We start from the raw sequence: 55027 nt of genomic DNA on the forward strand, positions 1-55027 counted from the left end.
TGGTCGACAGAAAGGTCGCGTGCTCCTCCAGCGATTGCAGGTCGCGCAGGGTGGAGCGCACGTCCTCGCGCAATTCCCGCGGCGCCTTGTTGGTCCGGTAGGTCGCCGAGAGCGAGAGCAGGATGCGCTCCATCGAGACGAGGCTCTCGCGCTGCTTCGAGATCAGGTCCCCGTGGCGTCCGAGCGCCCGCAGCGTGTCCTGCAGGGCGGTGTTGCGGGCGGAAGGGTCGTCCTGCACCTCGAAGATCTTGCCCGAGAGCCGATCGATGCGCTCGCCCTGGAGCTGGAGCACGTCGGCGGCGCGGTCGATCACGGTCTCGATCAGCCCTGCCAGGATGGTCTCGCCGGAATGGAAGCTCGCCGGGCCGTTGCCGGTCGCCCGGCCCGCCCGCTGCGTGTACATCCGGAAGGCCTGGGGCTCCTCGTACCGGACCGTGACGAGGCGGTTCTCGCGCAGGATGAAGGTGATGCCGGCAAGCCCCGGATCCTCCGAATCGCTGACCTTCGAGAGCACTCGGCCGGTCATGTAGCGGGCCCCGTCCTCGACATAGAGGAGCTCCGAGGGCTCGATGTCCTTCATCTCCTCGCGGGTCGGCACCTGGATGCCCATGAAGGCCTCGACCTTGAGGTCCTCCTCGCGGCTCGGCCGGATCATGTCGAGCCAGACGGTGTCGTCCGGGATGGCATCCTGGAGTTCGAGGGGTCGGCGCTCGAGCAGCGAGTGCCCGGCGCCGGCGACCGGCTGGTGAAGGAAGATCACGAGAGCTCACTCAGGCAAGGCCGCTCACGCGAGGGCGTCGGGCGGCGGTACGCTCCCATCCGGCACGAAGAAGTCCGGCGCAAGCGGGATGCCGGGTGTGACGCGGTATTTTGAAAAGTCCGTGACACCGTTCTCGTGCAGGAAGGAATCGTCGATGAGGAAGCGGCCCGTGGTCTCGCGAGCGGGCTTCAGGAACAGCGCGTGAGCGGCATCCGCCATGATCTCGGGCGTGCGGCTCGCCTGCATCAGGGCCTCCCCGCCCAGCAGGTTGTTCACGGCGGCCGTCGCGATGGTGGTGCGGGGCCAGAGCGCGTTCACGGCGATGCCCTGGCGGCGCAGCTCGCCCGAGAGCCCAAGGACGCAGAGCGACATGCCGAACTTCGCCATCGTGTAGGCGAGATGGGGCGCGAACCACTTCTCCTGCATGTCGAGGGGCGGCGACAGCATCAGGATATGCGGGTTCTCGGCCTTCGCCAGATGCGGGATCGCGTATTTCGAGACCATGTAGGTGCCGCGCGTGTTGATCTGATGCATCAGGTCGAAGCGCTTCATCTCGGTCTGGGGGGTGCGCGTCAGCGCGATCGCGCTCGCGTTGTTCACCACGATGTCGATGCCCCCGAAGGTCTCGGCCGTCCGGGCCAGGGCGGCCGCGACGCTATCCTCCTCGCGGACATCCACCACCAGGGGCAAGGCCCGGCCGCCGGCCGCCTCGATCGCCGCCGCCGCCGTGTGGATCGTGCCTTCGAGCTTCGGGTGGGGCGTGTCGGTCTTGGCCGCGATCGCCACGTTCGCCCCGTCGCGCGCCGCGCGCAGGCCGATGGCGAGGCCGATGCCGCGGGAGGCCCCGGTGATGAAGAGGGTCTTTCCCTCCAAAGACTTGCTCATGCTGCTCTCCTCAGGGGCCGACCCGGAAGCGCGGGGGCTGCGTGCCGTCCGCGTCGGTGAAGCCGTAATGACGGGCAAGGTCGCCCGCGTGCAGGATCTGCCCGGCCCGGGCCTGCACGTCCGCATCGGCGGCGAGCGCCGCGACGGCGCGGCCGGCATAGAGCGGGCTCTCGGTGGCGTGCTCGGATTGGCCGAGGTCGCGCACCCGCTCGGTGCGCACGAAGCCGGGCGAGAGCCCGAGCGCCGTGACGCCGTGGGGCCGCAATTCCTCGCTGAGACCGAGGGCCATGCGGTTCGTCGTGGCCTTGGCGAGATCGTAGAAGAGGTCGCCGAGATAAGCCTCCGCCGTCCCGAAGGAGACGAGCACGAGGAGGCCGCTCTTGGCCGAGACCATGGCGGGGGCGACCGCGCGGGCCAGAAGCAGGCCGGCATAGGGCCCGACCCCCAGGAAGCCGCCGAACGGCTCGGCCGAGCGGCGCCAGAACGGCGTGCCCCAGGCCGCGCCGTCGGGGTAGCGCTCCCCGTCATAGCCCTCGTTGCCGCCCCAGACGCTCGACACCGCGACGTCGATGCGGCCGAAGCGGCGCAGCGTCCAGTGGACCAGGGCGTCCACGGCGCGCTCGCTGGTATGGTCGCAGAGGTAATGGTGGCCGGTGCCTCCCGCGGCGTCGACCTCGCGGGCGGTGTCCTCGATCGCCTCGGGCCGCATCTCGGTGCGCGGGCCGGTCTCGCTCGACCGGGCCGTGACGATCACGGTGGCGCCCGCCTCGCCGAGTCCCCGGGCGATGCCGCGCCCGACGCCCCGGGAGGCGCCGGCCACGAGGCAGATGCGGCCGGACAGGTCGGGCACCGCGCTCACGCGGGCGCACCCGGCTTCGGCCCGCGGGTGAAGAAGGCCCGGAAGGCGGCCTGGGCCTCCTCCGTCTGCAGCTGCGCGTCGAAGGCCTCGGCCTCGGCCTCGAGCGCGGCCTCGACGGCGGCCTGGTCGCCCCGGATCAGCCGGCGCGTCGCCGCGACGGCCTTGCGCGGCAGGGCCGCGAGCCGCCCGGCCTGCGCGAGGGCGTGCTCCAGCAGCATGTCGGCCGGCATCACCGCGTTGGCGAGGCCGAGCTCCACCGCGGCGTCGCCCGTGAAGGGCTCCGACAGGAGCAGCATCTCGGTCGCCTTCAGGCGGCCGACGCGGCGGGGCAGGAGGTAGCTGGAGGCGGCTTCCGGCACGAGCCCGAGCTCCACGAACGGCATCCGGAAGCGCGCCGCCGGGCTGACATAGACGAGGTCGCAATGCAGGGTCAGGGTGGTGCCGATGCCGACCCCGATGCCGTCGACCGCCGCCACCATCGGGGCCTGCGTGCGGGCGAGCTGCCGGATGAAGCGCAGGGCCGGCGCCTGCGTGAACGGCTTGCCCGCCCCCGCCATGAAATCCGCGAGGTCGTTGCCCGCCGAGAAGATGCCGGCTCCGCCCGCGAACACCACGGCGCCGATGCCGGAATCCGGCGCATCCGCCGCCTCGAGTGCCTCCCGCATGCGGTCGTACATGGCGCCCGTGAGCGCGTTCTTCTTCTCGGGCCGGTTCATCCGGATCAACCGGACGCCCCCGGCCAGATCCTCGACCGTGACGTGCTCGCTCATGGGTGGTTCCTCGGGTGGGGCGGTCCTCGCGGCCGCAGGCGCGTCGGGATCAGCTCGCGAGGGCGAGCTTGGCATCCTGCGTGAAGGCGGCCCCGTCGAGGATCGTCTGCTCCAGGCCGGGCGCCGCCGTCGCGAGGTTCTCGGCGAAGAAGCGGGCGAGCGCGATGCGGGCGGCATGGGCCGGGTCGGTCTCGCCGCCCTTGAGCGCCGCGCTCGCGGCGAGCCCCGCCTTGGCGAGGCAGGCGCCGCCCTGCGCCAGCCCGAACAGGCGCAGGTAGGGCGCGGCACCCGCCAAGGCCTCCTCGGGCCGGTTCGAGGTGAGGGCCTTCAGCTGGTGGCTCGTTGCCCGGTCCAGGCTCTCGATCGCGGCCCGCAGCCGGGCGGCACTGTGCCCGAAGGCGGGGCTCGCATCCTTGAGCACGCCCTCGACGACGCCGCGCATCGAGGCGATCTGGGCCCGCACCGTGGCCCCGCCGTTGAGGGGCAGCTTGCGGGCGACGAGGTCGATGGCCTGGATCCCATTGGTGCCCTCGTAGATCGCCAGGATGCGCGCGTCGCGCAGGAGCTGGGCGGCACCGGTCTCCTCGATGAAGCCCATGCCGCCATGGACCTGGACGCCGAGCGACGTCACCTCGTTGGCAAGGTCGGTCGAGAAGGCCTTGGCGACCGGCGTCAGCAGCGAGGCGCGGTCATGGGCCGCCTTCCCTTCCGGGCCGCGGGCCGCATCGAGGGCGGCGGCCGTGAGATAGCAGATGCCGCGGGCGGCCGCCGTGCTGGCCTTCATGGTCAGGAGCATGCGCTGCACGTCGGCATGCTCGATGATCGGGCTCATCGCCTCGGTGGCGCCCGGCGCCTTGCCCTGGCGGCGCTCGCGCGCATAGGCGAGGGCCTTCTGGGTCGCGGCCTCCGCCACGGCGACGCCCTGCAGCCCGACATTGAGGCGGGCATTGTTCATCATCGTGAACATGCAGGCGAGGCCGCGATTCTCCTCGCCGATGAGCCAGCCCGTGGCCCCGCCGCCATCCCCGAAGGACATGGAGCAGGTGGGCGAACCGTGGATGCCGAGCTTGTGCTCGATGCCCGAGCAGCGCAGGTCGTTGCGGCTCCCGTCGGGCAGCACCTTCGGGACGAGGAACAGCGAGATGCCGCGCGTGCCTGCCGGCGCGTCCTTGAGGCGGGCCAGGACGAGGTGGACGATGTTGTCCGTGAGGTCGTGCTCGCCGTAGGTGATGTAGATCTTGCTCCCGGTGATCCGGTAGCTGCCGTCGCCCGCCGGCTCGGCCCGGCTGCGCAGCGCGGCGAGGTCCGACCCCGCCTGCGGCTCGGTCAGGTTCATGGTGGCGGTCCACTCGCCGGAGACGAGCTTGTCGAGGTAGCGCGCCTTCAGGTCCTCGGAGCCGTGCTTGTCGAGCGCCTCGATCCCGCCCGCGGTGAGCAGCGGGCACAGCCCGAAGGCGAGGCTGGCGGCGTTCCACATCTCGCTGCAGGCGGCGTTGAGGAGGAGCGGCAGCTCCTGGCCGCCATGGGCGGCGGGGCCGCTGAGGCCGTTCCAGCCTCCCTCGACGAAGGCCCGGTAGGCAGCCTTCCAACCCGGCGGCGTGGTGATGGCGCCCTCCGCGAGCGGCGTCCCATGGCGGTCGCCCTTCCGGTTCAGCGGCGCGATCACGGTGTTGGCGAGCCGCGCCGCCTCGTCCAGGATCGCCTGCGCGTCCTCCAGGGTGAGGTCGCCCGCGGCGCCCCCCGCGATGGCGGCGTCGAGCCCCGCCACGTGGCGCAGGGTGAAGGCCATTTCGGCGACGGGCGCGCGATAGCTCATGATGTTCCTCCCGCGTCGTCTTCGGCGACGCTGCACAGGCCGGCCGGGTTCGGCGTTTGACGCGCCCCCCGCCCCGACGCTAGGGCGGCACGCATCCCGCCGCCGACATACGCCCGAAGGGCGCGTCCCGTCACGATCGGAGATAGTTTATATATGAACGATCTCGGGTCAATGCCCGCCGGAGCCGACTCGGAGGCGACGCGGCGCCTGCGCGCCGATCCGGCCGGACTCGCCGAGGCCGCGGGCCTGCTGAGCGCCGGGCGCCTCGTGGCCTTCCCGACCGAGACGGTCTACGGGCTCGGGGCGGATGCCACCGACCCGGCCGCCGTCGCGCGCATCTTCGCCGCCAAGGCGCGCCCGAGCTTCAATCCCCTGATCGCGCATCTGCCCGAGGGCGTGGCCGCCCGGCGCGAGGGCGCCTTCGACCGAGCGGCGGAGCAGCTCGCGGAGGCGTTCTGGCCGGGTCCTCTCACGCTGGTGGTGCCCGCGACCGCCGGGACCAGCGTCTGCGACCTCGCCCGCGCCGGCCTGCCGAGCCTCGCCCTGAGGGTGCCCGGGAGCCCCCTCGCCCAGGAGCTGCTGCGGCGCGTCGGCCGCCCGGTGGCGGCGCCGTCCGCTAACCGGTCCGGACGCGTCAGCCCGACCCTGCCCGAGCATGTCCTTTCCGATCTCGACGGGCGCATCGCCGCGATCCTCGACGGCGGGCCGGCCGCGGTCGGCGTCGAATCGACGGTGGTGGCCTGCCTCGGGGGGACGCCGCGCCTGCTGCGCCCCGGCGGCATCACGCGCGAGGATCTGCGCGCGGTGCTCGGGAGCGCGATCGCCGATGCGGGTGCCGTGGATGCGGGCCAGCCGATCGGGCCCGGGCTCCTCGCGTCGCATTACGCGCCGCGCGCCCGGGTCCGGCTTGAAGCCCGCCGGATCGCCCCGGGCGAGGCAGCCCTGCTGTTCGGCGGAGTGGCGCCGGAGGGTCTGGCTGAGGCGGCGGCGGCGTTCGACCTCAGCCCGGGGGCGGATCTGGTCGAGGCGGCGGCGGGATTGTTCGCGGCCCTGCGCCGCCTCGACGCCTCGGGCGCCGCGGTGATCGCGGTCGGGCCGATCCCCGATACGGGGCTCGGCGAGGCGATCAATGACCGCCTGCGGCGGGCCGCGGCACCGCGCTGATATTTTTTTCGCCGATTTGCCGGAACCGATTCGGCCGGTGCCGTGTTGATGGTTCACGAAGGCCAGTTCAGCCCCCAATGGCCTTTTTCCTTCCAAGGCTCGGAGTGATCCGAGCCTTTTTTCTTGTCCGCCTTAGCTGGCCAGTTTCGCCGCGATCCCGGCGACGTGGCGGCCCTGGAAGCGGGCTCCGTCGAGCTCGACCTGCGAGGGCTGGCGGCTTCCGTCCCCGTCCGCGATCGTGGTGGCGCCGTAGGGCGTGTTGCCCTTCACAGTCTCGACGCCGGTCTGCCCCGCGAAGGCGTAGGGCAGGCCCACGATCACCATGCCGTGATGCAGCATCACCGTGTGGAAGCTCGTGAGCGTCGTCTCCTGGCCGCCATGCTGGGACGCCGTGGAGGTGAAGGCCGAGCCGACCTTGCCCACGAGCTTGCCCTGGGCCCAGAGGCCTCCGGTCTGGTCGAGGAACTGCTTCATCTGCGCGGCCATGTTGCCGAAGCGGGTCGGCGTCCCGAAGATGATCGCGTCGTAGTCGCTGAGCTCGCCAGGATCGGCGATCGGGGCCTGCTGGTCGAGCTTGTAGTGGAACTGCTTGGCGACCTCCTCGGGCACCAGTTCCGGGACCCGCTTCAGGCTGACCTCGGCGCCCGCCTCGCGCGCGCCCTCGGCCGCCGCCTGCGCCATCTGCTCCACATGGCCCCAGGACGAGTAGTAGAGCACCAGAACCTTCGCCATCGCACGATCTCCTCTGCGCATTCCGGCCGGCTCGACGCCGGCGCCACCTCCACCCGGTATCGGCCATTCCGGGCCTTGCTGAAATGCCCTGGCGCGCAAGAACATGCTTGCGTATTTGCAAGGTCGGAAACGCGGAGGGGCCGGGAACGATGCCGCTGGCCTGGGACGATTTCCGATTGGTGAAGGCCGTGGCGGACCGGGGCGGCCTGACGCAGGCGGCCGAGCATCTCGGCATCAACCATTCCACGGCCTTCCGTCGGCTCGCGGCGATCGAGGGCGCCCTCGATGCGCGCCTGTTCGAGCGCCACCGCTCCGGCTACGTCCCGACGCCGGCTGGGACCGCCATGCTGGCGGCGGCGGGCCGGATGGACGAGGACGTCGCCCGCTTCACCCGCGAGGTGGCCGGCAAGGCGCAGACGCCGGCCGGGGCCTTGCGCATCACCACCGCGGCGAGCTTCGTCACGGGCGTCCTCCTGCCGATGCTCGGCCGCTTCGCCAAAGCCTATCCGCTGATCCGCCTCGACGTCGTGGTGTCGGAGGAAGCGCTGAACCTGTCGCGGCGCGACGCCGACGTGGCGATCCGCGCGAGCGACAACCCGCCGCCCACCCTCGTGGGCCGGCGCCTGGCCGGCATCGCCTGGGCGATCTACGGCCGCGCCGCCGACGGGCCCGACCTGCGGGAGCGGACCTGGGTGTCCCCGAGCGAGGCGGTCGCGGGCGGCGCCCATGCCCGGTTCGTGCGGGCACGCGCCGGGCCGGACGGAATCGCGCTTCAGCTCAACACGGTGCTGGGTCTGGCGGAGGCGATCGAGGCCGGGATTGGGATCGGGCCGCTGCCCTGCCTGCAGGGCGATTCCTGCCCGTCCCTGATGCGCCTCTCCGGGCCGGAGGCGGAGCTCGCCAGCACGCTCTGGCTGCTCACGCACCCGGACCTGCGCCACGCCCCGCGGGTGCGGGCCTTCATGGATTTCGTCGGCGACGAGATGAGCGCCCGCCGCGCCGCGTTCGAGGGGCGGCGCGCGCCGGAGCCTACTTGATGTCGGTGATCTCGGCCTCGTGGCCGTTCACCGCGACGACGTCGCCGATGCTCTTGCCGGTCAGGGCCCGGGCCAGCGGCGCGACGTAGGAGATCGAGCCCTTCGTCGGGTCCGCCTCGTCCTCGCCGACGATCCGGAAGGTCTGGCGCGTATCGTCCTCGCGCCGGATCGTGACGATCGATCCGAAATGCACGGTGTCGCCCTCGACCCGCTCGACGAGCTGGGCCGTGCCGAGCCGCGCGTTCCAGTAATGCAGGTCGCGGGCGATGCGGGCGCTGTCGGCCTTGTTGTCGTGGTTGACCCGGCTCGATTCGGCCTGAAGCCGCTTCACCTCGGCCTCGATCTGCGCGAGGCCTTCGGGCGTGACGAAATTGGTGTGGGGCGAGATGGGCCGGTCCGGCAGGTCCTCGAAGGCTTCCCCGCCCTCACGCTCGCGAACGAATGCAATGCTCATAAAAAATGCAATGCGGCGGAACCGTTCAGGTTCCGCGCTGCACCGAGCCTCACGCCATTTCCACGACGACCCGCCCACGGATCTCCCCGGCCAGGATCGCCTCCGCGAGATTCCCGACCTCGGCGAGGCCCACCCGCGTGGTCATGGCGGCGAGAGGCCCGGCATCGAGGTCGCGGGCGAGGCGCGCCCAGGCCGCGCGGCGCTTGGCGATGGGCGTGGTGACGCTGTTGATCCCGAGAAGCGAGACGCCGCGCAGGATGGAGGGCGCCACCGAGGCCGGCAGGTCCATGCCCTGCGCCAAGCCGCAGGCCGCGATTGCCCCGTCCGCCCGGGTCATCGCCAGGAGGTTGGCCAGCGTCGTGGAGCCGACCGCGTCGATGCCGGCGGCCCAGCGCTCCTTGGCAAGGGGCTTTGCGGAGCCGGACAGCTCGGTCCGGTCGAGGATCTCCGCCGCGCCGAGACCGCGCAGGTACGCGGCTTCCCCGGGGCGTCCCGTCGCCGCGACGACGTGCCAGCCGGCCCGCGCCAGGAGCGCCACCGCGATCGAGCCGACGCCGCCCGAGGCGCCGGTCACCACCGCCGGGCCGGCCTCCGGGCGCAGGCCGTGATGCTCCAGCGCCATCAGAGCCAGCATGGCGGTGAAGCCGGCGGTGCCGATCGCCATGGCGTGTTCGGGGGAGAGGCCCTCGGGCAGGGGCACGAGCCAGTCGCCCGGCACGCGCGCCTTCTCCGCATAGGCGCCGAGATGCGTCTCGCCGACGCCCCAGCCGGTGAGGAGAACCGGCTGTCCGGGCGCGTAGTCGGGATGCTGCGAGGTCTCGACGATCCCGGCGAAATCGATGCCCGGGATCATGGGGAAGCGGCGCACGATCGGCGCGCGGCCGGTCAGCGCCAGCCCGTCCTTGTAGTTCAGCGTCGAGTGCGTGATCCGCACCGTGACGTCGCCGTCCATCAGGTCGGCCTCGTCGAAATCCCGGAAGGCGAGGCGCTGCCCGTCCGCGACCCGATCGATCACCCAGGCCTTGAATGTCGCCACGCCCGCCTCCCGCCTCGGATCACCTCCGGGGCGACCTGTGGCGGCGCCGGTCAGGATCAATGCCGCCAGGCCGGCGGTGGCCGGCGGCCCAGCGGGGCCGACGGCCTTGATCTCAGTAGCCGTCGTAGATGCTGCCGCGGGAGAAGCCGAGGCCGACGCCGATATCGGCCGAGCTCGCGCCCGTGATCCCCAGCGCGTCCGGGATCGATCCGATGAGGGGGCCGCCGGGGCCCGGCCCGTAACCGGGGCTCCCGCCGTAGCCCACCGGCACCCAGCCGGAGCGCGCGGGCTGCACCAGGACACGCCGGCTGACGCTGGCATATTCCGGCGGCAGGGTCTCCGGGATGCTCTGGGCGGGCTGCACCAGGACGCGGCGCGTCTGCACCGCGTATCGCGGCGGCGTCGTGACCCAGCAGCCGATCAATTCGCCGTAGGGGCCGCGGCTGGTCTGCCAGAAGCGGCCGCCCGGCGAGACGAGGACGCGCTCCGACACCGTGTCGTAGATCGGCGGCGTGGTGCGGTAGATCGTGCGGGGCGGACGCACCAGCACGTTCTCCGAGACGGTGTCGAAGACCGGGGGCGTGGTGACGCGTCGGTAGCATTCCGCGCCGTAGCAGCCGCCGGCCTGGGCGGTGGGAGCGAGGGCGACGGCGCCAGCGAGCGCGGCGAGCAGGATGGTGAGACGGGTGACCGGCGCGGTCATGACGGATCCTCGGGCTGTACAAGCAAGACGAACGTGATGTGGCGCGAGCGATGCGCACATCTCGACGTACTAGAGGCCGTCAAGTTGCAGTTCAGGCAAGATCAATTGCCTGGCAGGGTAAAGTTAACCCTCGGTTAGGACTACGCAGCGATGGCGGTACTTAAGCAGATCTGTGGATGAACCGAGCGACGTTGTTAGGGTTAATGTTTCGGGCTTCGCGGCGGACGCTGATTTTGCGATGCAGGCCCGCGCGCCGCGTGCGGCCATCGATGGCCTCGTTGCGGCGAGGGGGCGAGGTCCGGGGGGCCGAACGGCCCGGTCAGGCGCGCCAGCTTGTGGGCCTCGGCGCGCTCAGGTCTGCCCGCGCTTCAGCTGGTAGAAGATGTGCCGCCCGATCACGTCCATCTTCTTGAGGCGGCGCGACCAAGTCGGGCGCACGTAATCGGCGTGGTAATGGGTCGCGTTGCCGACCTCGCTCAGGTAGGTGCGGCCCTCGATGACCGAGCGCGCGATGCGGGTGGCGCTCTGCCACGAGGACGCGTCGGTGATGCGCAGGGACTTGCCCTCGCAGGCGAAGGAGAACTGGCACCCCATGTAGCGGTGCCGGTTCTGGTAGACGACGCCGCAGACATTGGCCGGGTAGAGGCCGCTCTTCACCCGGTTGAGCACCACCTGGGCGACGGCGGCCTGGCCATCCTCGGGCTCGCTGCGGGCCTCGAAATAGACCGCCTCCGCGAGGCAGCGCTGCTCGCGATCCATCGCGTCGGGCTCGATCAGGTCGGCGTAGCGGTGGCGCGCGCTGTCGGCCGCGGCGCCGGGCGCGGCCGGCTCGGGGCGTTCGCCGCGTAGCGAGAAGCCCGGCAGGGCGAGGCTCGCGGCCGCGACCTCGATCGGGATCGCGTCGGCCGGGGCGGGCGTCGTCGAGGACAGGGCGACCGCGCGGGGAATGGCGGGCGTCGAGCCGTCGTGGCGCTCCTCGGGCGTGCGGTCGGCGACGGCCTCGCCCGTGGAGGCGGCGCTGTCCGTCCCCGTGGTCAGGCCGAGATCGGGGACGGGCACGAAGCCGAGATCCGGCTCGAGCTCGGGGTTCCAGGTCGCGGGCCCGGGCGTCAGGAGGCCGCTCACCGAATGCGTCAGGTTGGCGAAGACCAGGGAGGTGCCGGTCTCGCGGAGCGCGCCGGCGCTGCGCGCGAAGCTCGGGCCCGGCGCGAGCGCCGCGCCGCTCTTGCCGGCGCGCTGCACCACCGGGAAGACGCGGGCCTGGGCCTTGAGCTCGGGGCGCAGCGGCTCCTCGCCGATCCGGACCGCCGCGACGGCCGCGTCGGCCCGGCCGATGGCCAGGAGCGTCGCGGCGCCGTCATGCAGGCCCGTCGTGCCGATGAGCGCCGTGCCGGGGGGCAGCGCCGGGACGATGCGGGCATCCCGCTCCGGCATCAGGCTGGAGCCGATGGCGCTCTCGGTGCCGGCCGTCGCCGTGAAGGAGACGAGCAGGCCCATCCCGGCGACCCAGGGGGTGAAGGCCGTGCCGAGCCAGTTCAGGCTCGTTCTGCGTCGAACTCGTCTCGTACTCACGCCGAACCGACCCGTACCCGAATGCCACGCCCGGCCAGCATCGCCCCGCTTTGCGGAAATGCCAGGACCGGTTCCCCGTTATCGCGCGGTATGGTTGCGGGCTGGTTAAAAGGTGCCGTTCGGCACCTGTCACAAGTTGCGTCAATCGGGAGCGCAGCGGCGGCTCAGGCCGCCCGCACCTTCTCGACCTCGACCACCGGCCCCGCCGGCGTCATCCGATCGCGGGCGACGAGGCGGTCGCCCGGCTCGAAGATTCCGAGGGGCACGTCGCGGTCCGGGAGCACCACGGTGGTTGACTTGTTGAGGTGGACGAGGACGTGGCGCCTCTGCGGGAGCGAGGCCACGGCCCAGCGCTTGAGCTGGCCGTAATAGGGCTCGCGCCGCCAAGCATTCGGCTGGCCGGGATCGACCTGGACGTTCATGTGGCGCGAGACCGGATCGAGGCTGAGGACCAGCTTGGCGCGGTCGGGCTTCCATTCGGGACCGAGCCAGGCCTCCGTCATCCAGAGGCAGTGGAAGGCGCGGCAATGGTCGGGCCGGGTCGCGTGGATGGCGCAGCCGCGCCCCTGCTGGGTGTGGCGGCACCATTGGCCCGCGACGCTCTCCACCGCCGGCACGTCGTAGACCTTGCAGCACAACGTGCAGGTGCCGCAGGACCGGCCCGCCGCCGGGTGGGCCACGATGGTTGCAGGATCGAGCATCGCGAGGCTGAACTTCACCGGGGATGGTCACGGGGCGTCGGGGCGCCGCGCTTGGCCTGGGTTTCTAGGGCGGCATCGGGCCGGTAGTGTGGCGGATCTCCCCGCTTCGACCCCGGAAGGCTTCATGCTCTCGAACCTCGCGGCCCGCGACGTCGAAACCCTCGTGCATCCCTACACCAACCTCGCGGCCTTCCGCGAGACCGGACCGCTCGTGCTGGAGCGCGGCGACGGCGTCTGGGTCTACGACACGGAGGGGCGGCCCTATCTCGAGGGCATGGCGGGCCTCTGGTGCACGGCGCTCGGCTACTCGAACGCGGAACTGGTCGCGGCCGCCACCGAGCAGCTCGGCCGCCTGCCCTTCTCGCACCTGTTCTCCGGCCGCAGCCACGATCCGGCGATCGCGCTCGCGGAGGCCCTGAAAGAAGTGATGCCGGTGCCGACCTCGAAGGTGTTCTTCACCTCCTCGGGCTCGGAGGCGAACGACACGCAGGTGAAGCTGACCTGGTACCTGAACAACGCCCTCGGGCGGCCGCGCAAGAAGAAGATCATCGCCCGCGAGCGCGGCTATCACGGCGTCACGGTGGCGACCGCCTCGATGACCGGCCTGCCGGCCAACCACGCCGACTGGGACTTGCCGCTGCCGGGCTTCCTGCACACGGCCTGCCCGCACCATTATCGATTCGCCGAGCCCGGCGAGACCGAGGAGGCCTTCTCGAGCCGCCTCGCCGACGAACTCGAGGCGCTGATCCTGCGGGAGGATCCCGAGACGGTGGCGGCCTTCGTGGCCGAGCCCGTGATGGGCGCGGGCGGCGCCATCACGCCCCCTTCCGGCTATTTCGCGAAGATCCAGGCGGTGCTCGACCGCTACGACGTGCGCTTCATCGCCGACGAGGTGATCTGCGGCTTCGGCCGGCTCGGCACCTGGTTCGGCAGCGAGGCGCTTGGCATGCGCCCGGACACGATCTCCTTCGCCAAGGCCGTCACCTCGGGCTACGTGCCCCTCGGCGGCGTCTCGATCGACGAACCGCTCTACGAGGCGATGCTCGACGAGAGCCGTAAGCTCGGCACCTTCGGGCACGGCACCACCTATTCGGGCCATCCCGTCGCCTGTGCGGTCGCCCTCAAGACCCTGGAGATCTACCGGCGCGACCGCATCGTCGAGGGCGTCGCCGCGAAGGCGCCCCAGTTCCAGGCGCGACTCGCGCGGCTCAGGGAGCATCCGCTCGTCGGCGAGGCGCGGGGCATCGGCCTGATCGGCGGCGTCGAGATCGTCGCCGACAAGGCCTCGAAGGCGCAGTTCGAGCCCAAGGCCGGCGTCGCCGCGCGCTGCGTCGCCTTCGCACAGGCCGAGGGTCTGATCGTGCGCTTCCTCGTGGGCGACCGGGTCGCGGTCTGCCCGCCGCTCGTGATCCGGCCGGACGAGATCGACGCCCTGTTCGACCGCCTCGAACGCGCCCTCGACCGCACCGCCGCCTGGATCGCCGCGGAAGGCCTCGCGGCCATGCCGGCCCAGGCGCGCTGAGGCGGCGCGCTGAGGCGGCGCTCAAGGGAGCCTCAGCGGGATGCTGGGCGATGCAGCATCGTCGAGACGATTCCAGACAGATCGCCACGAAGGAACAAGCATTGCCGGTTTCTTAATCCGGCGTTCAGCTTGATCGACCGCAAATGAAGCACGGGCCGGCGGGGATCGATGTGTCGAATCCCCGTCTTCCCGAGACTTCCTCAAGGCCGCCCCCGGCCTCATCGGTCAATCAGACAGGACACGTCCCATGTACCCCTCCAGCGAGACCCAGGCCGCGGCGACCAAGAGCGGACGCCGACAGACGGATCTGGGTCACGATCGCGAGCATTTCCGCCCCGTCGCCCTGCCGGCGCTCGCCGCCGCGGTCCGCATGAAGGCCCCCGTCGCGGTCAAGCGCGAGACCCGGATCGGCGAGCGGCGCGGCATCCTGGAAATGCTGCACGAGGACGCCCCCCTCCTCTGAGGCGCAGGCCCGTCTCGCGCGCGCGAGGAGCGGCGCAGGCCTCCCGCGAGCGCCGCGCCGTCAAACCGTCATACTCGGCGGTCAGGCCCTGGCGCGAGAGATCCGGCGCCCACGGGGAACATCCGCATGCTGATTCTGCCGAGCCGTCGGCAAGTCCTGGCCGGGCTCGGCGGCGCGGGTGCGCTCGCGGCCTCGACGGGCGTCTACGCCTTCGAGATCGAGCCGCTGCACCGCCTGGTGGTGACGCGCTACGCCCCTGCCCTGCCGAACTGGACGCCCGGCCTGTCGCTGCGCGTGGCGGTCCTGGCCGATTTCCATGTCGGGGAGCCCTACATGCCCCTCGACCGCATCGCCGAGATCGTCGACACCACCAATGGGCTGAATCCCGACCTGATCCTGATGCTCGGGGATTATCCCGGCGGGCCGAGCGTCGTCCGGCGCCGGGTGCCGCTCTCGGATTTCGCCGGGGTGGTGCGGCGCCTGAAGGCCCCGCTCGGCGTCCACGCGATCCTGGGAAACCACGATTGGTGGGACGACCGCGTCGCGCAGCGCACCCGCAGCGGCCCCTGCGAGGCGCAGCGCGCGCTCGAGGCCGTCGGCATCCCGGTGATGGAGAACGACGCCCTGCGCCTGACCAAGGACGGGCTGCCGTTCTGGGTGGCGGGGCTCGGCGACCAGGAGCCGTTCGTCCTCTGGGGCGACCATCGCGGCCGCGACGACCTGCCCGGGACGCTGGCCAAGGTCACGGACGAGGCCCCCATCCTCCTGATGGTGCACGAGCCCGACATCTTCCTGCGGGTGCCGGACCGGGTCGCCCTGACACTCGCCGGCCATACCCATGGCGGGCAGATCCGCATCTTCGGCTACTCGCCGGTGATTCCGTCCAAGCGCGGCAACGATTTCGCCTACGGGCACATCGTCAAGGACGGACGTCACATGATCGTGTCCGGCGGCTTCGGCGTCAGCCGGGTGCCAATCCGCTTCGGCGTGCCGCCCGAGATCGTGCTCCTCGAACTCGGGGCGCCGCCGGCGCGCGTCGCCGCGCGGGGCTGAGGGGCCGGCCCGGCGATGGGGGGCGCCCGCCGGGGTTTGGGCGCGGCGCTCGGTCCCGGGGCGGGACGCATCGCCCTTTCGCGGGCCCGCGCTAGCTTCCCGGCATGCGCACGCTCCTGACGATCCTCCTCCTGACGACGGCAACGCCGGTTCTCGCCGATTCCTGCGGCGACCTCATCGACCGCGTCGCGGCCGAGACGAAGGCGGAGGTCGGCCATCGCAGCCCCGATTTCGCGAATTTCAGCGTCTCGGCCGACACGTCCCTGACGCTCGCCTGCGGCGAGCCCTCGTCGGTCGGCGCGCAATTCCGGGGCGAGACGCCGCCCGACGCCTATTATCGCCTGTTCGGCCGGGCTGGGCAGACGGTGACGGGGATCGACGCCGCGACCATCGAGACGGCTGCCCACGCGGCCCGGGACGCGGCCTCGCGCCTGCGCCACAGCAACGTCGATGCGGGCGGCGCGCGCATCACCTGCTCGGTCACGAATTCGGGGAAAGGTCCCCTCACCCTATGCGCGATATCAGAGCACAGCGATCGCAGCTGACGCCCGCCCGCCCCGCCGCGCCGACGCTGCTGCCGGCTTTTCTTCTGGCGGCTTTTCCGCTGGTGGCTTTTCCGCTGGTGGCTTTTCCGCTGGTGGCTTGGCCGATCCCCGGACAGGCCCAGGACGCAACGCCGCCGGAGAAAGCGGGACCTGACCGCGAGGCGCCGGGGAAGCAGGAGGACGAGGCGTCGATCAACAACTGGGCGGAGCTGCGCAAGGCGCTCACCGCCTGCTGGAAGATCCCGGACGGCACCGAGGGCTCGACCATCGCGTTCCGGTTCGGCCTCTCCAAGACGGGGGCGCTGCGCGGCAAGCCCCTGGTGACCGCCCGCCGCCTCGAAGGCAATGAGGCAAACCGGCAGGCCTACGAGCGCGCCGCCCTGGAGGCGCTGGACCGCTGCTTCCCGATCCGCGTCACGCCGAGCTTCGGAGCGGCGCTGGGCGAGAGCCCGGTGCGCCTGCGCTTCGTCAACACGGCGCCGACGCCCGCCTACCAGCTCAACTCGAACATCACGATCTTCGCGCCCCGCTAGACCGGCGCGGGGGGGGGCCGCGCCGGTCGATTCGCGCGGCCCCATCCGTGTGGCGACGACGTCCCTCAGAGCGGGATGTTGTCGTGCTTCTTCCAGGGCTGCTCCATCTCCTTGGTGCGGAGCATGCCGAGCGCCCGCGCGATCCGCTTGCGGGTGGAATGCGGCATGATCACCTCGTCGATATAGCCGCGCTCGGCCGCCACGAAGGGCGAGAGGAAGCGGTCCTCGTACTCGCTCGTGCGCGCCGCGATCTTCTCCGCATCGCCGATCTCGGCCCGGAAGATGATCTCGACCGCGCCCTTGGCGCCCATCACGGCGATCTGGGCGGTGGGCCAGGCATAGTTGAGATCCGCGCCGACATGCTTGGAGGCCATCACGTCGTAGGCGCCGCCGAAGGCCTTGCGGGTGATGATGGTGACGAGCGGCACCGTCGCCTGGCTGTAGGCGAACAGGAGCTTGGCGCCGTGCTTGATCAGGCCGCCATATTCCTGCGCCGTCCCGGGCAGGAAGCCCGGCACGTCCACGAAGGTGACGATCGGGATCGAGAAGGCATCGCAGAAGCGCACGAAGCGCGCCGCCTTGCGGGACGCATCCGAATCGAGGACGCCCGCGAGCACCAGCGGCTGGTTGGCCACGAACCCGACGGTGCGGCCCTCGATGCGGCCGAAGCCCGTGATTATGTTGCGGGCATAGGCCGCCTGGATCTCGAAGAAGTCGCCCTCGTCCGCGACCCGCCGGATCAGCTCGCCCATGTCGTAGGGCTTGTTCGGGTTGTCCGGGATCAGGGTGTCGAGGCCCTTGTCGAGGCGGTTGACGTCGTCGAAGCTCTCGATCTCCGGCACGCCGTCGATGTTGTTGGCGGGCAGGAAGTCGAGGAGGCGGCGGATCTGCAGGATCGCCTCGACGTCGTTCTCGAAGGAGCCGTCGGCGATCGAGGATTTGGAGGTGTGGACCTTGGCGCCGCCGAGCTCCTCGGCGGTGACGACCTCGTTGGTGACGGTCTTGACCACGTCGGGGCCGGTCACGAACATGTAGCTCGTGTCGCGCACCATGAAGATGAAGTCGGTCATGGCCGGCGAGTAGACGTCCCCGCCCGCGCACGGCCCCATGATGACGGAGATCTGCGGGATCACCCCGGAGGCCGCGACGTTGCGCTTGAACACCTCGCCGTAGCCGCCGAGTGCCGCCACGCCCTCCTGGATGCGCGCGCCGCCGGCATCGAAGATGCCGATGATCGGGGCGCGCATCTTCAGCGCCATGTCCTGCACCTTGACGATCTTCTGGGCATGCGCCTCGGAGAGCGAGCCGCCGAACACCGTGAAGTCCTTGGAGAACAGGAAGACGGTGCGCCCGTTGATGGTGCCCCAGCCCGTGACGACGCCGTCGCCCGGGATCTTCTGCTTCTCCATCCCGAAATCGCTCGAGCGGTGCTGCACGAACATGTCGAATTCCTCGAACGACCCGTGGTCGAGCAGGAGTTCGATGCGCTCGCGCGCCGTCAGCTTGCCGCGCTTGTGCTGGGCGACGACGCGGTTCTCGCCGCCGCCGAGACGGGCCTGCGCGCGCCGCTCCTCGAGCTTCTCGAGAATATCCTTCATGAAGTCACGGCCTCGGGCTGAATTGAATACAGAATTCCCACGAACGCTCAGGCTTGGCGGTTCACGGGTTCAGGCCCCTTAGCACGAGACTTTCATCGGCGAAAACGCTGTTGCGCGGCGAGCCCTACGCGGGAAGTCCTGCGGGCAAGAGCGCCGCGGCAAACGCTACGCAGCAAGTGCCGCCACCTGCGCGGCGGCCTCGAACTCGGCCTTGCGCAGGGCGAGCCGCGCCTCGGCCTCCTCGTCCCGACCCCAGACGCTCGCCTGATAGAGCTCGTCCACATGCGCGGCGGCCCAGGCCTCCTCCGGCGTGAGGCGCCCGTGCAGCACTGCGAGCGCGATCAGGAGCGAGCCCGTCAGCGTCGTCATGGTGTGCAGCGCGGCGAGCCGGAACGGGCCCTCCGCCGCCGCGATGGCGCCCCGCAGGGCCGCGACCGAGGTATCGGGTTGCGTCACGTGCATCACGCCCTCGCTGAGGATCAGGCGTGCCCCGAAGGTTTCGTGCGCCCAGTCGAGGACCGGATCCCAGGCCTCCGCCTGCGCGGCGACGAGGCGGTCGGGCGAGCCGGCCCGGTAGGCCACGAGATCGGTGCCCGCATAGGCCGCGAGATCCTCGATGACGGCCTCGCGCCGGGGCGCGACCCCGTCGATCGCGGTGTTGACGAGGCGGGTCACCGGCATCTGCCCCGGATCGATCGAGGCGCCCTGCGCCTCCCACTCCGCCGCCAGGATCTCGGCGAGACCCCGGTTCGGCACGGCCAGCGGCTTGCGGGCCGGCGTGTTGGCCGAGCGCCCGTCGAGGGTCAGGCGGAAGCCGTCCGGTCCCTCGGCGAAATCGGCCTCCTTGTAGAAGCGCTTGGGCAGGGGCGGCTTGCCCTGGCTGCGCACGGCCCGAAGGGGATCGGGCTTCGGGGATTCGGTGGGCTCGCCGAGCCAATCCTGGGTGACGTCGTCGCTCATGGCGCCGAGATAATGCATCCAGGCCGATCCTGCGAGAGCGGCACATGCCGTCAAGCGGATCCTGCGAGGGCGGCGCCTCAGCCCTGCCCCGGGCCCGCGTCCGGCGCCATGCCTTCCGGACGCGCCAGGGGGCCGGAGAACAGGTCACGGAGGGCGGCGGCATTCTCCACCACCGTGACGGCCCCGGCCCCGAACAGCGCACCTTTGGGATGGTAGCCCCAGGCGACGCCGATCGGGGCCGCACCGGCGCTCACCGCCATGGCCATGTCGAAGCTGGTATCGCCGACCATCACGGTGCGGTCCGGGCCGATCCTGGTCTCCGCCATGGCCTGCAGCAGCATCGCCGGGTCCGGCTTCGAGGGAGCGTCGTCGGCGGTCTGGGTCGTGGAAAACCAGCCCTCCCAGCCATTGGCGGCGATCAGGTGGTCGACGCCGCGCCGGGATTTTCCCGTCGCGATGCCGAGGCGGACGTCGTCGCGTTCGTGCAGGCAGGCCAGGAGGTCCGCCATTCCGGGGAACAGGGGCTCCTCGTAGGTCGGGTCCGAGCGGAGCGCGTTGAAGGCCCGCTTGTAGCTCTCCGCGAGCGTCGCGATCGGGCCCTCGGCGCCGACGAGCCGCCGGAAGGCCTGCGGCAGCGACAGGCCGACCACCGATAGAGCGACCGACCGGCTCGGCGGCGCGAGGCCGTGCTCGGCGAAGGCCGTGCCCTGCGCGGCGACGATGAGGTGCTGGCTGTCGACGAGGGTCCCGTCGACGTCGAAGACGACGAGCTTCACGGCCGCGCGCGGCGGGGCCGCCTCACGGCCGGCGCGCCGGCTGCGCAGCGCTGGGCTGCTGGGCGGGATTCGGCGGGGCGCCCTGCGGCGCCGTCCCCTGCGGGGCAGCGCCCGGCTGGGCTCCGGTCTGGGTCGAGGACGGCGGCCGGTTGCGCTCGTAGCCGAGGCGGCAGCGGATGAGGAAGCGGCGCCGGGCCCCGCCGCGCAGGCCGCGCTGCTGCGAGTTGCGGTTGCAATAGGCGTAGGAATTGCGGCGGCGGCGCTCGCCGGCCCGCGGAGCCGCTCCGCTCCGGGCGGCGCTCGGCGCGGCGGGCTGGGCCGCCGCGGCCGGCGGGGGCGCGGCACGCGCGGGCGCAGGAGCGGCCGTGGCGGCGGCCGGCTGCGGCGTCGGCTGCGCGGCCGCCGCGGATCCGACCAGGCTCAGGACGGTGAGGCAGGCCAGCGTCGCAAGCTTCATGGGGTCGAGTCTCGCTGAATCTCGGTCGATCGCAGGGCCCGGTGAGGCCGGTGTCCCGGCGCGCCGGGCTGCGCGAGAGAATAAGGCGTGCGCCGAGCTTGCCAAGGCGCATCGCGGTCAAGCCTCCGGCATGAGACGTCGCGGCGTCAGGCTTCCGGCGCATCGACGATGGGGTCGTAGCGCGCCGCGTCGAAGCCGAGCAGGTTCCAGCTCTGCGCCATGTGGGGCGGCAGCGGCGCCGTCACGTCGATGGGCTGGCCCGTGCGCGGATGCGGGATCACGATGCGGCGCGCCAGCAGGTGCAATCGGTTCTGGATGCCCCCGGGCAATTCCCAGTTCTCGACCGAGAAGTATTTCGGGTCGCCGACGATCGGGTGGCCGATATGGGCCGCGTGGGCGCGCAGCTGGTGGGTGCGCCCCGTCACCGGCTTGAAGGAGAGCCAGGACAGCTTCTGCGCCACCTGATCGACCATGGCGTAGTAGGTGAGCGCGTGGCTGGCGCCCTCCTCCCCGTGCTTGGCGACCCGCATGCGCGCATCCGCGTCGGTCGGCTCGTCCTTGGCGAGATAGGTCGAGACGCGGCCCTGGCGCACCCGCGGCACCCCGGCCGTCAGCGCCCAGTAGATCTTGCGCGCCGCGCGCGACCGGAAGCTCTTGGCGAGCGTCGCGGCGGCGAGCCGGGTCTTGGCCACGATGAGGCAGCCCGCCGTGTCCTTGTCGAGGCGGTGGACGAGGCGCGGCTTCTGCCCGTCCGGACCCGTCAGGGCGTCGAGCAGGCCGTCGACGTGGCGCACGGTGCCGGAGCCCCCCTGGACGGCGAGGCCGAAGGGCTTGTTCAGCACCATCATGTCCGCGTCCTCGTAGAGGATCAGCGAGCGGATGAAGTCGGCGTCGCCCGCCTCACGGGCGGTGTTGCGGGGCCGCTCCGCCGGCTGGTCGGGCTTGAGCGGGGGGACCCGCACGCTGGCGCCGGGCTCGAGCCGGTCATTCGGCTTGGCGCGCTTTCCGTCGACGCGCAACTCACCCTTGCGCACGATGCTCTGCACGCGGGTGAAGGGCAGCTGGGGGAAGCGCGCCGTGAGGAAGCGGTCGATCCGCATGCCGGCCTCGTCGGCCTCGACCGTCAGGGTCTGGACGCCGCTCGCCAGGGTGGCGGAGGCCGCGGCGCGCTGCTGGCGCCGGGTCGGGCCCTCGGTCGGCGCCGGCTCCCGCGACGGGGCCCGCCGGGTCGCGCCGCCCTCCTCCGCGCGCCGGGCCGCCGGTTTCAGCGCGGATGGCCGCTCCGGACGCTCGCGCCGGGCGCGGGGCGCCGCCTCCGCCACCGCATCGCCGTTCTCCCAGGGGCTGCGCTCGGGGCCGTCATCGCCGCGCAGGCGCGCCGCGCGCTGCGCCGCTTCAAGGGCGCTGGTGCGGGGGCCGGTGCGGGCGCGCTCCGCGCGCGCGCCGGCACCGAAGCGGGGCTTGCCCGCCCCGCCGGGCCGGGCGCCGCGTCCGGGGGGCTTTCCGCCGGTCTGCCCGCCCTTGGATCCGCCTTTGGATCCGCCTTTGGATCCGCCGCGATGTGGAGGCTTGCCTGTCATGGCTCGCTGCTAGCACCCGCCCGGCGCGGCGACAATTCGCGTGGGCGGAATGTCCCCCCGGCGTCGCGGCCCTCAGGCGGCCCGCCGCGCCGCCTCCAGGGTCAGGCCGGTGCCGACGGACCCGAAGGTGTCGCCCTCGACGACCCGCGCCGCCGGCACGCAGGCCGTGAGGGCGGCGCGCACATGCGGCAGGCCGGTGGAGCCGCCCGTGAGGAACAGGGCGTCGATCGCCCCGGCGCCGATCCCGGCCTGGCGAAGGCAGCGGCCGATCCGCTCGGCCACGCGGCGGGCGAGGTCGTCGGTCTGCGCGACGAGGCGGGGACGGTCGATCTCGGCGGCGAGATCCGGCTCCATCCAGCCGAGGTCGATCCGCGCCGCGCCCGAATCGGACGCGGTGATCTTGGCGCCCTCCACCGCCATGGCGAGGCTGTGGCCGCGCTCGGCCTCCACCACCGTGTAGAGCCGGTCGATCAACTCGGGCCGGCTGGCGTCGCGGCGGGTCTCCTCGATCTCCCGGAGGATCTTGGGATTGTAGAGGCGGTTGATGCTCGACCACGTGGCGAGGTCGTGGAAATAGGCGTTCGGCACCGCGAGGTCGGCCCGCTTCATCGGGCTGCCGAGGCCCAGAAGCGGCATCACCGTGCGCAGGCTGAGCATGCGGTCGAAATCGGTGCCGCCGATGCGCACGCCGTCATTGGCCAGGATGTCGCCGGAGCGGTCCGGGCGGGCGTGGCGTTCGGGCGAGAGCCGCACGATCGAGAAATCCGAGGTGCCGCCGCCGATATCGGCAATGAGGGCGATCTCCTCCGCGCGCACCTGCTGCTCGTAATCGAGGGCGGCCGCGATGGGCTCGTACTGGAACGAGACGTGGCGGAAGCCGATGCTCCGGGCGATCTCGGCGAGCGCCGCCTCGGCCTTGCGGTCCCCGTCCGGGTCGCCGTCGACGAAATGCACCGGTCGCCCGTGCACCACCGCCTCGAAGCGCTCGCCGGCCTGCGCCTCCGCCCGCGCCTTCACGGCCGCGAGGTAGCGGGCGATGACCTCCCGGAAGCGGATGCGCTCGCGCCCGACCGGGGTCGTCTCTTCGAGGAGGCTCGAGCCGAGGACGGATTTGAGGCTGCGCATCAGGCGCCCCGGCACGCCCTCCACATAGGCCGCCATCGCCGCGCGCCCGATCTCGGGCGTCCGGCCCGGCGCGAAGAAGATCGCGCTCGGGATCGTGAGATGCGCGCCCTCCAGGGCGACGAGCTCGGGGCGCCCAGCCCGGATGCGCCCGAGGGTCGTGTTCGAGGTGCCGAAATCGAGGCCGCAGGCCGCCATCGGGTGCGTGTCTCCGGAAGACGTCTTGCGACGGTGTCGAGGGGGGCGGACCCCCTACAGGCTCCCCGCCCCGCGGTCCAGCGGCAAAGCCGGCGGCGGGGCCCGGGTCTAGAGAAGCCGCGGGCCGAGGAAGATCGCGAGCGCGACGACGAGCCAGGCCGTCAGGCCCCCCAGGATGGCCAGGCGGTAATCGAGATTGTGGCCAAGCCACCACGTCACCCCGAGGAAGACCAGGTAGGCGGGAATCGTGCGCATGCCGGCCAGGCAGGTCTCGCGGAAGCCCGCGGCTTCGCCCTTGGCGCCGACGGCCAGGAGCGCGATGATCGCGAAGGTCGGGGCGAGCGGCAGGATGCCGGGCAGGAGGTTGCCGCGGCGCGAGGCCAGCACGATCGCGATGGTGACGAGGCCGCCGACGAGGCCCTTCCAGAGAACGTCCATCGGCCGGCTCAATCCTCCCCGCGCCGCGCGCGCCGGAGTTCGTCCCAATGCGCGAGGCGGTCGCGGTAGCGGGTCTCCATGCCGCGCTCGGTCGGCGCGTAGAAATGCTGCCGGCCGAGGCGCTCGGGCCAGTAATCCTGGCCCGAGAAGGCGTCCGGCTCGTCGTGGTCGTAGCGGTAGCCCTCGCCGTAGCCCATGCGCTTCATCAGCGTCGTCGGCGCGTTCAGGATGGTGCGGGGCGGCGCCAGCGAGCCATGCGCCTTGGCGATCCGGGTCGCGGCCTTGTAGGCGTTGTAGGCCGCGTTCGATTTCGGCGCGCAGGCGAGATAGATCGTGGCCTGCGCGAGGGCCAGCTCGCCCTCGGGGCTGCCGAGGAAATCGAAGGCATCCTTGGCGGCATTGGCGATCACCAGGGCCTGCGGGTCGGCGAGCCCGATATCCTCCACCGCCATCCGGACGAGCCGGCGCGCGATGAAGAGCCGGTCCTCGCCGCCATCGAGCATCCGGCAGAGATAGTAGAGCGCCGCGTCGGGGTCGGAGCCCCGCACGGTCTTATGCAGGGCGCTGATGAGGTTGTAATGGCCCTCCTGCGCCTTGTCGTAGATCGGCGCGCGGCGCTGGATGATGGCCTGCAGGGTCTCGGCCCCGATGGTCTCGTCCGGCCCGGCCGAGCGCCAGACCTCCTCGGCCAGCGTCAGCGTGGCGCGACCGTCCCCGTCCGCCATGCGCACCAGCACCCCGCGCGCCTCCTCGTCGAGGGGCAGCGGCTTCTCGGTCAGCCCTTCCGCCCGCACCAAGAGCTTGGCGATGGCGGCGTCGTCGAGCGCCCGGAACAGCAGAACCCGGGCGCGGGACAGCAGGGCGGCGTTCAGCTCGAAGGACGGGTTCTCGGTGGTGGCGCCCACGAGGGTGACGGTGCCGTCCTCCATCACGGGCAGGAAGGCGTCGAGCTGGGCCCGGTTGAAGCGGTGGATCTCGTCGACGAAGAGCAGCGTCCCCTGCCCCGTGGCCCGGCGCCTGCGGGCCGCATCGAACACCTTCCGGAGGTCGGGGATGCCGGAGAAGATCGCCGAGATCTGCTCGAAATGCAGGGCGGTCTCGTTGGCGAGAAGCCGCGCCACCGTCGTCTTGCCGGTGCCGGGCGGCCCCCAGAACACCAGCGAGCCGAGGGATTTCGAGCGCAGGAGCCGGGTCAGCGCCCCGTCCGGGCCGGTCAGGTGCTCCTGGCCGACGACCTCCGCCAGGATCTGCGGGCGGAGCCGGTCGGCGAGCGGGCGCGGCGCCTCGGCATCGAGCCGGGCGGAGGCGAAGAGGTCTGACATCCCGCCATCAACACCGCGCCCCGCCCACTCCGCAAGTCCGCTCTAGCACGATCGGGCGTTCCGGGCCGCGCCCACTTCCCGGCGCTCCGGCACGCTGCCATCTTGGGTTTCGCGCCGTGCTCGTCCGGAACCTGCCGATGAACATCCTGAAGACCGCCGTGCTGCTCGCGGGGCTGACCGGGCTGTTCGGGGCCGTGGGGCTCGTGCTGGGCGGCCCGCGCGGGATGGCCGTCGCCCTCGGAATCGCGATGCTGACGAACCTCTTCGCCTATTGGCGTTCGGACAGCCTCGCGCTCGCCGCGCACGAGGCCCGCGCGGTGGATCTGCACAGCGCCCCCGAGCTCGTCGCGATGGTGGGGGATCTCGCGCAGCGCGCCGGCCTGCCGATGCCGCGGGTCTACCTGATCGACAGCCCGCAGCCGAATGCCTTCGCGACGGGCCGGAACCCGCAGAACGCCGCCGTGGCGGCAACGACCGGCCTCCTGGCCCATCTCGGCCCTGCCGAGATCGCGGGCGTGATGGCGCACGAACTCGCCCACATCAAGAACCGCGACACGCTGACCATGACGGTCTCGGCGACGCTCGCGGGAGCGATCGCGACGCTGGCGCAGTTCGGCTTCCTGTTCGGCGGGCGTGGCGATGCGCGCCCCAACCCGCTGATCGCCGTGGCGACGGCTCTGCTCGCCCCCGTCGCGGCGATGATCGTGCAATTCGCGATCAGCCGCTCGCGCGAATACGCGGCGGACCGAGAGGGCGGCCTGATCTGCGGCGCCCCCCTGGCGCTGGCCGGGGCGCTGGCACGGATCGAGGCGGGCGTCCGGCAGGTGGAGAGCCCGGCGGCGGAGAGCCACCCGGCCACCGCGCCGCTCTTCATCATCAACCCGCTCTCGGGCCGCGGCATCGATTCGCTGTTCTCCACCCACCCGCCCACCCGCAGCCGGATCGCGGCCCTGCAGCAGCTCGCGGCCGAGATGGGCGGCGCCCGCTCCGGCGGGTTCGCCGAGGCGCGCTGGACGGGGGCACCCTCCGGCCCGGCGCCCGGCGCCCGCCCGGGGCCCTGGGGGTGAGCGCCTCCGGACCGCGTTCGAGCCATGGGCGCCCTCTCCCGGGGCCGGGCCGCACGCGCCCGTCCCGCTTACATCCGAGGAGACCGGCATGACGGGCAGGCACGCGATCGTCGCGTCGATCGGCGCCCTGGCGGTGGCTCTCGCTCCGGCGGAATCCCGCGCGCAGACGCGCCCGGGCAGCGAGAGCGCGGCGATCAGGCCGGTGCGCGAGGAGGTTCCGATGTCCCGGGTCTCGTATCGGACGATCGAGGTCGATGGCCGAACCGTGTTCTACCGGGAGGCCGGCCCGCGCGACGCGCCGACGCTCCTCCTCCTGCACGGATTCCCCTCGTCCTCCCGCATGTACGAGCCGCTGCTGCGGGCAATGGCGGGCACGCACCACCTGATCGCGCCGGACTTCATCGGGTTCGGCCACAGTGATGCGCCCGATCCGAGATCGTTCGCCTACACGTTCGACCATCTCGCCGCGGTGATCGACGGCTTCACCGCCGCGCTCGGGCTGCGCCGCTACGCTCTTTATCTGCAGGATTACGGAGGGCCGGTGGGCTTCCGGCTGGCGGAGGCGCACCCGGAGCGCGTGCAGGCCCTCATCATCCAGAATGCCGTCGCGCACGAGGACGGGCTCGGGCCCCTCTGGGACAAGCGGCGCGCCTTCTGGGCCGACCGGAAGGCCCACGAGGCGGCCTTGCGGGAGAACTTCCTGTCGCTCGCGGCGACTCGGCAGCGCCACCTCGGCAGCGACCCCGACACCAGCGCCTACGACCCCGACCTCTGGACGGACGAGTTCGCCTTCCTCAGCCGGCCGGGCCAGGACGACATCCAGACCGAGCTCTTCTACGATTACCGGACCAATGTGGCGCGCTACCCGGCCTGGCAGGACTGGCTGCGCCGCCACAAGCCGCCGCTTCTCGTTCTGTGGGGACGCTACGATCCGTCCTTCCAGAGCGCCGAAGCCGAGGCCTACCGCCGCGACGTGCCCGATGCGGAGGTCCACCTGCTCGATGCCGGCCATTTCGCGCTCGACGTGAAGGCCGACGCGATCGCGGCCCTCGCGACCGATTTTTTGGCGCGCCGGGCCCGCGCCGGGCCGCCGCGGGAGTGACGGGCGGCGAAGGCCGGATGGCCCCGGCCGCCGCGTCGAGCCCCCGAGGCGCGCCTAGCCCCCGAAGCGCGTCTAGCCCCCGAACACCGAGGTCAGCACCTCGCCGCCGCGGTTGATCGAGACCTCCCACGAGTTCAGCGTGTTGCGGGTGACCCGATCGAGGTCCTTGGTGGTGCTGATCGGCACGCCGTTGATGGCCACGATGAGGTCGCCCTTCTGCAGGCCGGCGCGGTTGGCGATCGAGCCGTCATCGACCGCCTGCACGGCGACGCCCTCCGTGGGGAAATCGACCTGCATCTCCTCGGCGACCGCCGGGGAGGTGTTGATCAGGGTGGCGCCCAGGAAGGGCGAGCGGGTGCGCACCTTGAGGACGTCGCGCGGGCGCGTCTCCGGCGCGGGGCCGAGCTTGATCGCCACGGTGGAGCGGCCGGTGCCGCGCAGGATCCCGAACTTGGTCTGTCCGGAGATGCCCTTGAGGGCGAAGCGGTAGCCGAAGGCCTCCGGATCGTCGACGCTCTGCCCGTCGACGCTGAGAATCAGGTCGCCGCGCTTCAGGCCCGCCTCCTCGGCCGGGCTCTTGGATTGCAGGCTCGCCACCAGCACCCCGGTCGGCCGGTCGAGACCCATGCTCTCGGCGATGTCGGGAGTGACGCTCTGCACGCGGGCGCCGAGCCAGGGGCGGCGCACCGTGGTGGCGCCGTTCTTGGCCGTCTCCACCACGGCCTTCACCATGCTGGCCGGGACCGCGAAGCCGATGCCGTGGCTGCCGCCCGATTGCGAGTAGATCGCCGTGTTGATGCCGACGAGCTGGCCCTGGAGGTCGACCAGCGCGCCACCGGAATTGCCTGGGTTGATGGCCGCATCGGTCTGGATGAAGAACTGGTAATCCGACGAGCCGACCTGCGTGCGCGCCAGCGCCGAGACGATGCCCTGCGTCACCGTCTGCCCGACCCCGAAGGGGTTGCCGATCGCCATCACGAAGTCGCCGACCTCGAGATGGTCGGAATCGCCGAAGGGCATCGGCACGATGCCCGCCGGGCTCTTGATCTTGATCACCGCGAGGTCGGTGCGCGGATCGCGCAGGACGATGCTGGCCTCGAACTCGCGCCGGTCGGCGAGGGCCACCCGAACCTCGTTCATGTTGTCGATGACGTGGTTGTTGGTGATGACGAGGCCGCTCTCGTCGACGATGACGCCGGATCCCAGGGATTTCTGGGCCCGCTCGCCCGGCATGCTGCCGGGGCTGCCGCGCCCGCGCCCGTCCTCCCCGAAGAAGCGGCGCATGAACTCCTCCATGGCGCTGGCCCGGGCGCCCGAGCGCTTCTCCACATGTGAGGCGTAGACGTTGACCACGGAGGGCGCGGCCCGCTTCACCACGGGCGCGAAGGAGAGCTGCACCTCGCTCCGGCCCTGCGGCACCGCCCGGGAGGGCGCGGCATCGGGCGATTTCATCATCTGGGCCGGCGCGGGGGCGGCGGCGAGGAGAAACGCGGCCGCGGCGCTCAGGGCGAGCGGGAAGGGCGATCGTGGCATTCAGGGCTCCCGGACAATCAATCTCGCCCGGGCTCGGCTCGTCCGGCCGCGCGGGGCGGCCGGGGCCCAAGCGCCGGACTGTCCGGCGCTATCTAGCGCCGCAAAATGCGGCGCGCGAGAGTCCAAGGGCCGAAGAGATGCCGGCGCGGTGGCGCCGGCTCAGTGGCGCCGGATCTCGACGACGTGGCTCGCCTTGCGGGCGAGATCGTTCCAGCAAGTCAGGGAGGCATCGGCCGCGCGCTGCATCTCGCCGACCTGCAGGCGAAACAGGTCGGCCGGCGACTTGGCGGTCGAGAGAGCCTGGATATGGGCAAGCGCCGCCGCGCTCTCGTTGCGCAGGAAAGCGAACAGCGTCGCGTTGATGCCGCCGATGTCGAGGGGCTGCGCCTTCAGGCCGACGCTCAGCCGCTGGAAGCCGGAGGTTGCGGCGCGAACGGTCTCGGATGCGGCCGCCAAGGGAGCCGAGACGGGGGCCGAGACGGGAGCCTCGGCGGAAGCCGGGAGGGCGGGCTCGGGTTCCGGCTCGGGCGCGGATTCGGGCACCGACTCAGGCTCCTGGCCTGCGGCCTCGACCGGCTCCGCTGCGGAGATCGCGGCAGGTTCGGGCTCGACGACGGGCTCCGGCTCGGAGACCGGGGCCTCGGATGCGGCGTCGAGGGCGGCCGGCTCGGGCTCGGCGGCGGCCTCGGAGACGGCCTCGGGCGCCGGCTCGGATTCAGGCTCCGGCGGTTGGGGATGGGTCTCGAGCGCGTCCGGGGACACGCTCTCGAGAAGCTGCTCGTGCAGCGAATCCTGCGGGTGCGCGGGGACGATCGGCAGCGACGGCGCGCCGGTCTCGGGGGCGGCGTCGGCGATCGGCGCGTCCGTTTGCGCCTCGGGGGCCGCCAGGACGCTCTGTGGGCCCTTCGGCGCGCCGCGCTGTCCGCTCCGGCTGGTCCGCGATGTCCGACCCTTCACCATCGATACGATCTCCTCACACGCCTCAATCGGGCCGCCCGCGCCGGTCTTCGTCCCGGCGGGAGGCCCTTGGGTCAGGCCCGCCGCGTGGGCGGGCCGCGCCGGGTTCAGCGCGTCGCGTTCTGCGCGATGCTGCCGAGCTCCTTGGCCTGGGCCTGGATCGCGGCGAGCTGGCTGCGCAGGAACTCGCTCTGCAGCTCGAAGGCCTCGCGGAGGTCCTTGGTGCGCACGAGCTTCTGGGCGAAGTCGAAGGTGGCGTTGGCGTTGGTCTGGGCGTGGTCGAAGCCCTTCACGACCGCGGCCTGCAGGTTCGATTGGAACGTCTGCCCGGTGGTCTGCGCCTGCTCGGCGGCCTTGAGGGCGTTGCTCATCAGCGTGCCGACGGCGTTGCGGGCCTGGTCGACGCTCTTCTCGGCAAAGTCGCGCATCTCGGTCGGGATCTCGAAGGTCTGGGTGGTCATGTCGTCTCCTCGAAACGTCTTACGTCGGGCGCGGCACGTCCGGCCGCGGGCAACGGGTGGACTTATGTTGCAATGCAACATGGAAGTCAAGGCGAAATGACGCGGCCCGGAACAAAGCTCCAACGGGCCCGAAACGCAGCTGAACTGGCATCACATCAGGCCGAACCAGCCTAAGGCATTCCACCCGCAGACGTCAATTTCACGATAGTTTTCCTGAGAATGGGTCCAACCTCTGCCCAAACTTCGATTGATCCCAGTCTGAGGCCGCCAGTCCAGCACCGTACGGACCGATGCCTGCGTTCCTAAAGCTTAGCCGGAAGCGGATCAGAGACTTCGATCCGCGAATCGGTACGGTCCGGTACGCCGGAATGTTGCATTGCACACGAACGATTGTGCACGATTTGCTCGTACAAGCGTGAGAGATCGCGCGCATGGGCCTGCAACGTCATCGGCTCCGCCCAGTAGGCCGCGTGGGCGGCGCGGCCCATCGCGGCGGCGCGCGCGGAATCCGCGAGGGCCCCGAAGGCCTCAGTGAGTTCGGCCGCGCGCGGGGGAACCACGAAGCCGGTCTCCCCGTCGCGGACCTTCTCGGCGGCCCCGGACCGGTCCGAGGCGACGACCGGGATGCCGGCCGCGAGCGCCTCGTAGACGGTGAGCGGGCCGGTCTCGTACCAGCGCGAAGGCGCGGCGAGTGCCCGCGCGCGCCGCCGCAGGATGGACTGGACCGCCTCGGGGCTCTGCCAGCCCAGGAGCTCGATGCCAGGGCGCTGGCGCAGCGCGTCGCTGAGCGGCCCGGTGCCGATGAACAGAGCGGGCAGCCCGGCCGCCCGCGCCGCCTCCGCGACGAGGTCGGCGCCCTTCTCGCGGGTGAGGCGCCCGACATACACGATGGCATCGCCCTCCCCCGGGGCGGCGGGCCCGCGCTCGGCGACCCGGACCGGGTTGTCGACGCGGTGATGCGTGAGGGCGTAGCGCCCGAGCATGCCCCCCATCCGGGCCCGGCTGGCGTCGCAGACATGGACGACGTGCAGCGCGGATTGCCCGATCGCCTGGCGCAGGGCCGCAGTTCGGGCGACGCGCACCATCTTGTGAAGGCGGCTGCGCGAATCGCAGGGCGCGACGAGGCAGGCCGCCGACATCGGCCGCAGGCCGCAGGGCTCGCCCGTATCGAACCGGTAGGCGACGCCGTTCGGGCAGGCCAGGAAGTAATCGTGCAGCGTCAGCAGCACCGGCACGCCGGTCCCGAACAGGACCGGGAAGATGCTCGGCGACAGGCTGCGGGTCCATTGGTGCAGGTGGATGCAGTCGGGCCGGTGCGGCAGGGCCGCGAGGGCGCCGGCGAGGCGGTGCGCCGCCTCGCTGCTCCAGATCCCGGAGAGCGCCGCCGCCACGGCCGGGCGGCTCCAGGCATCGGCGAGGCCGAGATCGATCCGGGTGAGGCGCGGATGCTCCAGGAGCGGGTCGGCCTCGCCGGTCACCGCCTGGATGTAGGTGACCGCGTGGCCGGCCTCGGCGAGGCCGCGGGCGGATTCCAGCGCGACCTTCTCGGCGCCGCCGCTCGGCACCGCGAACTCCGCCAGGATGACGATGTGCATGGCGCCCCCGCGCGCGGCCTGTCGGCCCCGGTCAGCCCGCTCGCCAGGTCCAGGCCTCCACGACATCCGCAGGGCGAGGGGCAGCATCCGGAGGTTTACGGGCAATCAACTGCCGTCCGGTAAACATCCGCGACGACGCCGGGCGGACGCGTGAGGTTTTGAGCGCGCGAGGATTGGGCGGTGAGGGCAGGACGTTTCGAAATGCATGTCTTCATCGTCACCGATCACGCCTTCATCAATGGCGGCCAGGCCAAGGTCGCCCTCGATTCTGCCCTCGGGCTCGCCGGGCGCGGGCATCGGGTCACGGTCTTCGCCGCGGTTGGCCCGGCCGATCCGCGCCTCGCGGCGGCGGGGATCCGGGTCGTCTGCCTGAACCAGGACGACGTCACCACGGCGCGCAGCAAGCTCGCCTTCGCGGTGCAGGCGATCTGGAACCGGGCCGCCGCCGAGGCGCTGGCAAGGGAACTCGCGCGCCTCGACCCAATGGAGGCGATCGTCCATGTCCACGCCTTCGCCAAGGCCCTCTCGCCCGCGATCGGCCGGGCCCTGCGGGGCTCGCGCCTCGCCTGCCTCTACACCATGCACGAGTTCTTTCTCGTCTGCCCCAATGGCGGGTTCTACGAGTATCCGGCCGCGCGCATCTGCCACCGCACCCCGATGTCGGCCGCCTGCCTGACCACGCATTGCGACGCGCAATCCTATCCGCGCAAGCTCGCGCGGGTGGTGCGCCACGCCGCCCTCGACCACGTCGCCCGCCTGCCCGACCTGTTCCGGCACGTGATCACGATCAGCGACCTGCAGGAGCGCGTGGTCGCCCCGCTTCTTCCGGCCGGCACGCAGTTCCACAGGGTCGACAACCCGATCGCCGTCGACGAGGCGCCGCCGCGCGCGGGCGCGCCGGGGGATTTCCTGTTCGTCGGCCGCATCTCCACCGAGAAGGGCGCCCCGATCTTCGCCGAGGCCGCGCGGCGCGCCAACATCCGCCCGGTCTTCGTCGGCGACGGTGAGCGGGCCGCGGATCTGCGCGCGCGCTATCCCGAGGCCCTGATGCTGGGCTGGCGCGATCCCGCCGGGGTGCAGGCGCTGATGCGCCAGGCCCGCGCCCTCGTGTTCCCGAGCGTCTGGTACGAGGGCCAGCCGCTCACCGTCTACGAGGCCCTGGCCTGCGGCACGCCCGTGATCGTCAGCGATGCCTGCGCGGGCCGCGAGGCCGTGGAGGACGGCGAGACCGGCTTCTGGTTCCGCTCGGGCGATCCGGACGCGCTCGCGGCGCATCTGCGCCGGCTGCAGGACGACGCCACCGCCGACCGCATGGGACGCGCCGCCCATGCCCGCTACTGGGCCGCCCCCTTGAGCCGCGACGCCCATCTCGACCGGCTCACCGGCGTCTACGAGACGGTGATGCGCGAGGCCGCCCTCGGGCGCAGCCGGACCGGCGCGGCCAGCCGCCCCCGCGCCGTCGCCCCCGCCTGATCCTCCTGGCCACCGCCCCGCGCGACGGAAACACCGGCAGCCCGCTCGCGTTGAGGGGGATCGGCACCGCGACAGAGTGCCCCCGTCACAGCAGGAGGGCCAGATGGCCGACGACGCCAAGACGAATCCGAAGAACGCGACCAAGCCCGGCTTTCAGCAGGACAGCGCCGCGCCGGGCGACGGGCAGAACCCCGAGAACTCGCAGAGCAAGCTGAAGGAGCGGCTCGACGAGGCCCTGGAGGAGACCTTCCCGTCGAGCGACCCGGTCTCGGTCAAGATCACCAAATAGCCCGCGGGCGCCCGGTCCGGACGAGACAGGCCGGGATGCCCCGACGGGCATCCCGGCCCTCGCGGTTCCGGGCGCCGGCTCCTAAAAGCCGGCGCCGCGGCCTCAGGCGGCTTCGAGCAGGCGGCGGGCGATGACCTGGGCCTGGATCTCGGCCGCGCCCTCGAAGATCGACAGGATGCGGGCGTCGCAGAGCAGGCGGCTCACGGCGTATTCGAGCGCGAAGCCGTTGCCGCCATGGATCTGCAGGGCGTTGTCGGCGGCCGCCCAGGCGACGCGGGCGCCGAGCAGCTTGGCCATGCCGGCCTCGAGGTCGCAGCGCTTGCCCTCGTCCTTCTCGCGGGCCGAGAAGTAGGTGAGCTGGCGGGCGATGTTGATCTCCACCGCCATCATGGCGAGCTTGTCGGCGACGCGCGGGAAGTTGACGAGCGCCTTGCCGAACTGCACCCGCTCCTCGGCGTAGCGCAGGCCGACATCGAGGGCCGACTGGGCGACGCCGATGGCCCGGGCGGCGGTCTGGATGCGGGCCGATTCGAAGGTCTGCATCAGCTGGGCGAAGCCCTTGCCCTCGACCTCGCCGAGGAGGTTGGCGGCCGGCACCTCGAAGCCCTCGAAGGCGAGCTCGTACTCCTTCATGCCGCGATAGCCGAGCACCTCGATCTCGCCGCCCGAGAGGCCGGCGACCGGGAACGGGTCCGCATCTGTGCCGCGCGGCTTCTCGGCGATCAGCATCGAGAGGCCCTTGTGGCCCTTCTCCTCCGGCTTGGTGCGCACGAGCACCGTCATGATGTCGGCGCGCACGGGGTGCGTGATCCAGGTCTTGTTGCCCGAGATCTTCCAGGTGTCGCCCTCCCGGACCGCCTTGGTGCGCAGGGAGGCGAGGTCGGAGCCGGTATTCGGCTCGGTGAAGACGGCGGTGGGCAGGATGTCGCCCGAGGCGATCCTGGGCAGGAAGCGGCTCTTCTGCTCCTCGGTGCCGCCGCACAGGATCAGCTCGGCGGCGATCTCGGAGCGGGTGCCGAGCGATCCGACGCCGATATAGGCGCGGGACAATTCCTCCGAGACCACGCACATGGAGATCTTCGGCAGGCCCATGCCGCCGTATTCCTCCGGGATCGTCAGGCCGAAGACGCCGAGCTCGGCCATCTTCTGCACGATCTCCATCGGGATGTAGTCGTTCTTCAGGTGCCACTCATGCGCCTGGGACACCACCTCGGCCTTGCCGAAGCGGCGCATCTCGGAGCGGATCGCCTCCATGTCCTCGTCGAGGCCGGAATCCCCGATGGTGGCCGAGCCGCCATTGTCGCGGATGCGGGCCACCAGGGCGGCGCGGTTCTCGGCGGTGTTGCCGTAGGCGATCAGGGCCTCGACCGCGTCGGAGCGGAACTGCGCCGCCTCGCGGGCCGAGAGGCCGAGGGACCCGGTGGGGCGCACCATCTCGCCCTGGCTCATCGGGATGCCGGAAAACATCTGGTCGAGATACTCGCCCGCGCCGATCTTCACGAGGAGCGTCTCGGTCTCGCCGAGCTTGCCGGCCTCCTGCAGCGTCGCGGCGTAGCTCGCGAGCTCGCGCACCGCCTCGCCATAGGTGGCGATCCAGGCGAGGCCGTGGGCGGCGTGCTGCTCGGCCTCGAGCTTGGCCGGATCGACCTTGCCGTCGGGGCCCATCACCCGGGTGCGGACGCGGCGCGTGGCCTCGGCGACGAGCTTCTTGGCGGAGGCCGCCGCGTCGCGCGTCAGCGCGACGAGATCCTGCGGCTCCTGCGAGACGGCGGGGGAAGCGGACATGTGTCAAACTCTCAAAATCGTTACGTGCTGAGGCTCATTATAGGCAGGATCGCCCGCACAGTAGAGGTTTCTCGCATTTCTGGGCCGATCATCTTCTTCGAATTCATTATACTTTTTGGTCAGCCCCGGTTCGCGATAGCGACTCCGGCGGCCGCCACGGTCATCCCGGCGAGCTGGATCGGGGTCAGCGCCTCGCCGAACAGGATGTAGGCCATGGCGGCCGAGACGGGAGGGACCAGGAACAGGAGCGAGGCCACCCCCGCCACCGCGCCGCGGCGGATTAGCCAGAGCAGGAGCAGGATTCCCGCCACCGAGTTGACGAAGACCGACCACGCCATCCCGATGGCAAGCGGCAGGGCCGGCTCGAAGCGCCCGTTCTCCGCGAGGAGCGCGAGCGGGATCGTGAGCGCCGCCGCGCCGAGGAACTGGACCGTGGCGTTGGTGATGAGATCGGCGCCCGCGCTCGTGCGCTTCTGCCACAGGGTGCCGAGCGTCATCGCCGCCATGGCCCCGAAGGCGGCGGCGAGCGCGAGCGGCGGAATTCCGGAGGTGCCGGCCGCCCCGATCTTCGGGGCCAGGACGAGGCCCGCGCCGACGAAGCCGACCCCGATGCCGAGCCAGCGGCGCCGGCTCACGAATTCGCCGAGGAGCGGGCGCGCCAGCATGGCGGTGAGAAGCGGCTGCAGGCTGCCGACGAGGGCCGCGATCCCGGCCGGCAGGCCGCGATTGACCGACCAGAACACCCCGATCACGTAGAGCCCCTGCATCAGCACGCCCGCCACGACGGCGTTGCGCCAGCCGGCCAGGTCCCGGGGCCAGCGCGCCCCGGCGATCCAGGCGATGCCGGCCAGGACCAGGGCGACCGCGGTGACGCGGGCCGCCACGAAGCTCAGCGGCTCGGTATAGGGGGCGACCAGGCGGGCGGCGATGAACCCGGTGGCCCAGATCACCACGAACAGGCTCGGGACGATGCGGGCGACGGCGGGCGGGCGCGGGGCGGTGGACATGGCCCCGCGCAGGCATCATGCCGCCGGGAGCTTGGCAACCGGGATCTGCGCGGCGGGGCCCGCGGGCCGCTTCGTTTCATCGCAGCGTTGCGCGGATCCTTCACCGAGGCCCCGAACGGTGCGGCGACCGGCCTGACGCGTTGACGAACGGGCGCCCGCGCCCTCGTATCCCGGCAGCCGCCGCCGCGACGCCCGAGTAGCCCTTTCGTGAGACGCTTCCGCACCAGCCTCGAAGTCGCCGGGATCGCCGCGCAGCGCTTCGTGTCCCATGACGGCTGGGCGATCGCGAGCCACATCGCGCTCTCGATGCTGACCTCCCTGTTCCCGTTCCTGATCCTCTTGGCGGCGCTCGCGGGCGTGTTCGGCACCAAGTCGCTCGCCGACGAGGCGGGGGTGCTGATCTTCGACGCCTGGCCGCGCGAGGTCGCCAAGCCCATCGTCAACGAGATGCACCGGGTGCTCACCGAGCAGCGCGGCGGCGTCCTGACGATCGGCGCGGTGCTGGCCCTCTACTTCTCGTCGTCGGGGGTCGAGAGCCTGCGGGTCGGCCTCAACCGGGCCTACGGCCTGCGCGAGGTGCGGCCCTGGTGGCTGACCCGCCTCGAATCGATCGGCTACGTGGTCTGCGGCGCCTGCGCGATGCTGGCCTTCGCGCTCCTCGTGGTGCTCGGGCCCCTGATCTGGCGCAACCTCCTCAACGTGGCGCCGGGGCTGGAGCCCCTGAGCCTCACCGTCGCGATCGGGCGGATCGGCATCACGGCCTTCCTGATCGCCAGCGTGCTGATCATCGCCCACAAATTCGTGGCGGCCGGCCGCCGCAGCGTCTGGTCGGTGCTTCCGGGCGTCGCCGTGACGCTGATGCTCTGGTTCCTGGCCGGTCTCGGCTTCGGCTACTATCTCGACCGCTTCTCGACCGCCTACGCCTCCACCTATGGGGGCCTCGCCACCGCGATGGTGTTCCTGGTCTTCCTCTACTGGCTCGCCGCGATGTTCCTGTTCGGCGGCGAGATCAACGGCACGGTCATCGCCGCCCGCCGCCGGCGGCTGCAGGCCCAGATGCATGCCAAGCACGAGCGCGCCCGCCTGCTCTGAGAATGGCCGCCTTCGCCCGAGCGTACGCTCGGCACGAAATTCTCGGAACCGAACGCCGTTTCGGCGACTTGGCCCCATGCTCCATGCGATGTTTCCACCTTGCACGGCCTGCTTCCCCAGGGAGGCGGGCCGTTTTGTTGCGGCCCCCGGGGCTTAAGCCGCGGGGCCTTCGAGAAACAGGCCGGGGCGGCCTCAGGCCGCGAGCGGCATCGCCTCGGAATCGGCCTCCGCGGCCATGAACTGGGCCCGGGCGAGCTCGGCGAAGCTGCCGTTCTCGGCGACGAGGTCGTCGAAGGTGCCGGCCTCGACGATGCGGCCCTCGTGGAAGACCAGGATGCGGTCGGCGTTGCGGATGGTGGCGAGGCGGTGGGCGATCACGAAGGTGGTGCGGCCCTCCATCACGGCCTCCAGCGCGCCCTGGAGCTTGCGCTCGGTGGCGGCGTCGAGGGCGCTCGTCGCCTCGTCGAGGATCAGCACCGGCGGGTTCTTGAGGAGCGCGCGGGCGATGGAGAGGCGCTGGCGCTCGCCCCCCGACAGGGAGCGGCCGCGCTCGCCGATGACGGTGTCGAGGCCGTCGGGCTGGCGGGCCATGAATTCCCGGGCCTGGGCTCGCTCCAGGGCGTCGAGCATCTCCGCATCGGTGGCGTCCGGGCGGCCGACCTGGAGGTTCTCGCGGATCGAGCGGGCGAACAGCATCGGCTCCTGGAACACGACGCCGATATTGTGGCGCAGGCTCGAGAGGCCGATGTCGCGGATGTCGGTGCCGTCGATGCGGATCGCGCCGCTCTCGGGGTCGAAGGTCCGGTGCAGCAGGCCCAGCGTCGTCGACTTGCCCGAGCCGGTGGTGCCCACGAGCGCCACGGTCTCGCCGGCGCGGGCCGTGAAGGAGACGCCGTCGAGCGCCTTGCGGCGGCCGTCATAGGTGAAGTCCACGCCCTCGAAGCAAACCTCGCCCTCGAAGCGGGCGATGGCCTTGGCGTTCGGGCGGTCGCGCACCGCCGGCACCGTGTCCACGATGGCGAAGAACTCGGCCATCTTGGGCGCCTGCTGGAACAGGCCGTTGACGAAGCTGACGACGTGGTCGAGGCGCGAGACCAGCATGGTCGCGAGGCTCATGAAGGCCACGACCTCGCCGACCGTGGTGGCGCCCGACTGGTAGAGGACGATGCCGGTGATGAAGATCGCCGTCATCGTGAGCGTCGCGGCGGCCTTGGTGGCGACGGCGGCGAGCGCCCACCACGACAGGACCGGGATCTGGGCGGCGAGCAGGTTGCGGATGATGCCGTGCATCGCCTCCTTCTCGGCCTTGGCGCGGGTGAAGGACTGGATCACCGCGACGTTGCCGAGGGCGTCCGAGGCGTGGGCGGCGAGGCCCGAATGGTAATGCTCGACCTCGCCCTGCAGGGTCTCGGTCCGGCGCATCACGAAGGTGGTGAGCGCGGTGAAGACCACCACCAGGACGACCAGGATCGAGCCGAGCTGCCAGTTCACGAACAGGGTGAGGGGCAGGAGCACGCCGAGGGAGACGAGCGCGGCGAAATGGTCGCGGAAGAAGCCGAGCCAGAGCCAGGCCATGCCGTTCGTGCCCTCCAGCATCGCCTTGAGGACACGGCCCGAGTGGTTCGTGGAATGGAAGGCGATCGGCAGGTCGAGCACGTGCTCGAAGTAATTGGCCATGGTGGTGAGGCGGCTGCGATGGGCGAGCCGGTCGGAGTGGAGCGCGATGGCGACGCCCGCCACGATGGTGAAGAAGCCGAAGGCCACCCAGGCGACGATCAGCGGCACCATGGTGGCGAGGGCGTTCGCGCCGCTCTTGAGATGGGTGAGCTGGTCGATGATGCGGCCCATCAGCAGCGGCTCGGCGAAGGCCGCGACCGCGAGCGCGACATTCGCCAGCGCGAGGCCGCAGGCGAGGCGCCTGTCGGGACCCAGAAGCCCCATGACCCGCGCATAGAGTCGAACCAGCGACATGACGAGCTCCGATACCCTGCCCAAGGCGTGGCCCGTGTCTCCGGGTCCTTCGCCGTCGATCTGCCGCCTCGCCGTCGCGGGCCCGCGCGGGGCCCTCCAACCGGTTGAGGCTGCATGCCTTATGACGGTTCCTGCCTGAACGCAGCATGACGCCGGCCGCAAGGGGCCAGCGCGATTTTTACGGTTCGTTCAGCGAGATTCCGTATCGGTCGAGACGGAGCCGCGCCCCGGCGATCCGCCAGCTCCCGAACCGCGTCATGGTCACGGGCTACACGGCGAGCGACCGGCTGGGCACCCGCCCCCCTGCCCCGCCCTGGGAATTGTCGGCCGGCCGCGCCAGGGTGATGGGGACGCTCCTCAAGGAAGCACCCCCGACACCCCTCAGTGGTTTCCCCTGAGGACCGAGCCGGAGGACGGCGCCCCTACTTGGCGACGAGCAGCGCCCAGTAGACCTTGTACTTCGAATTCGGCGCGTAGGCGGTGGCGATGCCCATGCGGGCGGCACCCGGGTCGAGCATCACGGCATTGTGCGAGGGGCTGTCGCGCCAGCCCGAGAAGGCCTCGGCCAGGGTGTGGTAGCCCGCCGACAGGTTGGCATTGGCGGATTTGTAGCCGAGATGCTCCACCGCCGCCTTGACGGTCTGGGCCTTGCTCGGGCGGTCGGCGAGCGCCATCGCGGCGGCCTCCGCCTCGGCGAGGCGCTGCAATTCGGGATCGAGGACGAGCTCGGTCCCGCCGCGGCCCCGGCGATAGGCCGAGATCATGTCCCGCGCCGCCGCCGTGTCGAGCTGCGCCGTGTTCGTGGTCATCGGCCAGTACAGGCTCGGCAGGGCCGCGCTCGTCTGCGGGCCGCCGGCGCAGCCGCTCAGCAGCCCCGCGGCGGCGAGGCCGAGAAGCGGCAGGGCCAGGAGCGGCGGGAGGAGCCGCGGGAGGTGCGGCAGGCGGAGCGGCTTGGCCACAGCTCTCGCGACAACACGGACACGCACGTTCGATCGCCCCACCCGGTCCTCAGCCTCGGCCTAGCTTCCGGCGCTCCGGCGGTTGAGGTCCCGCGGGATCGTCGATCGCACGGGCTCCGCCTCGCCGGGTGCGGCGGCCGCCTCGGCGGGCGCCTCCCGGCCCTCGCGGCGTCCCTCGCCCCCGTCGCGGCCGAACCGGCCCGCGATCTTGCCCAGCGCATTCTGCATCCCGTCGAGCCCCTGCACCGTGACGACGCTGGACCCGGGCCCCATCGGCGGGATCAGCCCGGCGTCAGATAAGGTCTTGAAGACGGCAAAGTTCAAGTCCGTCTGCACCTTCAGGCCGAGCCCGACATCGACAATCATGGCGATCAGCTCGAAATCCAGGTAGGTGTCGCCGATCTTGCGGAACACGACCCGCGGGGCCGGCTCCTTGAGCACGTCCGGATGCGCCGTCGCGCAACCCGCGATCAGCTCGGCCGCCCGCACCGGATCCTGGTTGCGCAGGACGCCGACCGAGATCGTCACCCGGCCGGTGCGGTCGCCGCGCACCCGGTTCTTCACGACGCCCGAGATCAGGTTCGAGTTCGGCACGATGACGGCCGAGCGGTCGAAGGTCTGGATCTCGGTGGAGCGCACCGAGATGCGCTTCACGATGCCCTCGCTGTCGCCGATCAGGACCTGGTCGCCGACCCGGATCGGGCGCTCCCACAGGAGCAGCAGGCCCGACACGAAGTTGTTCACGATCGATTGCAGGCCGAAACCGATACCGACCGAGAGGGCGCCGGCGACGATCGTGAGCTTCTCGAGGCTGAGGCCGAGATACGAGAAGGCGAGCGCCAGGGCGAGCAGGAAGCCGAAATAGCCGCTCACCGTCGAGATCGAGTTGCGCAGCCCGGCATCGAGGTCGGTGGCCGGCAGGTAGGTGTTCTCAAGCCAGCGCTGGACCGCCCGGGTGATGACCACGCCGAGGATCAGGATCCCGATCCCGAGCGCGATGGTGGAGAGCGAGATCGTGACGTCCCCGACCTTGAAGCCGAAGAAGGCCGATCGGACCGAGGAGAAGATGTCGGTGGAGTCGAGGCCCCAGGGCGCGAGAACCAGGAGCGCCACGAGCAGGATCAGCACCACCCGCGCGGCGCCGGTGGAGAGCACCGCGATCTGGTTGAGCGAGCGCTTGCGCAGGCCGGTATTGGCCTGCAGCGCCGTGGCGAAGCGCGTGTCGTCGCACAGGGTGCCGCCCACGAAGGTGTCCGCGCTCTGGATCAGCAGGTAGAGCAGGACGAGCAGGCTCGCGGTCCAGACGAGCTGGTCGATCAGGAAGGCCGCGAAGGCGACGTAGCCGATCACCGCCGCGACCCCGATGAGGCCGACCGCCGCCCAGCCGATCAGGCGCGCGGGACCGCCGATGCCGGTGGTGGTCTGGGTCGGCACGTAGGGGCCGAGGCAGGCCTCTTCCTCCTCCTCGCGGTCGGCGAAGCGATGCAGGCCGATGGCGAGGATCAGCACGGTGGCGATCGCCCCGATGCCCCGGGTGCCGATCGAGATCGGGAGCGCCGCAGAGATCCCGGAATTCAGCGCCTCGATCGACTTCACCACGGTGATGACGGTGGCGATGCCGACGGCGAGGCGGGTGACGCGCGCCGCCCCCGCATCGCTGACCGGAGCCGGGCGCCAGGCCGGCTTGTCCGGCGAGAGCAGCGCGTCGCAGAGGGCCTCCACGAAGGCGATGAAGGCGAGGCCGCCCAGGATCGCGCCCGCCACCGGCAGCAGCCGCGAGGGCAGCAGGTCCGTGGCGTCGAGGGCATAGTAGACGGCGTAGCTGCCGACCACGGCCGGGACCGTTCCGAGCAGGATCACCCGCCAGGCGCCCAGGAGCTTCTGGCGCCGGGTCGGATCGACCTTGGCGGCGTCCCGCCGCCCGAAGCGCGGGGCGATGTTGCGGCGGCCGAAGTAGAGCGCCACCGAGACCCCGAAGGCGAGGCCGAGGAGCAGCAGGTTCCCGATCCCGCCGTTGCGGCCGTACAGCAGCAGGATGTCCGAGAGCGCGCTCTGCAAAGCCTTCAGGTCGCGCGGCATGTCGGCCGCGACCTTCGTCCACAGGGTCGGGGTCAGGAGCCCCTGCGAGCGTTCGAACAGGCCGCGGGTGAAGGAGGCGCGCCGCCGGTTCGAGATGCGGTCGATGATCTGGTCGGTCTGAACGAGGAGCGATTTCGCGAGCCGCTGCGTCTCGTCGATCCGGGTGACATGTGCCTCGCGCTCGGCGCGCTCCTGGATGACCTCGGGGCTTTCCTCGACATCCTTCGGCTTCGGCCCGAGCTGGGTCAGGCGTTCGCGCGCGGCCTCGAGGGGCTCCTCCGTGCGGCTCACGATGGTGCGCAGCTGGTCGGCGACCGGGCTGATGCCGTCGCGGATGCGGGAGAGGTCGATGGGGGTGAGGTCCTGGCGCCCGAGTTCCTTCTCGCGCTGGGCGAGGTCTGCCTTGGCGGCGTCGAGCTTGGCTCGCACCGCCTTCAGGGCCTCGGACATCTCGACCTTCGGCGGCGCGGGCTTGGCCTCCGCGGGCTTACCCTCCGCGGGTTTAGCCTGTCCGCCGGCCGCGGGCTTGCCTTCGCCTGCCGCGGGCTTGCCTTCGCCTGCCGCGGGCTTGCCTTCGCTTGCCGCAGGCTTGCCTTCGCCGGCCGGGGGCTTGCCCTGCTCGGCCGCCGGCGGCGCGGCATTGGGCTGGCCGGCGGCCCCCAGGGGGGTGAGCAGGATCGCGCTCAAGGCTGCGGCGGCGAGCGCCGCGAGGCGCGGGCTGCGCGTGAGCAAGCTGCGACTCATGAAGTTCCTTTCGTCGGACGCCGATCCGGCGCCGTCCGCGCAAGCCCGGACAGGCTTGGCGCGCCGGTCTGGGCCTCAGCGGCGCGGGATTTGGGTTTCTGGGGGAAGCGGACCCGCCGGTGTCGCCCCGGCTGCCTTGAGGATTCGCTCCCGTCCCGGGGCGGTCTGGCCGATCATTAGGGCGAAAGGTTGCCGCTGCCCACCCGTTGGGGAAAGGGCGGCCGTCCGGGGCGCCCCCACGCGTGCCTGCGGCCGCGTTCCGATCCGGCCCTGGGTGAGAGCGCGGGCGCGCAAGCGCGCCGTCGCCTGTGGGTGCGGCGCCGCGCCTGCCCGTCGAACCTTCACAAGCGTGTCATGCTGATATTAGACTAAGCCCCGATGGACAGGGCCTTTTCGTTTTCACGCGAGGAGGTGGCGCTGATCGAGGCCGTCGGTCAGCCCCGCCACGAGCCGGGTGTCGCCGCCCGCATCGGCCGCGTCGAGCGGCCGGCCCGCCCGTCTATCGCCCTGATGATCACGCCCCGCCGCGCAGCCGGCGCCCGCATCGCGCGGCCCGGCCCGCGCCGCCCGGAAAGATCCGGGCCCGCGAGGGCGCTCATCTTTCATCGCGACGGGACAGCGTGCCGGCCGATTCCCGCGCGTTGTCCCCCATATCGACCGTTTCGAGAGCTACGCCGATGATGGACCTTCAAACCCTCGTCCTGAACGCGGATTATCGGCCGCTCTCCTATAATCCGCTCTCGCTCTGGTCCTGGAAGGACGCCTTCACGGCCCTGTTCCTCGACCGCGTCACCCTGGTGGCGAGCTACGACGTCGAGGCGCGCTCGCCCAGCCGATCCCTCAAGGTGCCGAGCGTCGTCGCCCTCAAGAACTACGTCACGCTGGCCAGGAGCCCGGCCTTCACGCGCTACAACATCTACCTGCGCGACACGTTCTCGTGCCAATATTGCGGCCTGCGCCTGCCCTCCGGCGGGCTGACCTTCGACCACGTGGTGCCCCGCTCGCGCGGCGGCCTCTCGACCTGGGAGAACGTCGTGGCGGCCTGCTCGCCCTGCAACCTGCGCAAGGCCAACCGCACGCCGCACGAGGCCGAGATGCCGCTCATCACCGAGCCGCGCCGGCCCACGCGCTACGAGCTGCACCACCGCCAGCCGGAATTCGACCACCGGCAATATCACCACACCTGGCTCGATTACCTGTACTGGGACAGCGAGCTCGACAGCTGAAAGCCAAGCCGCGAGCCGGCGGTCAGAGCCCGGAAAAACGCTGCGGCGGCTCGTTGTACATCGGCACCGCGTTGTTGCGCGGCAGGTAGCCCCGGATGATGCGCGCCGGCGGACCGTACCCGCGCGGATCCCGGTAGGCGATCTCGGGCGGCAGGGGCCGGCGGAGATGGTGGCGCGGGTGATGCCGGGCCCCCTCAGGATGATAGTCCCGCGCGAGCGCCGGCAGCGCCGCGAGCGCGAGCGCGCAGGCGAGGCCGAAGGCCGCGCGGAGGGTCTTGAGCGGATCGATCATGGGGCTCGCTCGCGTCGGCCTGGAGAATCGCGCGCCGTCCGGCGCAGGTCAGAACTTCACCGCCGCGCCGCCGCGCACCGTGTTGATGTTCGCCTTGTGCCCGTCGAAATCGTTGAAGAGCACGTACTGGTACTCGCCGCGCAGGACGATATTCTGCGTCAGGGCGAATTCGAGGCCCGCGCCGAGCGCGATGCCGCCCACGACCTTGGTCTTGGCCCGGATGAGCGGAACCCGGTCGGCCGCCACCGTCTCCCCCGTGCCGATGGTGGGATTGGTCTGGCTGAAGCGCGCGTAGCCGAAGTTGCTGACATTGGCCTTCTGTCCGGCGAGCGCCGTCAGATTGGAAATGTAGGTCGTCTGGCTGTAGCCGTAATACTGGTAATCGACCCGATCCGTGATCAGGGCGCGGCCGATGGCGAGCCCGCCCGTGACGTAGGGCAGGAAATTGCCGAGCGCGTAGCCGGCGCGCGCGCGAATCGTGCCGAAATCGTCGATCTGCGTCGACGACTTGCCGCGGAAGCTCACGGCCTGGTAGTCGCCGCTGTCGAGAAGCCTGAAGATGGAGCGCGAATCGGAGCTGATCCCGACCTTTCCAAAGCTCGTGTAATCGACTTCGAGGCCGAGCACCGTCTCGTCGAACTGGTAATTCACGCCCGCAAACCCGCCGAACGACGTACCGCCGGCGCGCGCCGATTGCGTTCTCAGCAAGGTGGAGGCGTTGAAGATGGTTTCCGCCGTGGTGTCGTGCAGCGCATCGGAGATCATCTCCTGATACACATTGCGGAAACCGTTCGAGGCCGACGTATACCCCGCATGGGCACCGAAATAGAGGCCGCTCCAATCCACCACCGGCGCGGCCGGCTCGTATTCGGGGCCGCGCAGGACGCCGTAATCGAGATCGGCGGCCCAGGCGGGCGCGACGGTGGAGAGGCTCAGGCCGGCCAGGACAGCGAAAGTGACGGTACGCATCGGGATCGTCCTCGGGGCGGCGGCACGACCTGCCGTCGCCAAACCCAGGGACAGTGGTAACCCGGTAACCTTAATGTTCCGTTGCGTACCATCCAGGCGCGCAAGCAACCATCAGCACAGGGCGCAGATTTCCGCCAAGAAACGCGGCGCAAGGACTGTCCGCTGGCGTCGAATGCCTGGCGAGACCGCAACTCGGCAAATATTGCCGGGCTGGGGGCGCGGCGCGATCTCGGCGTTCAGTTGCCGTAGGGATCGGCGCCGACGCCGATCAGGCTCGGAAAAGCGGGCAGCCCGGCGAATTCGTAGCGCAGACCGAGGCGGACCTCGTTGGCGGCGAGGTCTTTCAGCCGCGTGCTGCCGCCATAGGGGTCGGTGCCGCTCTTGGCCTTGCCGAGATCGACGTAGCGGTAGCTCGCATCGAGGCTGACGCCGGCCCCGAGGGCGTAGGACACGCCGCCCGTGAGCGCCCAGGCGAGCGAGGCGACCGAGCGGTTCGGCCGGCCGGCGGCGAGCCGGGGCCCGAGACCGGGGGCACCGTCGCAGGCCTCCACGAAGCAGGTGGTCTGGGTGTAGTTCCGGCTGATCCCGACATCCGAGACGCCGATGCCGGCGCCGACGTAAGGCGTCGCCCCCCACCAGGTGCCGAGATCGGCATAGACGTTGACGAGGCCCGTCAGCGCGTCGAGCCGGCCGGCCTCCAGGTTGGCACCGGTCACGAAGTTCGAGCGGGAGGAATAGGCCCTGATTGCGCCGGCCCCGCGCTGGTCGATGGTCGCGTCGACGCGCAGCCAGGGGTTGATGCGGTAGCCGATGCCGCCGCCGAAGCCGCCGGTCTCGCTCAGGCGCAGGCCGACGAGGGGCGGCAGGCCCGGATCGTTCGGGTCCGGCCGGGTGTTGTCGCGCGGCCGGGCATAGAGGCTCTCGGTGAAATCCGCCCGCAGGTACCAGCCCGCGCCCACCTCGACGGGCACCGGGACGGGGTCGGCAAGCGCCGGGCGCAGGAGGTCGGCCGCGCGGGCGGGGCCGGCCAGGAGCCCCCCGCCCGCGAGAACCAGTGCCGCCGTGGCGACGCGAAGCCTGTACACGACCATGAACCCGTCCCGACGCAAAACTCAACAAGAACAGGCTCTCGATCGCTCGAGGCCAGAAGAACCATGCGCCGGAAAGCTTAGGATGAGATTAATCGCAGAATTTGCTGGAAAAACCGCATGATCAAACGAAAACGGCGCGGAGATCATCCGCGCCGTTACCTTCGTTTGATGTCAGAGAAGAAATCAGTACTTGCGCACCAGCGGGCCCGGGGCCGGCTGATAATCGGCCATCAGCGGCGGCAGCGGGGCGGCGTAGCCGCCGATCAGGTAGCGCAGGCCGATCTTCACGTCGTGCGCCTCGATCGTCTTCTCCTTGTAGAAGCCGACGGACTGGGTGCAGCAGGGCTCGTAGCCGGCGCCGGTCCGGGCGCTGCCGAGGTTGAGGTAGCGGTAGGCCAGCTCGACCTTGAAGTTCGAGGTCACGTCGTAGGCGAGACCGGCATGCAGCGCCCAGGCGAAGCTGTTCGTGGTCTTGGACTGGTAATAGGCGCCGACGGTCTTGTTGTAGTAGCCGTTGCAGCCGCAGGGATCGGCCGTCACGAAGGTCGGCTCGCTGACGGTGCCGGTGGTCTGGGTGCTGGAGATGTGGTTGAAGGCCACGCCGACGCCGCCGCCCACGAAGGGCGTCACGCCGTACCAGGTGCCGAGGTCGAAATAGGCGTTGGCCAGCACCACCGCGGCGTCGAAATTGCCCTTGGTGGTCTCGTTGATGCGCCCGCGCAGCTCGTCGCCGTTGAGGTAGCCGGCCGTGTACTCGTAGGTGCGGCTGCCGCCGATCCCGTTCGAGAAGCGGTACTCGCCGGTGATGTCGCCGCGCAGGAACGGGTTGAACTGGTAGCCGATGCCGACGCCCGCGAAGCCGCCGCTGCCCGAGCCGCCATTCTGATAATAGCGCTGGTTGTAGCGGCCATCCACGTTCGCCTCGCCATAGGCGGTGAAGCTCGAGCGCTCGTAGACGCTGGCGCCGACGTCACCGCGCAGGTACCAGCCGCCGCCGACCTCGATCGGGGGGGCAATCGGCGGAGGAGGCGGGGGCGGAAGCAGATCCGCGGCCTGTGCGAGGCAGGGCGCGCCGACGCTCGCGACGAGCGTGAGGGAGCGCGCCAAAGCATAAAGCTTGGAGCGGGCCATAAGGTTTCCTTCACTGAATCCGGTGCCGGAAGCTTGTGTGCCGGCTCTGATGACGAGCCGATCTTCGAACAAAGGTCTTAAATCCCACTTAACGTTAAAACTTATCCTTGCCGGACCATGCCGGGACGAAACGCGCGCTGGCGCGTTGGCGGTGAGGCCGAGGGTTCACACCGGGCGATCCAGGACGGCGCGGGCCAGAAGCCGGCGGTCCGCGATGGCCCGCCTCGCCACGAGAGGCAGGATTGACGCAGCTCTTCATCGCGCAGGTTCGCTCGGCCGGCGGGCCCCAGCCCCTCGTCACCGTGCGGGCGGCCTCCGAGGGCGAGGCCCGGCTCTTCGTCGAGGCGCATTACCCCGACGACACCGTCGAGGCCGTGGTCGAGCCCGGCGAGTGGGTCTCGGACGCCGATACCGGCTCGGACGCTGGCGACGTCCGCGAGCATCCGGGCGTCGTCTGGCAGCCGCCGACCGGCAGCGCGGGCTGAGCGCGCCGGATGGGGCCGGAGGACGTGCGGGCGCTCGCCCTGATGCTGCCGCAGGTGATCGAGGGGGCCCATAGGGGCAACGCCGATTTCCGCGTCGGCGGCCGCATCTTCGCGACCCTCTGGACCGAGGAGGCGCGCGCCGTGTTCAAGCTGACGCCCGAGCATCAGGCCGTGCTGGTCGAGGCGGAGCCGGACTTGTTCGCGCCGGTGCCGGGCGCCTGGGGCCGGCGCGGCTGGACCAATCTCGACCTGCCCGACGCGGACGAGGAGATCTTGCGCGGCGCCCTTCTGGGCGCCTGGCGCGCGACCGCGCCGCCGGCCCTGGTGGCGGCCTACGATCCCGCCTGAGCGGCGCCTGGCGCGGAAGGGGGAGCGTCCGGCAGGGGACGAAGCGCCGCCCGGTCATACTTAATGAACGCCTCCATGCCAGGTTTGCCGGGCGATCACATCATCGGGAGGCGACCATGGGCGAAGAGACCGAATCCGTGGCGACCCGCCTGTGGCGCGACCGGGTGCAGGTCCGCGAGCACGAGCGCAACGAGGCCCTGGCCCGCGCCCGCATCGCGGAGGAGAAGGTGGCGCTGCTCGTCGCCGAGAACGATGCCCTGGCCGACGAGGTCGCGCGCCTGCGCGCCCTGGTGCAGCCCGACGAGACCCGCGCGCGGGCCGAGACCGAGGCGCAGATGGAGGCCCTGAAGGGTGCGCTCCTGCCGCTGCTCTCGCTCAGCGCGGCCTGAAGGTCCGGCACCCGGCCGCGATGGACTGCATTCACCTCGGGGAGCGGACCTTCGCCGGTTAGGCGTTATGGAGCCACCCTGGTAGTCCGCGACCTCGAACGTGGATTCCTATCAGTTCCGCACCACCTCAGGTGCGCCCTTGCGGCAAGTCCGCTCGCCGCGGAGCGTCCTGCTCGGTCCGAAGAATGTCGAGGGAAATGTGCCGGATCGCCGGATTGAGCGGCCCGGCCGGCACATCATCGTGGACCGGGGGCCTGCAGCCGCTGGTCGATCATCCGGTTCAGGCCGCCCCGGATGCGGTCGAGATCCAGGCTCTTGGTGAACGCCTCCCGCTGCTTGATGCCGTCAAGGGTGCTTTCCATGATGTTGGCCGGGTTGAAGCTCGGCGGGAACGAGCGCGGCGGAAAGTCCTTGAAGGTCGCGACGAACTGAAAGACCTCCTCCATCATCCCGTAGGCGGCCCCGACATGGTTCAGGTTCCAGTCCCAGAAGGTGTTTGAGGTGATGTCCGCCCGCTCGAACGGGTCCTGCATCAGGTTGAAGATCTTCTGCAGGCGCAGCGTCGTGAACGGCTCGGCCCACAGGCCCATCGTGCCCTGCATGCGCTGCTCGGAGAAAACGTATTTCAGGTCGCCTTGCCGGATGCCGACGAGCAGCCCGTCGTCATTCGCGTAGAAGAACTTGTCGCGGGCGCTCTTCGTGCCGTTGTTGTTGCCGGCCGTGCCGCTCACGGCCTTCAGGAAAGCCGACTGGTCGTAGCCGTCGAGGTGAACCTTGTAGGTGATGCCGTTGGCGTCGTAGCCGGCCTTGAGCTTGCTCACGAGATCCGGCTCGCCCGCGATGGAGGCCAGGGTCGGGATCCAGTCGTTGTGGCTCATGATCTCGTTGGTCACGGTGCCGGGCTTGATCGCGCCCGGCCAGCGCACGAGGCAGGGCACACGGAAGGCGCCTTCCCAGTTGGTGTTCTTCTCGGAGCGAAACCAGGTCATGGCCCCATCGGGCCACGAGTTCATGTGTGGGCCGTTATCGCTTGAGTAGATCACGACGGTGTCGTTCGCGACGCCCATGTCGTCCAGGGCCTTGAGAAGGGTGCCGACCGTATCGTCGTGCTCCTGCATGCCGTCGATGTACTCGCTGTCGCCGTGCTTGTAGCGGCCGCGGTGCTCGGGGCGGACATGCGTTCGCAGGTGCATGCGGGTCGCGTTGAACCAGACGAAGAACGGCTTACCCGCCGCCTGCTGCCGCTTCATGTAGGCGACAGCCGCCGCAGCGGTCTCGTCGTCGATGGTTTCCATGCGCTTCCTGGTGAGCGCGCCGGTATCCTCGATGGTCTGCTTGCCGATCTTGCCGAAGCGCGGATCGACGGTCGGATCGTCGACGTCGCTCGCCTTGCACCGCAGGACGCCGCGCGGGCCGAACTTGGCCCGGTAAGCCGGGTCCTTGGGGTAGTCGGGCAGTTCCGGCTCTTCCTCGGCGTTGAGGTGGTAGAGGTTGCCGAAGAACTCGTCGAACCCGTTCACGGTCGGCAGCGACTCGTTGCGGTCGCCGACGTGGTTCTTGCCGAACTGGCCGGTGGCGTAGCCGAGGTTCCTGAGCAAGCCGCCGATGGAAGGGTCGAGCTGGCTCATTCCCATGGGCGCGCCCGGGAAGCCGACCTTGCTGAGCCCGGTCCGGATGATGTGCTGCCCGGTGAGGAAGGCCGAGCGGCCGGCCGTGCAGGATTGCTCGCCGTAATAGTGCTGGAACTTGATGCCGTCCCTGGCGATGCGGTCGATGTTCGGGGTCTCGTAGCCCATCAGGCCATTCGAGTAGGCGCTGATGTTCGCGATGCCGATGTCGTCGCCCCAGATGACGAGAATATTCGGTTTCGAAGCGCCAGGCCTCGGGGCGGGCGCTGGTGTCGGCGTGGGCTGCGCTTGAGCGACACGCGCCCCTCCCGATAAGCCTGTCGCGGCGAGGGCTGTTCCGGCCAGCAACATGCGGCGACGGCTCAGGTCAGGGCTCGGATGACCGTCTTTGACGTGGCTTTCACGGTCCGCCCCATCGCTCATGACGCACTCCTCTCCCTGACGATGCAGCAGAAGGTGATGATGCCGACCGGGCCCTCCTTGCCGAGGGATTCCGGGGCCGAGACCTGGGCGTGACATTCGATGCCGCTCAGCGGCACGGACTGACCTGCGATGCAGAAGCGCCGGCCCCTGGCCAACGCGGCAACGGGAACGAGCGCGCTCTCAGGAACCGCCGCGCGACGGAACCCATGCCCGCTCTCTCAAAGTCCTAGGCTCAAATGCCTTGGCCTCTGGTTCGCGGCTCGGCCCGACTGTAGTGAGAGGGGGAGCGCTTGTCCGTGTCGGTACGGAAACCATCATGGGTTAACGATGCGGAGAGTCTCGCGCGTTCCAACGGGGCTTGCCTCCGTGGAATGGTCCAGGCAGCAGCCCAACCCTGATGTCCTATCGAATGGGTCCTCAGGCTCGAGAGCGGACGGCACCCAGCCCGGGTTGCGACGACGAGAGCCGCGCCCGATCGCGTTGCAACCGGCTGGAAAATCGGCAGCCCCGGTCCGGTTCGGCGCGACGGACCCCCTCTCCCGTGCGGGAGAGGGTTGGGGTGAGGGGTGCGCGCTGTCCGGAGAAGTCGCACCCCTCACCCGTTCCGCTATCGCGGATTCGACCACTCCCGGACGGGAGAGGTGGGGCACAGCGTCATTCCAGGGCTCCGTTTCGCGGTCTCGCGATGACGGCGCGGGCAGCGCAACGAACCCCCTCTCCCGTGCGGGAGAGGGTTGGGGTGAGGGATGCGACTTCTCCGGAAAGGCCGCACCCCTCACCCGGTCGGCTCGCGCCGACTCGACCTCTCCCGGACGGGAGAGGTGGGGGGCGCGCCATCGGCAGCGATGCGGGACGGGGTGTCGGAACGGGCGCCGGTGCCACGACCGGCCCCCTCTCCCGTGCGGGAGAGGGTTGGGGTGAGGGATGAGCGCCTTCAGGATGGAGCATACGGTCGTATCGCCGACTGGGCGCCGATCGGGCGCACCTCGTTCTGAAAGGTCTCGACCTTCACCCTGTCCCTCTCCCGCACGGGAGAGGGGATCCGCGCCCGCTTCGGCACGGGCGCGGCCGCCGGTCCCGTCGCAACGCGATCGGGAACAGCTCTAGCCTGACCGCACCCGGCATGCGATGGCGGGCGGATGCCGACCCTTCCTGCCTATGCGGGCGCCGCCGTCGCGGAGATCGCCGGATGCTTCGCCTTCTGGGCGTGGCTGCGCCTCGACCGCTCTCCCGCCTGGATCGCGCCCGGCCTCGTCTCGCTCGCGCTGTTCGCCTACCTGCTGACGCGGGTGGAGAGCGAGGCCGCGGGACGCGCCTACGCGGCCTATGGCGGCCTCTACATCGCCGCCTCGATCCTCTGGCTCTGGATCGCGGAGGGCCACCAGCCCGACCGCTGGGACCTCGGCGGCGGGGCGATCTGCCTCGCCGGCACGGCGATCATCCTGTACGGACCGCGCGCCTGAGAGGACCCCGTGCCCCTCAGGCGGCGACGCGGGTCACGGCGTCGACGACCTCATCGACCACCTCGGACACGAGGGTCCGGTTGTCGCCCTCCGCCATCACGCGGATCACCGGCTCGGTGCCCGAGGGCCGGATCACGAGGCGGCCGGCATTGCCGAGGCGCTCGCGGGCATTCTCGATCGCCGTCACCACCGCCGCCTGGCGCAGGGGCTCGCCCGAGCGATAGCGGACGTTCTTGAGGATCTGCGGCAGCGGGTCGAAGCAGTGGCAGACCTCGCTCACCGGCCGCTCCAGGCGCTTGACCACGCTGAGGAGCTGGAGCGCCGCCACGAGGCCGTCGCCCGTGGTGGCGTAATCCGACATGATGATGTGCCCGGATTGCTCGCCGCCGAGATTGTAGCCGTGCTCGCGCATGTGCTCCAGCACGTAGCGGTCGCCCACCGCCGTGCGGGCGAGCGTCAGGCCGAGGCCGCCGAGGAAGCGTTCGAGGCCGAGATTCGACATGATGGTGGCCACGAGCCCGGGCTGGGTCAGGCGGTCGTCCTCCTGCCAGGAGCGGGCGACCACGCCCATGAGCTGGTCGCCATCCACCACCTGCCCCTTCTCGTCGACGATGAGCACCCGGTCGGCGTCCCCGTCGAGGGCGATGCCGATATCGGCGCGCAGCTCCCGGACCTTGTTGACGAGGGCGGTGGGCGCCGTCGAGCCGACGTCGCGGTTGATGTTGAAGCCGTCGGGCTCGACCCCGATGGCGATCACCTCGGCGCCGAGCTCCCAGAGGGTCTCGGGGGCGACCCGGTAGGCGGCGCCGTTGGCGCAATCGACCACGACGCGCAGGCCGTCGAGGGTGACGTGGCGCGGCAAGGTGCGCTTGGCGAACTCGATGTAGCGGGCATGCACGCTCTCGATGCGCTTGGCCCGGCCGAGATCGCGCGAGCCGGCCAGCCGCTTGTGCAGCTCGCCGTCGATCAGCGCCTCGATCTCGCGCTCGACCTCGTCGTTGAGCTTGAACCCGTCGGGGCCGAACAGCTTGATGCCGTTATCCTCGTAAGGGTTGTGCGAGGCCGAGATCATCACCCCGATATCGGCCCGCATCGAGCGGGTCAGCATCGCGACAGCCGGCGTCGGCATCGGGCCGAGCTGCAGCACGTCCATGCCGACCGAGGTGAAGCCCGCGATCAGCGCCGTCTCGATCATGTAGCCCGAGAGGCGGGTGTCCTTGCCGATCACGACCCGGTGCCGGTGGTCGCCGCGCTGGAACACGAGGCCGGCCGCCTGCCCGACCTTCAGGGCGAGTTCCGGCGTGATGACGCCGTTGGCGCGGCCCCGGATGCCGTCGGTCCCGAAATACTTGCGCACCTGCATCTCCGCGTCGTCGGCCGAATGGTGATCTGGGGCGGTAGCTTAGCAGATTTCGCCGAGCCCCGTGGGAAGCGATTCGGAATTAGTGAATCGCGGATCGGGCGCAGCCCGATCGGGGGACCGGCCGGGACCGTGACGGCGCGGGGGCCGTGACGGCGCGGGGGCTTGGGCGGTATGCGGCCAATAAGAAAGGGCGCCAGACGGCGCCCTCTCGATGGTCTCGCGCTCGCGCCCGGCCTCAGCCCTGCGGCTGGGGCTCCAGGCTGCCGTCGTTCTCACGCGGCCGGCCGCGGCCGGCGGTGGGAACCGGCGAGCCGCGGGCAGGCGTCGGCGGCACGTCGCCGCCGTCGCGGACCGGCGGGCGGCCGTTGAGGAGGTTGCGGATCTCCTCGCCCGAGAGCGTCTCGTATTCGAGCAACCCTTGCGCCAGGGCCTCGAGATCGTCCTTGCGCTCGCCGAGGATGCGGCGAGCCTCTTCCAGGCCCTGCTCGACGAGGCGGCGCACCTCCGCGTCGATCTTCTGGGCGGTCGATTCCGAGATCGTCTGCTGACGGCCCATCGACATGCCGAGGAAGACCTCGTCGTTGTTGTCGCCATAGGCCACGGTGCCGAGCTCGGGCGAGAAGCCCCAGCGCGTGACCATCATCTTGGCGAGCCGCGTCGCCTGCTCGATGTCCGATTGCGCGCCCGACGTCACCTTGTCGGGGCCGAAGGTCATCTCCTCGGCGATGCGCCCGCCCATCATGATGGCCAGCCGCGAGGTCATCTGCTCGTAGGACATCGACAGCTTGTCGCGCTCCGGCAGCTGCATGACCATGCCGAGGGCACGGCCGCGCGGGATGATCGTCGCCTTGTGGACGGGATCGGTCGCCGGGACGTTGAAGGCCACGATGGCGTGGCCGCCCTCGTGATAGGCGGTGAGCCGCTTCTCGTCCTCGGTCATCACCAGGGTGCGCCGCTCGGCGCCCATCATGACCTTGTCCTTGGCGTCCTCGAATTCGTGCATCGTGACGATGCGCTTGCCGCGCCGCGCCGCGAGGAGGGCGGATTCG

The 55027-nt window shown here is 70.9% G+C and carries 55 protein-coding genes (2 of these 55 only partly in view); 19 read left to right on the plus strand and 36 right to left on the minus strand.

Annotated elements, in window-relative coordinates; translation table 11 throughout:
* The 5 genes in view from F6X53_RS07915 to F6X53_RS07935 are tightly spaced (at most 49 nt apart) and all read right to left on the minus strand, a layout consistent with a single transcriptional unit that may run on beyond the window.
* On the minus strand, window positions 1–760 hold the 5' portion of the coding sequence (locus F6X53_RS07915; protein WP_150999221.1) for a magnesium transporter CorA family protein. Its footprint begins 245 nt before the window's first position; only the first 760 of its 1005 coding nucleotides appear in the window; the start codon lies at window positions 758–760; its stop codon lies off the left edge, out of view.
* A gap of 24 nt (window positions 761–784) precedes the next feature.
* Window positions 785–1645: an SDR family oxidoreductase gene (locus F6X53_RS07920; protein WP_150999223.1), complete on the minus strand. Its 861-nt coding sequence runs from the start codon at window positions 1643–1645 to the stop codon at window positions 785–787.
* Window positions 1646–1655: 10 nt separating this feature from the next.
* Entirely contained in the window at window positions 1656–2465 is an 810-nt protein-coding gene (locus F6X53_RS07925) for an SDR family NAD(P)-dependent oxidoreductase (RefSeq protein WP_150999368.1), read from the minus strand.
* A 35-nt stretch (window positions 2466–2500) separates the two neighbouring features.
* Window positions 2501–3274: an enoyl-CoA hydratase-related protein gene (locus tag F6X53_RS07930; RefSeq protein WP_150999225.1), complete on the minus strand. Its 774-nt coding sequence runs from the start codon at window positions 3272–3274 to the stop codon at window positions 2501–2503.
* Window positions 3275–3323: 49 nt separating this feature from the next.
* Entirely contained in the window at window positions 3324–5090 is a 1767-nt protein-coding gene (locus F6X53_RS07935; RefSeq protein ID WP_150999227.1) for an acyl-CoA dehydrogenase family protein, read from the minus strand.
* Window positions 5091–5243: 153 nt separating this feature from the next.
* On the opposite strand from F6X53_RS07935, the gene F6X53_RS07940 reads away from it, so the two are divergent.
* A complete protein-coding gene (locus F6X53_RS07940) occupies window positions 5244–6254 on the plus strand; it encodes an L-threonylcarbamoyladenylate synthase (protein ID WP_150999229.1) in 1011 nt (336 codons plus the stop codon).
* Window positions 6255–6386: 132 nt separating this feature from the next.
* Here F6X53_RS07940 and wrbA read toward each other — a convergent pair whose 3' ends face one another.
* Window positions 6387–6986: an NAD(P)H:quinone oxidoreductase gene (gene wrbA, locus F6X53_RS07945; protein WP_150999231.1), complete on the minus strand. Its 600-nt coding sequence runs from the start codon at window positions 6984–6986 to the stop codon at window positions 6387–6389.
* A gap of 149 nt (window positions 6987–7135) precedes the next feature.
* On the opposite strand from wrbA, the gene F6X53_RS07950 reads away from it, so the two are divergent.
* Window positions 7136–8023, plus strand: coding sequence for a LysR family transcriptional regulator (locus tag F6X53_RS07950; RefSeq protein WP_191970743.1), 888 nt, complete (start codon window positions 7136–7138; stop codon window positions 8021–8023).
* On the opposite strand, the gene greA is transcribed toward F6X53_RS07950, so the two are convergent.
* The 5 genes from greA to F6X53_RS07975 form a co-directional block, all read right to left on the minus strand.
* Complete coding sequence (gene greA / locus F6X53_RS07955) at window positions 8016–8477, minus strand: transcription elongation factor GreA (protein ID WP_150999233.1); 462 nt, start codon at window positions 8475–8477, stop codon at window positions 8016–8018. The genes F6X53_RS07950 and greA overlap by 8 nt on opposite strands.
* 49 nt (window positions 8478–8526) lie before the next feature.
* Window positions 8527–9513, minus strand: a complete 987-nt coding sequence (gene acuI / locus F6X53_RS07960; protein ID WP_150999235.1) for an acrylyl-CoA reductase (NADPH) — start codon at window positions 9511–9513, stop codon at window positions 8527–8529.
* A 112-nt stretch (window positions 9514–9625) separates the two neighbouring features.
* Window positions 9626–10216: a hypothetical protein gene (locus F6X53_RS07965; protein WP_150999236.1), complete on the minus strand. Its 591-nt coding sequence runs from the start codon at window positions 10214–10216 to the stop codon at window positions 9626–9628.
* Between the two features lie 351 nt (window positions 10217–10567).
* Window positions 10568–11713: a cell wall hydrolase gene (locus tag F6X53_RS07970; RefSeq protein WP_150999372.1), complete on the minus strand. Its 1146-nt coding sequence runs from the start codon at window positions 11711–11713 to the stop codon at window positions 10568–10570.
* Window positions 11714–11952: 239 nt separating this feature from the next.
* Window positions 11953–12489 (minus strand): hypothetical protein, encoded by a 537-nt coding sequence (locus F6X53_RS07975; RefSeq protein WP_150999374.1) that lies wholly within the window; start codon window positions 12487–12489, stop codon window positions 11953–11955.
* A gap of 124 nt (window positions 12490–12613) precedes the next feature.
* Between F6X53_RS07975 and F6X53_RS07980 the strand changes: the two genes are divergently transcribed.
* The 5 genes from F6X53_RS07980 (at window position 12614) to F6X53_RS33100 (ending at window position 16605) form a co-directional block, all read left to right on the plus strand.
* Window positions 12614–14011 (plus strand): aminotransferase, encoded by a 1398-nt coding sequence (locus tag F6X53_RS07980; protein ID WP_150999239.1) that lies wholly within the window; start codon window positions 12614–12616, stop codon window positions 14009–14011.
* 247 nt (window positions 14012–14258) lie between these two features.
* Window positions 14259–14474 (plus strand): hypothetical protein, encoded by a 216-nt coding sequence (locus F6X53_RS07985; RefSeq protein WP_150999241.1) that lies wholly within the window; start codon window positions 14259–14261, stop codon window positions 14472–14474.
* Between the two features lie 126 nt (window positions 14475–14600).
* On the plus strand, window positions 14601–15527 hold the full coding sequence (locus F6X53_RS07990; RefSeq protein ID WP_150999243.1) for a metallophosphoesterase: 927 nt from the start codon (window positions 14601–14603) through the stop codon (window positions 15525–15527).
* A gap of 104 nt (window positions 15528–15631) precedes the next feature.
* Window positions 15632–16072 carry an ABC transporter ATPase gene (locus tag F6X53_RS07995; RefSeq protein ID WP_150999246.1) on the plus strand — a complete coding sequence of 147 codons (441 nt, stop codon included), beginning with the start codon at window positions 15632–15634 and terminating at the stop codon, window positions 16070–16072.
* The gene (locus F6X53_RS33100; RefSeq protein WP_238296982.1) at window positions 16039–16605 is read left to right on the plus strand and encodes a hypothetical protein; all 567 of its coding nucleotides are present in this window, start codon (window positions 16039–16041) and stop codon (window positions 16603–16605) included. Before F6X53_RS07995 ends, F6X53_RS33100 begins: the two co-directional genes overlap by 34 nt.
* Window positions 16606–16670: 65 nt before the next feature.
* Here the strand turns inward: F6X53_RS33100 and F6X53_RS08005 are convergent, their stop codons facing one another.
* The 8 genes from F6X53_RS08005 to F6X53_RS08040 form a co-directional block, all read right to left on the minus strand.
* On the minus strand, window positions 16671–18203 hold the full coding sequence (locus F6X53_RS08005) for an acyl-CoA carboxylase subunit beta (RefSeq protein WP_150999249.1): 1533 nt from the start codon (window positions 18201–18203) through the stop codon (window positions 16671–16673).
* A 165-nt stretch (window positions 18204–18368) separates the two neighbouring features.
* Window positions 18369–19163: an ATP12 family chaperone protein gene (locus tag F6X53_RS08010; protein ID WP_150999378.1), complete on the minus strand. Its 795-nt coding sequence runs from the start codon at window positions 19161–19163 to the stop codon at window positions 18369–18371.
* A gap of 77 nt (window positions 19164–19240) precedes the next feature.
* Window positions 19241–19939: an HAD-IA family hydrolase gene (locus F6X53_RS08015; protein WP_150999251.1), complete on the minus strand. Its 699-nt coding sequence runs from the start codon at window positions 19937–19939 to the stop codon at window positions 19241–19243.
* Between the two features lie 22 nt (window positions 19940–19961).
* Complete coding sequence (locus F6X53_RS08020; RefSeq protein WP_244965538.1) at window positions 19962–20396, minus strand: hypothetical protein; 435 nt, start codon at window positions 20394–20396, stop codon at window positions 19962–19964.
* Between the two features lie 146 nt (window positions 20397–20542).
* Window positions 20543–21976, minus strand: a complete 1434-nt coding sequence (locus tag F6X53_RS08025; RefSeq protein WP_150999253.1) for an RluA family pseudouridine synthase — start codon at window positions 21974–21976, stop codon at window positions 20543–20545.
* 72 nt (window positions 21977–22048) lie between these two features.
* On the minus strand, window positions 22049–23296 hold the full coding sequence (locus tag F6X53_RS08030) for an Hsp70 family protein (protein WP_150999255.1): 1248 nt from the start codon (window positions 23294–23296) through the stop codon (window positions 22049–22051).
* A 108-nt stretch (window positions 23297–23404) separates the two neighbouring features.
* Window positions 23405–23734 carry a GlpM family protein gene (locus F6X53_RS08035; protein ID WP_150999257.1) on the minus strand — a complete coding sequence of 110 codons (330 nt, stop codon included), beginning with the start codon at window positions 23732–23734 and terminating at the stop codon, window positions 23405–23407.
* A gap of 8 nt (window positions 23735–23742) precedes the next feature.
* The gene (locus F6X53_RS08040; RefSeq protein ID WP_150999259.1) at window positions 23743–25056 is read right to left on the minus strand and encodes a replication-associated recombination protein A; all 1314 of its coding nucleotides are present in this window, start codon (window positions 25054–25056) and stop codon (window positions 23743–23745) included.
* Between the two features lie 137 nt (window positions 25057–25193).
* Here F6X53_RS08040 and F6X53_RS08045 point away from each other — a divergent pair, with 137 nt between their 5' ends.
* Both F6X53_RS08045 and F6X53_RS08050 read left to right on the plus strand, forming a co-directional pair.
* Window positions 25194–26123: a M48 family metalloprotease gene (locus F6X53_RS08045; RefSeq protein WP_150999261.1), complete on the plus strand. Its 930-nt coding sequence runs from the start codon at window positions 25194–25196 to the stop codon at window positions 26121–26123.
* Window positions 26124–26343: 220 nt separating this feature from the next.
* Complete coding sequence (locus F6X53_RS08050; RefSeq protein WP_150999380.1) at window positions 26344–27225, plus strand: alpha/beta fold hydrolase; 882 nt, start codon at window positions 26344–26346, stop codon at window positions 27223–27225.
* Window positions 27226–27297: 72 nt separating this feature from the next.
* On the opposite strand, the gene F6X53_RS08055 is transcribed toward F6X53_RS08050, so the two are convergent.
* The 4 genes from F6X53_RS08055 to F6X53_RS08070 form a co-directional block, all read right to left on the minus strand.
* Entirely contained in the window at window positions 27298–28758 is a 1461-nt protein-coding gene (locus F6X53_RS08055) for a Do family serine endopeptidase (protein WP_150999263.1), read from the minus strand.
* Window positions 28759–28917: 159 nt separating this feature from the next.
* A complete protein-coding gene (locus F6X53_RS08060; RefSeq protein ID WP_150999265.1) occupies window positions 28918–29718 on the minus strand; it encodes a phasin family protein in 801 nt (266 codons plus the stop codon).
* Between the two features lie 104 nt (window positions 29719–29822).
* Window positions 29823–30176, minus strand: coding sequence for a phasin (locus F6X53_RS08065; protein WP_150999267.1), 354 nt, complete (start codon window positions 30174–30176; stop codon window positions 29823–29825).
* Between the two features lie 302 nt (window positions 30177–30478).
* Entirely contained in the window at window positions 30479–31771 is a 1293-nt protein-coding gene (locus F6X53_RS08070; protein ID WP_150999269.1) for a glycosyltransferase, read from the minus strand.
* A 201-nt stretch (window positions 31772–31972) separates the two neighbouring features.
* On the opposite strand from F6X53_RS08070, the gene F6X53_RS08075 reads away from it, so the two are divergent.
* On the plus strand, window positions 31973–33244 hold the full coding sequence (locus F6X53_RS08075; protein ID WP_150999270.1) for a glycosyltransferase family 4 protein: 1272 nt from the start codon (window positions 31973–31975) through the stop codon (window positions 33242–33244).
* A 103-nt stretch (window positions 33245–33347) separates the two neighbouring features.
* Window positions 33348–33533, plus strand: coding sequence for a hypothetical protein (locus F6X53_RS08080; protein ID WP_150999272.1), 186 nt, complete (start codon window positions 33348–33350; stop codon window positions 33531–33533).
* Between the two features lie 102 nt (window positions 33534–33635).
* On the opposite strand, the gene F6X53_RS08085 is transcribed toward F6X53_RS08080, so the two are convergent.
* Window positions 33636–35318: an acyl-CoA dehydrogenase family protein gene (locus F6X53_RS08085; RefSeq protein ID WP_150999274.1), complete on the minus strand. Its 1683-nt coding sequence runs from the start codon at window positions 35316–35318 to the stop codon at window positions 33636–33638.
* A 119-nt stretch (window positions 35319–35437) separates the two neighbouring features.
* The gene (locus F6X53_RS08090; protein WP_150999276.1) at window positions 35438–36325 is read right to left on the minus strand and encodes a DMT family transporter; all 888 of its coding nucleotides are present in this window, start codon (window positions 36323–36325) and stop codon (window positions 35438–35440) included.
* A gap of 207 nt (window positions 36326–36532) precedes the next feature.
* Between F6X53_RS08090 and F6X53_RS08095 the strand changes: the two genes are divergently transcribed.
* Entirely contained in the window at window positions 36533–37417 is an 885-nt protein-coding gene (locus F6X53_RS08095; RefSeq protein ID WP_150999278.1) for a YihY/virulence factor BrkB family protein, read from the plus strand.
* 192 nt (window positions 37418–37609) lie between these two features.
* Here the strand turns inward: F6X53_RS08095 and F6X53_RS08100 are convergent, their stop codons facing one another.
* The gene (locus F6X53_RS08100) at window positions 37610–39388 is read right to left on the minus strand and encodes a glucan ABC transporter ATP-binding protein/ permease (RefSeq protein ID WP_150999280.1); all 1779 of its coding nucleotides are present in this window, start codon (window positions 39386–39388) and stop codon (window positions 37610–37612) included.
* A gap of 146 nt (window positions 39389–39534) precedes the next feature.
* On the opposite strand from F6X53_RS08100, the gene F6X53_RS08105 reads away from it, so the two are divergent.
* Window positions 39535–39786, plus strand: a complete 252-nt coding sequence (locus F6X53_RS08105; protein ID WP_150999282.1) for an OmpA family protein — start codon at window positions 39535–39537, stop codon at window positions 39784–39786.
* 24 nt (window positions 39787–39810) lie between these two features.
* Here the strand turns inward: F6X53_RS08105 and F6X53_RS08110 are convergent, their stop codons facing one another.
* The 3 genes from F6X53_RS08110 to F6X53_RS08120 all read right to left on the minus strand — a co-directional run bounded on the left by F6X53_RS08110 (window position 39811) and on the right by F6X53_RS08120 (window position 43776).
* Entirely contained in the window at window positions 39811–40347 is a 537-nt protein-coding gene (locus tag F6X53_RS08110) for a CAP domain-containing protein (protein WP_425324684.1), read from the minus strand.
* A 60-nt stretch (window positions 40348–40407) separates the two neighbouring features.
* Window positions 40408–43170 carry a DUF3772 domain-containing protein gene (locus F6X53_RS08115; protein ID WP_150999284.1) on the minus strand — a complete coding sequence of 921 codons (2763 nt, stop codon included), beginning with the start codon at window positions 43168–43170 and terminating at the stop codon, window positions 40408–40410.
* 399 nt (window positions 43171–43569) lie between these two features.
* Complete coding sequence (locus tag F6X53_RS08120) at window positions 43570–43776, minus strand: hypothetical protein (RefSeq protein ID WP_150999286.1); 207 nt, start codon at window positions 43774–43776, stop codon at window positions 43570–43572.
* 71 nt (window positions 43777–43847) lie between these two features.
* Here F6X53_RS08120 and F6X53_RS08125 point away from each other — a divergent pair, with 71 nt between their 5' ends.
* On the plus strand, window positions 43848–44396 hold the full coding sequence (locus tag F6X53_RS08125) for an HNH endonuclease (RefSeq protein WP_150999288.1): 549 nt from the start codon (window positions 43848–43850) through the stop codon (window positions 44394–44396).
* A gap of 22 nt (window positions 44397–44418) precedes the next feature.
* Here the strand turns inward: F6X53_RS08125 and F6X53_RS08130 are convergent, their stop codons facing one another.
* The 4 genes from F6X53_RS08130 to F6X53_RS08145 form a co-directional block, all read right to left on the minus strand.
* Entirely contained in the window at window positions 44419–44688 is a 270-nt protein-coding gene (locus F6X53_RS08130; RefSeq protein ID WP_150999291.1) for a hypothetical protein, read from the minus strand.
* Window positions 44689–44736: 48 nt separating this feature from the next.
* The gene (locus F6X53_RS08135; RefSeq protein ID WP_150999293.1) at window positions 44737–45657 is read right to left on the minus strand and encodes an outer membrane protein; all 921 of its coding nucleotides are present in this window, start codon (window positions 45655–45657) and stop codon (window positions 44737–44739) included.
* A 236-nt stretch (window positions 45658–45893) separates the two neighbouring features.
* Window positions 45894–46748 (minus strand): outer membrane protein, encoded by an 855-nt coding sequence (locus tag F6X53_RS08140; RefSeq protein WP_150999295.1) that lies wholly within the window; start codon window positions 46746–46748, stop codon window positions 45894–45896.
* Between the two features lie 183 nt (window positions 46749–46931).
* Window positions 46932–47879 carry an outer membrane protein gene (locus F6X53_RS08145; protein WP_150999297.1) on the minus strand — a complete coding sequence of 316 codons (948 nt, stop codon included), beginning with the start codon at window positions 47877–47879 and terminating at the stop codon, window positions 46932–46934.
* Window positions 47880–48121: 242 nt separating this feature from the next.
* Here F6X53_RS08145 and F6X53_RS08150 point away from each other — a divergent pair, with 242 nt between their 5' ends.
* The 3 genes from F6X53_RS08150 to F6X53_RS08160 all read left to right on the plus strand — a co-directional run bounded on the left by F6X53_RS08150 (window position 48122) and on the right by F6X53_RS08160 (window position 49101).
* Entirely contained in the window at window positions 48122–48364 is a 243-nt protein-coding gene (locus F6X53_RS08150) for a hypothetical protein (RefSeq protein WP_150999299.1), read from the plus strand.
* Between the two features lie 9 nt (window positions 48365–48373).
* On the plus strand, window positions 48374–48712 hold the full coding sequence (locus F6X53_RS08155) for an MmcQ/YjbR family DNA-binding protein (protein ID WP_150999301.1): 339 nt from the start codon (window positions 48374–48376) through the stop codon (window positions 48710–48712).
* Between the two features lie 116 nt (window positions 48713–48828).
* A complete protein-coding gene (locus F6X53_RS08160; protein WP_150999303.1) occupies window positions 48829–49101 on the plus strand; it encodes a hypothetical protein in 273 nt (90 codons plus the stop codon).
* A gap of 236 nt (window positions 49102–49337) precedes the next feature.
* Here the strand turns inward: F6X53_RS08160 and F6X53_RS08165 are convergent, their stop codons facing one another.
* Window positions 49338–51152 carry an arylsulfatase gene (locus F6X53_RS08165; RefSeq protein ID WP_244965539.1) on the minus strand — a complete coding sequence of 605 codons (1815 nt, stop codon included), beginning with the start codon at window positions 51150–51152 and terminating at the stop codon, window positions 49338–49340.
* Between F6X53_RS08165 and F6X53_RS32235 the strand changes: the two genes are divergently transcribed.
* Window positions 51108–51245 (plus strand): hypothetical protein, encoded by a 138-nt coding sequence (locus F6X53_RS32235; RefSeq protein ID WP_191970747.1) that lies wholly within the window; start codon window positions 51108–51110, stop codon window positions 51243–51245. The genes F6X53_RS08165 and F6X53_RS32235 overlap by 45 nt on opposite strands.
* A 1046-nt stretch (window positions 51246–52291) precedes the next feature.
* Entirely contained in the window at window positions 52292–52615 is a 324-nt protein-coding gene (locus F6X53_RS08175) for a YnfA family protein (RefSeq protein ID WP_150999308.1), read from the plus strand.
* Window positions 52616–52631: 16 nt separating this feature from the next.
* Here F6X53_RS08175 and glmM read toward each other — a convergent pair whose 3' ends face one another.
* On the minus strand, window positions 52632–53972 hold the full coding sequence (gene glmM, locus F6X53_RS08180; protein WP_150999383.1) for a phosphoglucosamine mutase: 1341 nt from the start codon (window positions 53970–53972) through the stop codon (window positions 52632–52634).
* A gap of 241 nt (window positions 53973–54213) precedes the next feature.
* Window positions 54214–55027 carry the 3' portion of an ATP-dependent zinc metalloprotease FtsH gene (gene ftsH / locus F6X53_RS08185; RefSeq protein WP_150999310.1) on the minus strand. The gene runs 1109 nt beyond the window's last position, so only the last 814 of its 1923 coding nucleotides appear in the window; the start codon falls outside the window, past its right edge; it ends in the stop codon at window positions 54214–54216.

This window comes from Methylobacterium soli (genome assembly GCF_008806385.1).
GTDB lineage: Bacteria > Pseudomonadota > Alphaproteobacteria > Rhizobiales > Beijerinckiaceae > Methylobacterium > Methylobacterium soli.

Excerpts from the sequence above, each read along its gene's own strand:
- F6X53_RS07920 (WP_150999223.1), bottom strand. The coding sequence starts at position 1,645 with ATGAGCAAGTCTTTGGAGGGAAAGACCCTCTTCATCACCGGGGCCTCC.
- F6X53_RS07930 (WP_150999225.1), bottom strand. The coding sequence starts at position 3,274 with ATGAGCGAGCACGTCACGGTCGAGGATCTGGCCGGGGGCGTCCGGTTG.
- F6X53_RS07935 (WP_150999227.1), bottom strand. The coding sequence starts at position 5,090 with ATGAGCTATCGCGCGCCCGTCGCCGAAATGGCCTTCACCCTGCGCCAC.
- F6X53_RS07940 (WP_150999229.1), top strand. The coding sequence starts at position 5,244 with ATGAACGATCTCGGGTCAATGCCCGCCGGAGCCGACTCGGAGGCGACG.
- wrbA (WP_150999231.1), bottom strand. The coding sequence starts at position 6,986 with ATGGCGAAGGTTCTGGTGCTCTACTACTCGTCCTGGGGCCATGTGGAG.
- F6X53_RS07950 (WP_191970743.1), top strand. The coding sequence starts at position 7,136 with ATGCCGCTGGCCTGGGACGATTTCCGATTGGTGAAGGCCGTGGCGGAC.
- greA (WP_150999233.1), bottom strand. The coding sequence starts at position 8,477 with ATGAGCATTGCATTCGTTCGCGAGCGTGAGGGCGGGGAAGCCTTCGAG.
- F6X53_RS07965 (WP_150999236.1), bottom strand. The coding sequence starts at position 10,216 with ATGACCGCGCCGGTCACCCGTCTCACCATCCTGCTCGCCGCGCTCGCT.
- F6X53_RS07970 (WP_150999372.1), bottom strand. The coding sequence starts at position 11,713 with ATGGGCCTGCTCGTCTCCTTCACGGCGACGGCCGGCACCGAGAGCGCC.
- F6X53_RS07975 (WP_150999374.1), bottom strand. The coding sequence starts at position 12,489 with ATGCTCGATCCTGCAACCATCGTGGCCCACCCGGCGGCGGGCCGGTCC.
- F6X53_RS07980 (WP_150999239.1), top strand. The coding sequence starts at position 12,614 with ATGCTCTCGAACCTCGCGGCCCGCGACGTCGAAACCCTCGTGCATCCC.
- F6X53_RS07985 (WP_150999241.1), top strand. The coding sequence starts at position 14,259 with ATGTACCCCTCCAGCGAGACCCAGGCCGCGGCGACCAAGAGCGGACGC.
- F6X53_RS07990 (WP_150999243.1), top strand. The coding sequence starts at position 14,601 with ATGCTGATTCTGCCGAGCCGTCGGCAAGTCCTGGCCGGGCTCGGCGGC.
- F6X53_RS07995 (WP_150999246.1), top strand. The coding sequence starts at position 15,632 with ATGCGCACGCTCCTGACGATCCTCCTCCTGACGACGGCAACGCCGGTT.
- F6X53_RS33100 (WP_238296982.1), top strand. The coding sequence starts at position 16,039 with ATGCGCGATATCAGAGCACAGCGATCGCAGCTGACGCCCGCCCGCCCC.
- F6X53_RS08005 (WP_150999249.1), bottom strand. The coding sequence starts at position 18,203 with ATGAAGGATATTCTCGAGAAGCTCGAGGAGCGGCGCGCGCAGGCCCGT.
- F6X53_RS08010 (WP_150999378.1), bottom strand. The coding sequence starts at position 19,163 with ATGAGCGACGACGTCACCCAGGATTGGCTCGGCGAGCCCACCGAATCC.
- F6X53_RS08020 (WP_244965538.1), bottom strand. The coding sequence starts at position 20,396 with ATGAAGCTTGCGACGCTGGCCTGCCTCACCGTCCTGAGCCTGGTCGGA.
- F6X53_RS08025 (WP_150999253.1), bottom strand. The coding sequence starts at position 21,976 with ATGACAGGCAAGCCTCCACATCGCGGCGGATCCAAAGGCGGATCCAAA.
- F6X53_RS08030 (WP_150999255.1), bottom strand. The coding sequence starts at position 23,296 with ATGGCGGCCTGCGGCCTCGATTTCGGCACCTCGAACACGACCCTCGGG.
- F6X53_RS08035 (WP_150999257.1), bottom strand. The coding sequence starts at position 23,734 with ATGGACGTTCTCTGGAAGGGCCTCGTCGGCGGCCTCGTCACCATCGCG.
- F6X53_RS08040 (WP_150999259.1), bottom strand. The coding sequence starts at position 25,056 with ATGTCAGACCTCTTCGCCTCCGCCCGGCTCGATGCCGAGGCGCCGCGC.
- F6X53_RS08045 (WP_150999261.1), top strand. The coding sequence starts at position 25,194 with ATGAACATCCTGAAGACCGCCGTGCTGCTCGCGGGGCTGACCGGGCTG.
- F6X53_RS08050 (WP_150999380.1), top strand. The coding sequence starts at position 26,344 with ATGTCCCGGGTCTCGTATCGGACGATCGAGGTCGATGGCCGAACCGTG.
- F6X53_RS08055 (WP_150999263.1), bottom strand. The coding sequence starts at position 28,758 with ATGCCACGATCGCCCTTCCCGCTCGCCCTGAGCGCCGCGGCCGCGTTT.
- F6X53_RS08060 (WP_150999265.1), bottom strand. The coding sequence starts at position 29,718 with ATGGTGAAGGGTCGGACATCGCGGACCAGCCGGAGCGGACAGCGCGGC.
- F6X53_RS08065 (WP_150999267.1), bottom strand. The coding sequence starts at position 30,176 with ATGACCACCCAGACCTTCGAGATCCCGACCGAGATGCGCGACTTTGCC.
- F6X53_RS08070 (WP_150999269.1), bottom strand. The coding sequence starts at position 31,771 with ATGCACATCGTCATCCTGGCGGAGTTCGCGGTGCCGAGCGGCGGCGCC.
- F6X53_RS08075 (WP_150999270.1), top strand. The coding sequence starts at position 31,973 with ATGCATGTCTTCATCGTCACCGATCACGCCTTCATCAATGGCGGCCAG.
- F6X53_RS08080 (WP_150999272.1), top strand. The coding sequence starts at position 33,348 with ATGGCCGACGACGCCAAGACGAATCCGAAGAACGCGACCAAGCCCGGC.
- F6X53_RS08085 (WP_150999274.1), bottom strand. The coding sequence starts at position 35,318 with ATGTCCGCTTCCCCCGCCGTCTCGCAGGAGCCGCAGGATCTCGTCGCG.
- F6X53_RS08090 (WP_150999276.1), bottom strand. The coding sequence starts at position 36,325 with ATGTCCACCGCCCCGCGCCCGCCCGCCGTCGCCCGCATCGTCCCGAGC.
- F6X53_RS08100 (WP_150999280.1), bottom strand. The coding sequence starts at position 39,388 with ATGTCGCTGGTTCGACTCTATGCGCGGGTCATGGGGCTTCTGGGTCCC.
- F6X53_RS08105 (WP_150999282.1), top strand. The coding sequence starts at position 39,535 with ATGACGCCGGCCGCAAGGGGCCAGCGCGATTTTTACGGTTCGTTCAGC.
- F6X53_RS08115 (WP_150999284.1), bottom strand. The coding sequence starts at position 43,170 with ATGAGTCGCAGCTTGCTCACGCGCAGCCCGCGCCTCGCGGCGCTCGCC.
- F6X53_RS08120 (WP_150999286.1), bottom strand. The coding sequence starts at position 43,776 with ATGAAAGATGAGCGCCCTCGCGGGCCCGGATCTTTCCGGGCGGCGCGG.
- F6X53_RS08125 (WP_150999288.1), top strand. The coding sequence starts at position 43,848 with ATGATGGACCTTCAAACCCTCGTCCTGAACGCGGATTATCGGCCGCTC.
- F6X53_RS08130 (WP_150999291.1), bottom strand. The coding sequence starts at position 44,688 with ATGATCGATCCGCTCAAGACCCTCCGCGCGGCCTTCGGCCTCGCCTGC.
- F6X53_RS08135 (WP_150999293.1), bottom strand. The coding sequence starts at position 45,657 with ATGCGTACCGTCACTTTCGCTGTCCTGGCCGGCCTGAGCCTCTCCACC.
- F6X53_RS08140 (WP_150999295.1), bottom strand. The coding sequence starts at position 46,748 with ATGGTCGTGTACAGGCTTCGCGTCGCCACGGCGGCACTGGTTCTCGCG.
- F6X53_RS08145 (WP_150999297.1), bottom strand. The coding sequence starts at position 47,879 with ATGGCCCGCTCCAAGCTTTATGCTTTGGCGCGCTCCCTCACGCTCGTC.
- F6X53_RS08155 (WP_150999301.1), top strand. The coding sequence starts at position 48,374 with ATGGGGCCGGAGGACGTGCGGGCGCTCGCCCTGATGCTGCCGCAGGTG.
- F6X53_RS08160 (WP_150999303.1), top strand. The coding sequence starts at position 48,829 with ATGGGCGAAGAGACCGAATCCGTGGCGACCCGCCTGTGGCGCGACCGG.
- F6X53_RS32235 (WP_191970747.1), top strand. The coding sequence starts at position 51,108 with ATGACCGTCTTTGACGTGGCTTTCACGGTCCGCCCCATCGCTCATGAC.
- F6X53_RS08165 (WP_244965539.1), bottom strand. The coding sequence starts at position 51,152 with ATGAGCGATGGGGCGGACCGTGAAAGCCACGTCAAAGACGGTCATCCG.
- F6X53_RS08175 (WP_150999308.1), top strand. The coding sequence starts at position 52,292 with ATGCCGACCCTTCCTGCCTATGCGGGCGCCGCCGTCGCGGAGATCGCC.